The 44,540-nt window shown below is 57.7% G+C and carries 40 protein-coding genes; 20 read left to right on the top strand and 20 right to left on the bottom strand.

The window, feature by feature from the left end:
- Nucleotides 1–75: 75 nt before the first annotated feature.
- Both PKC29_14105 and PKC29_14100 read right to left on the bottom strand, forming a co-directional pair.
- Nucleotides 76–492, bottom strand: a complete 417-nt coding sequence (locus tag PKC29_14105; protein HML96553.1) for a DUF1801 domain-containing protein — start codon at nt 490–492, stop codon at nt 76–78.
- 44 nt (nt 493–536) lie between these two features.
- Nucleotides 537–1,004 (bottom strand): DUF1801 domain-containing protein, encoded by a 468-nt coding sequence (locus PKC29_14100; GenBank protein ID HML96552.1) that lies wholly within the window; start codon nt 1,002–1,004, stop codon nt 537–539.
- A 467-nt stretch (nt 1,005–1,471) separates the two neighbouring features.
- Here PKC29_14100 and PKC29_14095 point away from each other — a divergent pair, with 467 nt between their 5' ends.
- Nucleotides 1,472–1,651 carry a hypothetical protein gene (locus tag PKC29_14095; GenBank protein ID HML96551.1) on the top strand — a complete coding sequence of 60 codons (180 nt, stop codon included), beginning with the start codon at nt 1,472–1,474 and terminating at the stop codon, nt 1,649–1,651.
- A 38-nt stretch (nt 1,652–1,689) separates the two neighbouring features.
- A complete protein-coding gene (locus PKC29_14090; protein ID HML96550.1) occupies nt 1,690–2,112 on the top strand; it encodes a type II toxin-antitoxin system HicA family toxin in 423 nt (140 codons plus the stop codon).
- A gap of 854 nt (nt 2,113–2,966) precedes the next feature.
- Here the strand turns inward: PKC29_14090 and PKC29_14085 are convergent.
- The 8 genes from PKC29_14085 to PKC29_14050 all read right to left on the bottom strand — a co-directional run bounded on the left by PKC29_14085 (nt 2,967) and on the right by PKC29_14050 (nt 9,735).
- Nucleotides 2,967–4,529 carry an MFS transporter gene (locus PKC29_14085; GenBank protein HML96549.1) on the bottom strand — a complete coding sequence of 521 codons (1,563 nt, stop codon included), beginning with the start codon at nt 4,527–4,529 and terminating at the stop codon, nt 2,967–2,969.
- Between the two features lie 203 nt (nt 4,530–4,732).
- On the bottom strand, nt 4,733–5,134 hold the full coding sequence (locus PKC29_14080) for a DUF1398 family protein (protein HML96548.1): 402 nt from the start codon (nt 5,132–5,134) through the stop codon (nt 4,733–4,735).
- 872 nt (nt 5,135–6,006) lie between these two features.
- Nucleotides 6,007–6,492: an isoprenylcysteine carboxylmethyltransferase family protein gene (locus PKC29_14075; protein ID HML96547.1), complete on the bottom strand. Its 486-nt coding sequence runs from the start codon at nt 6,490–6,492 to the stop codon at nt 6,007–6,009.
- Nucleotides 6,485–6,988, bottom strand: a complete 504-nt coding sequence (locus tag PKC29_14070; protein ID HML96546.1) for a periplasmic heavy metal sensor — start codon at nt 6,986–6,988, stop codon at nt 6,485–6,487. The genes PKC29_14075 and PKC29_14070 overlap by 8 nt, the downstream gene beginning before the upstream one ends.
- Nucleotides 6,981–7,415, bottom strand: a complete 435-nt coding sequence (locus tag PKC29_14065) for a hypothetical protein (protein HML96545.1) — start codon at nt 7,413–7,415, stop codon at nt 6,981–6,983. Before PKC29_14065 ends, PKC29_14070 begins: the two co-directional genes overlap by 8 nt.
- Nucleotides 7,408–8,070 carry a sigma-70 family RNA polymerase sigma factor gene (locus PKC29_14060; GenBank protein ID HML96544.1) on the bottom strand — a complete coding sequence of 221 codons (663 nt, stop codon included), beginning with the start codon at nt 8,068–8,070 and terminating at the stop codon, nt 7,408–7,410. The genes PKC29_14065 and PKC29_14060 overlap by 8 nt, the downstream gene beginning before the upstream one ends.
- Nucleotides 8,071–8,114: 44 nt before the next feature.
- Nucleotides 8,115–8,633 (bottom strand): periplasmic heavy metal sensor, encoded by a 519-nt coding sequence (locus PKC29_14055; GenBank protein ID HML96543.1) that lies wholly within the window; start codon nt 8,631–8,633, stop codon nt 8,115–8,117.
- Between the two features lie 163 nt (nt 8,634–8,796).
- The gene (locus PKC29_14050) at nt 8,797–9,735 is read right to left on the bottom strand and encodes an IPTL-CTERM sorting domain-containing protein (protein HML96542.1); all 939 of its coding nucleotides are present in this window, start codon (nt 9,733–9,735) and stop codon (nt 8,797–8,799) included.
- A gap of 293 nt (nt 9,736–10,028) precedes the next feature.
- Here PKC29_14050 and PKC29_14045 point away from each other — a divergent pair, with 293 nt between their 5' ends.
- From PKC29_14045 to PKC29_14015, 7 genes are all read left to right on the top strand, one after another.
- On the top strand, nt 10,029–10,682 hold the full coding sequence (locus PKC29_14045; GenBank protein ID HML96541.1) for a glutathione S-transferase family protein: 654 nt from the start codon (nt 10,029–10,031) through the stop codon (nt 10,680–10,682).
- 184 nt (nt 10,683–10,866) lie between these two features.
- Nucleotides 10,867–11,475: a DUF6088 family protein gene (locus tag PKC29_14040; GenBank protein ID HML96540.1), complete on the top strand. Its 609-nt coding sequence runs from the start codon at nt 10,867–10,869 to the stop codon at nt 11,473–11,475.
- The gene (locus tag PKC29_14035) at nt 11,472–12,455 is read left to right on the top strand and encodes a nucleotidyl transferase AbiEii/AbiGii toxin family protein (GenBank protein HML96539.1); all 984 of its coding nucleotides are present in this window, start codon (nt 11,472–11,474) and stop codon (nt 12,453–12,455) included. The genes PKC29_14040 and PKC29_14035 overlap by 4 nt, the downstream gene beginning before the upstream one ends.
- A gap of 85 nt (nt 12,456–12,540) precedes the next feature.
- Nucleotides 12,541–13,365 (top strand): glycerophosphodiester phosphodiesterase family protein, encoded by an 825-nt coding sequence (locus PKC29_14030; protein HML96538.1) that lies wholly within the window; start codon nt 12,541–12,543, stop codon nt 13,363–13,365.
- Between the two features lie 317 nt (nt 13,366–13,682).
- Nucleotides 13,683–14,315: a glucosaminidase domain-containing protein gene (locus tag PKC29_14025; protein HML96537.1), complete on the top strand. Its 633-nt coding sequence runs from the start codon at nt 13,683–13,685 to the stop codon at nt 14,313–14,315.
- A 784-nt stretch (nt 14,316–15,099) separates the two neighbouring features.
- Nucleotides 15,100–15,714 carry an NAD(P)H-dependent oxidoreductase gene (locus PKC29_14020; GenBank protein HML96536.1) on the top strand — a complete coding sequence of 205 codons (615 nt, stop codon included), beginning with the start codon at nt 15,100–15,102 and terminating at the stop codon, nt 15,712–15,714.
- A gap of 235 nt (nt 15,715–15,949) precedes the next feature.
- The gene (locus tag PKC29_14015; protein ID HML96535.1) at nt 15,950–16,486 is read left to right on the top strand and encodes an OmpA family protein; all 537 of its coding nucleotides are present in this window, start codon (nt 15,950–15,952) and stop codon (nt 16,484–16,486) included.
- A gap of 119 nt (nt 16,487–16,605) precedes the next feature.
- Here the strand turns inward: PKC29_14015 and PKC29_14010 are convergent, their stop codons facing one another.
- From PKC29_14010 to PKC29_13995, 4 genes are all read right to left on the bottom strand, one after another.
- Complete coding sequence (locus PKC29_14010; GenBank protein ID HML96534.1) at nt 16,606–17,235, bottom strand: class I SAM-dependent methyltransferase; 630 nt, start codon at nt 17,233–17,235, stop codon at nt 16,606–16,608.
- A gap of 40 nt (nt 17,236–17,275) precedes the next feature.
- Nucleotides 17,276–17,509 (bottom strand): hypothetical protein, encoded by a 234-nt coding sequence (locus PKC29_14005; protein ID HML96533.1) that lies wholly within the window; start codon nt 17,507–17,509, stop codon nt 17,276–17,278.
- Between the two features lie 359 nt (nt 17,510–17,868).
- Nucleotides 17,869–18,237: a hypothetical protein gene (locus tag PKC29_14000; GenBank protein HML96532.1), complete on the bottom strand. Its 369-nt coding sequence runs from the start codon at nt 18,235–18,237 to the stop codon at nt 17,869–17,871.
- Between the two features lie 1,130 nt (nt 18,238–19,367).
- Nucleotides 19,368–19,805 carry a rhodanese-like domain-containing protein gene (locus PKC29_13995; GenBank protein ID HML96531.1) on the bottom strand — a complete coding sequence of 146 codons (438 nt, stop codon included), beginning with the start codon at nt 19,803–19,805 and terminating at the stop codon, nt 19,368–19,370.
- A 162-nt stretch (nt 19,806–19,967) separates the two neighbouring features.
- Between PKC29_13995 and PKC29_13990 the strand changes: the two genes are divergently transcribed.
- From PKC29_13990 to PKC29_13950, 9 genes are all read left to right on the top strand, one after another.
- On the top strand, nt 19,968–22,193 hold the full coding sequence (locus tag PKC29_13990) for a GAF domain-containing protein (GenBank protein ID HML96530.1): 2,226 nt from the start codon (nt 19,968–19,970) through the stop codon (nt 22,191–22,193).
- A 111-nt stretch (nt 22,194–22,304) separates the two neighbouring features.
- Nucleotides 22,305–23,252 (top strand): hypothetical protein, encoded by a 948-nt coding sequence (locus PKC29_13985; GenBank protein ID HML96529.1) that lies wholly within the window; start codon nt 22,305–22,307, stop codon nt 23,250–23,252.
- Nucleotides 23,253–23,688: 436 nt separating this feature from the next.
- A complete protein-coding gene (locus tag PKC29_13980) occupies nt 23,689–24,036 on the top strand; it encodes a S24 family peptidase (GenBank protein ID HML96528.1) in 348 nt (115 codons plus the stop codon).
- A 263-nt stretch (nt 24,037–24,299) separates the two neighbouring features.
- Nucleotides 24,300–24,824, top strand: a complete 525-nt coding sequence (locus PKC29_13975; protein HML96527.1) for a hypothetical protein — start codon at nt 24,300–24,302, stop codon at nt 24,822–24,824.
- A gap of 1,339 nt (nt 24,825–26,163) precedes the next feature.
- Nucleotides 26,164–26,703, top strand: coding sequence for a hypothetical protein (locus PKC29_13970; GenBank protein ID HML96526.1), 540 nt, complete (start codon nt 26,164–26,166; stop codon nt 26,701–26,703).
- A gap of 231 nt (nt 26,704–26,934) precedes the next feature.
- Nucleotides 26,935–28,476: a DHA2 family efflux MFS transporter permease subunit gene (locus PKC29_13965; protein HML96525.1), complete on the top strand. Its 1,542-nt coding sequence runs from the start codon at nt 26,935–26,937 to the stop codon at nt 28,474–28,476.
- 468 nt (nt 28,477–28,944) lie between these two features.
- Nucleotides 28,945–29,385, top strand: coding sequence for a hypothetical protein (locus tag PKC29_13960; GenBank protein HML96524.1), 441 nt, complete (start codon nt 28,945–28,947; stop codon nt 29,383–29,385).
- A 1,519-nt stretch (nt 29,386–30,904) separates the two neighbouring features.
- Nucleotides 30,905–31,534, top strand: coding sequence for a response regulator transcription factor (locus PKC29_13955; GenBank protein ID HML96523.1), 630 nt, complete (start codon nt 30,905–30,907; stop codon nt 31,532–31,534).
- Nucleotides 31,535–31,723: 189 nt separating this feature from the next.
- On the top strand, nt 31,724–33,475 hold the full coding sequence (locus tag PKC29_13950) for a PQQ-binding-like beta-propeller repeat protein (protein HML96522.1): 1,752 nt from the start codon (nt 31,724–31,726) through the stop codon (nt 33,473–33,475).
- Nucleotides 33,476–34,216: 741 nt separating this feature from the next.
- Here PKC29_13950 and PKC29_13945 read toward each other — a convergent pair.
- The 5 genes from PKC29_13945 to PKC29_13925 all read right to left on the bottom strand — a co-directional run bounded on the left by PKC29_13945 (nt 34,217) and on the right by PKC29_13925 (nt 41,758).
- Nucleotides 34,217–35,071: an ion transporter gene (locus tag PKC29_13945; GenBank protein HML96521.1), complete on the bottom strand. Its 855-nt coding sequence runs from the start codon at nt 35,069–35,071 to the stop codon at nt 34,217–34,219.
- A gap of 1,566 nt (nt 35,072–36,637) precedes the next feature.
- A complete protein-coding gene (locus PKC29_13940; protein HML96520.1) occupies nt 36,638–38,689 on the bottom strand; it encodes a thaumatin family protein in 2,052 nt (683 codons plus the stop codon).
- Between the two features lie 262 nt (nt 38,690–38,951).
- Complete coding sequence (locus tag PKC29_13935; GenBank protein ID HML96519.1) at nt 38,952–39,581, bottom strand: GSU2403 family nucleotidyltransferase fold protein; 630 nt, start codon at nt 39,579–39,581, stop codon at nt 38,952–38,954.
- Entirely contained in the window at nt 39,568–39,897 is a 330-nt protein-coding gene (locus PKC29_13930) for a hypothetical protein (protein ID HML96518.1), read from the bottom strand. The genes PKC29_13935 and PKC29_13930 overlap by 14 nt, the downstream gene beginning before the upstream one ends.
- A gap of 793 nt (nt 39,898–40,690) precedes the next feature.
- On the bottom strand, nt 40,691–41,758 hold the full coding sequence (locus PKC29_13925) for an AI-2E family transporter (GenBank protein HML96517.1): 1,068 nt from the start codon (nt 41,756–41,758) through the stop codon (nt 40,691–40,693).
- A gap of 229 nt (nt 41,759–41,987) precedes the next feature.
- Between PKC29_13925 and PKC29_13920 the strand changes: the two genes are divergently transcribed.
- Nucleotides 41,988–42,296: a hypothetical protein gene (locus tag PKC29_13920; GenBank protein ID HML96516.1), complete on the top strand. Its 309-nt coding sequence runs from the start codon at nt 41,988–41,990 to the stop codon at nt 42,294–42,296.
- Between the two features lie 10 nt (nt 42,297–42,306).
- Here PKC29_13920 and PKC29_13915 read toward each other — a convergent pair whose 3' ends face one another.
- A complete protein-coding gene (locus PKC29_13915) occupies nt 42,307–42,888 on the bottom strand; it encodes a Kazal-type serine protease inhibitor domain-containing protein (protein ID HML96515.1) in 582 nt (193 codons plus the stop codon).
- 669 nt (nt 42,889–43,557) lie between these two features.
- Here PKC29_13915 and PKC29_13910 point away from each other — a divergent pair.
- The gene (locus tag PKC29_13910; GenBank protein HML96514.1) at nt 43,558–44,316 is read left to right on the top strand and encodes an alpha/beta fold hydrolase; all 759 of its coding nucleotides are present in this window, start codon (nt 43,558–43,560) and stop codon (nt 44,314–44,316) included.
- The last annotated feature ends 224 nt before the right edge of the window (nt 44,317–44,540 follow it).

Here is a 44,540-nt window from a genome sequence, read left to right as displayed (position 1 = left end):
CCGGCAGAGTTCCTTAAATCCTGTCCCCGAATTACTTAACATCTACAGCAATGACTGGCAAAGTGACGAGCGGACTCACTTCGACGTGTTGAGGGCCACAGCCGCGCGGACGAGGGCCTTGAGCGCCTTTTCGTCGATCTCGTCGCCCTCGTGCAAGTCGATGGCGCGCCTGGTGTTGCCTTCGAGGCTCGAGTTGAAGAGGCCCGAAGGGTCTTCGAGCGAAGCGCCCCTGGCGAAGGTCATCTTCACGGCCTTCTTGTACGTCTCGCCGGTGCAGATTATTCCGGCGTGCGACCACACGGGAACGCCGCGCCACTTCCATTCCTCAACGACCTCGGGATCGGCCTCCTTGACGAGGGCGCGTATCCGGGCGAGAGTCTTGCCGCGCCAGTCGCCGAGCTCGTCGATTCGCGCGTCTATCAGCCGCGAGGGGGAGCCCGCTCCTTTCGTTTCCTTCGCGGCGCTCCTGGTTTTCTTCGGGGTTGTCGTCATTTTTCTCGTTGCCTCGATTTCGGGAACGCGCTACACGTGGGCGCTCACATGTGCTCTCCCGGCAATTCGCCGGCCTGCTTCACCCAGCCGGCGAACTGCTCTTCGTCGAGCGCACCCTCGTAGATGTCGAGGTAGCGCACTTCCGGGTGTTTCGACTTGCCGGGAGGGACGGGATGCAGCGACGTGCCGCGGAAGAACGTCACCTTTATGTACTTCGTGAAGCAGTGGAAGCTGAGGAACCAGCCCTCGCCCTCGAATCCGTAGAAGGGGGAGTTCCACTTCACTGCCTTGTACACGCCGGGGATTGTGCGCGTGACGATCTCGTCGAGGCGGCGTCCGACGCCCTGCTTCCAGCCCGGCATGGCGTCGATATAAGCCTGCACGGGGGCGTCGCCGTAGCCCTTGGGTATCCGGGGATTGCCGCCGGAGAGGAGTTTCGGCTGCCCCGAGTCGGCCTTCTTCGCAGCCCCCTCCGACTTCTTCGGCGTCTTTTTGGATGTCTTCCCGGCCAATACGTTTCTCCGGCTTATAGACTCGTATATATCGATGATACTCGATTTCAGGGATCATTCCAGCGAATAACCGCGAGGCCCACGGGCTCCGCCGCTCATTAAAGTTATCCCCGGCGACGTATGACACTGTAGACAGCGTCGTGCGCCGAGTTCCGGGGGACTTCACGAAAATCCAGTCTTACCAGGCGCTTAGAGCTTGAAAAAAGCGCAGGGGAGGCGCCTTTCTCGCGGCCGTTCCGACGGACACGGTGACCGGGCCTCAATCCACGATTAATTAACGGTGCGTCCAGATAATTCCTGTGATATTTTCTTCGTCTCGTAACATGCTGTGATTATGCAATATTCTGCCGGGATGAGGCAATTTTATCCCCTTAATAAAATACCTGGTTGACATCATTACGTAATGATGCTATAACTAGATACAGATGACAGCGGGAACGATACAGCAGAGAGCGAATCCGAATAGAATGCACCGAGGGTCGCTTTACATACCGGCCCTCCTTTATGAGAGACTGAGGCTCTATTCGTTCGTGTCGCGGAAGAGTCAGTCGAAGATAATCGAAGAGGCTATTTCCGATTATCTGGACCAAAACATGACGGGGAGTGAGTTCGACAATGTTCTGATGTACCGCAAGGACGCCGAATAAAGAGAAAATACCAACAATATCGTGGAGAGGATGGTGCGATGAAGGTAAGAGAGGTAATCAAGTTCCTTGTTGAGAACAATGGCTGGTATCTCGTCAGAATAAGCGGGAGCCACAGGCAGTTCAAGCTGCGCAGTAAACGATCCAGGCTTACTATAAACTGCAAGATGGACAAGGAACTCCCGGAAGGGGCCCTCTTCTATTCACTGAAGCACTGCTTCGATCACGAGGAAGTAACCCAGAAGGATCATTACGAAATTACTATAGAGCAGTCGCATAACTGTTTTTCGGCCTATTGTCCGGACCTGCCGGGATGCGTCGCCGTGGGCGATACGCTCGAAGAGACAAAGGAATTAATGCTCGACTCTTTGAGGCTTCACCTGGAAGGGCTAAGGCAGGACGGCGTTTTAGTGGCCGAGCCGGTGAATACGTCGGCGTTTTTCGAAATCAGGCAAGCCTCCTGATGTCGGCAGCTCCCTCTGTCTACGGGCTGCCGGCACCAGGGCGAGAAGCCCTGGAAGGCCGGTAAAGGTTTTACACAACATAGATAACCCCATACCCCCCCTTTAGAGCGTCAGGAATACGTTACGTATTCCTGACGCTCCCTTTTTTAGGGACGCTGGTCCAGCCAGGCAAAGACTTTAAGGCAGAGGAGAAGTTCGGTGCTTAGTTGGTAAGTGAGGTGCTAGATTTCTACCTTTGCTGGCCACACACGTACGTGTGATTTTCGGCGTAGCGCCGAAGTTCCTAAAATCACCTGAAGCGCGGCAGGTGAAATGGCGGAGTGCTGCTACTTCGATTGCGTGCGGCTGCGAGCCGCCGGGCCGGGGACACGTAGTGTCTTTTTCGACATAGCATAGAAGGTGCTAAAGTCACTTGAAGCGCGGCGGGTGGTAATAGCAAGGCTTTCGCTACTTCGGAATCCTGCACGCGAGGCGTGCAAAATCATCGTTCCTTCGCAAAATCCTCCAAATACTATACCCCCACCCTGACCCTCCCCCTGGGAGGGGGAGGGAAGAGTAAGGTAGGTCGGATTTTTAACGTTCATAAGCTCGATGTCTTCGGCGGGGCAAGTCTGGTGATTAAATGGAACAGACGACCGAGCGATGCTATGAATTTCAAATTCTGCTACGTCGATTTCCAGCACGCGTGGCGTGCGCGAATTTTGACGGCCCGGAGGGGTATTGCTGCGCTGCTTACGCAGCTTGCAATATTAAGGGATTCTCGACGTAGTATAGAAGTTGCTAAAACCACCTAAAGCGCGTCGGGTGATAGTAGCAATGCGCCGCCACTTCGATTGTCGGCGGACACGGTCCGTCTATTCCCTTCTTATCGTAAACCAGGCGACAAGAGCGGAGAGGAAGGACAGCGCGGCGGCCATGTAGATGACGAGGTCGAAGCCGGTGATGTAGGAGCTTTTCACCACAGCGGCAAGGACGGCGTGCGTCTCGGGGCCCACCGCGGGCGGAATCTCCGCACCGGCCATTTTTATCCTCTCGCCGGCGAGCATCTCGCGCACCTCGGGCGCTATCCGCGCGCGGTCGAGCTCCCTGTCGAGGCTGACGTTGAACGCGTGGAGAATGACGATGCCGAAGACGGCGATAGCCATGAGGCCGGCCATCCTCGAAACCGCGTTGTTAATGCCCGACGCCGTGCCCGACCATCTGACGTCGACTGCGTTCATCGCGGCCGTCGTAAGGGGCGCCACGCTGAGCGCGAGGCCGAGCCCGAGGAGGGCGACGCCCGGGAAGAACGTCGTGAAGTAGCTGCCGTCGCCGTGGAAGAGGGCGAGCGAAACGTAGCCGAGGCCCCCCGTAACCGTGCCCGCGACGAGCGGGAATTTCGCGCCGTATTTGTCCGTGAGCCCGCCCGCCCAGCGCGAGAGGACGAACATTATCGCGATTATCGGGAGCACCGTCGCCCCGGCCATGGTCGCCGAATAGCCGTAGACCTGTATCAGCGCGAACGGGAGAAAGAAGAATACCGCGCCGAGCGCGCCGTACATGAGGAGCGTGACGACGTTAGCGCCTGTGAACGTGCGCGAGGCGAAGAGCGAAAGAGGGATCATCGGGTTGTGCGATTTCTTTTCGATGCGGACGAACGCGGCCAACAGCAGCACGCCGAGTGCGAGCGAGCCCGCGACGACGGGGCTTTTGAAGCCGAGGTTGGCCGACTCTATCAGGCCGAAGACTATGCCGCCGAGCCCGAGCGTCGCAAGCGCCGCGCCGGTGAAGTCTATCTCCTTGTCGTGCGCGCCGCCCCTCGATTCGGGGACCCGCGCCGCGAGAACGGCCAGCACCACGGCCGCTATGGGGACGTTGATGAAGAATATCCACCGCCACGAGACGTGCTCGATCAGCCAGCCGCCGAGCACGGGGCCGACGGCGGTCGTTATCGCAGAGAAGGCGGACCACGTGCCTATCGCGCGGCCCCTTTCGCCCGGGCCGAAGCAGGCCGTGATTATCGCGAGGCTCCCGGGGATCAGCAGCGCGCCGCCCACGCCCTGGAGCGCGCGGAACGCGATGAGCTGGTGGACGGATTGAGAGAGGCCGCAGATTATGGATGCGGCGGCGAAGAGCGCAATGCCCGTGCCGTAGACGAGCTTTCGCCCGTACCTGTCGCCGAGCGCACCGCCGACGAGTATGAGGGCCGCGAGGAAGAGGGAGTAGGATTCCACCACCCACTGCACCTGCGTCAGCGTCGCGTCGAGCTTGTCCTGGAGCGCGGGGAGCGCGACGTTGATCGCAGTCCCGTCGATGTAGGCCATGCTCGAGCCGAGTATCGTCGCGGCAAGCACCCAGCGTCCCCGGGCTTTGCCGTCGGCCGGAGCGTCCGCCTCCTGTACATCCGACAGGGCCGGAGGCTTTCCGATAATTCCCATTAGCGGTTTATTAAAACATCGATTGATTGAAATGCAACACACGTAGTGTGTTTTCCGACGTAGCAGGGGATGTGCTTCGAATCACTGTTCGCGCGTCGGGTAATGAATGCGGCGGCATACTCCGGCTCGATTCAAGATGTATGTATTTCGACGGAATGTAAGGGTGCAGTGGAGGCTCTGCGTCCCGAACGCAGAGGCCGCCGTCATTCCTTGAAGTCGGGGACTCTTTCGATATACGCTTCGCCCTTGCCGCCCATGTAGGCTATCTCGCGGGTGCTCATGTCCACCCTGTAATGCGTGCATCCCGCAGCGGCTATGCCCCGGAGGAATTCCGTGTAGTTCGTTTCTTTCCTCTGGTTACGGAGTATCGCGTCCCTGACGCCTGCGGCGTCGAACACCGGATTCACTTCGAGCGTCACGAATCCCTCGGGCGCGGGCTCCGCCCACGACTCGCCCGAGCCGTGGTAGAAGATCTCGTGCGTCGATACCGACGTTTCGTAGTATTCCACTCCGGCGGCTTTCAGGGCGTTGAAAATTTTGGGGTAGGACCATTTCCCGGCCTTGCTCTTTACTGCTATTTCTTCGATCGTGTTTCGGTTGAACATTGTTAGGAGCCTCGGTTTGTCGTGAAGAATTTCGATATTGTGATGTGGCAGCGCGGCGGTGTCAATGGGTGCGCCGCTATTTTTCGTAGCTTTTAATCCGCTTCGGGAGGTGCACTCGTACGTATAAGTAGAGAGACGTTCAAGACCTCCTGAATAATGCGGCGCCGGGGGGAGCCCCATGAACCGGATTGGGGGCTCCCGGCGCCAATCAAAACCCGCACTCCTTATCCTCTTTGTTTTCCCTTCCCCGAAAGGGGAGGGGTTTATGGGAATGGTGGTGTTGCCGGTCAGTGCAGATCTAGCAAAGCGCTGCTACTTCGATTGTTTACTGCTGGGAGTTTCTATTAGCTAAAGGGGAAGTTCTATACTTAACTGGTAAGGTCGGTATAAGGCTTTCTACTTTTGACTGACCAAAAGTACACACGTATGTGTGTCTTTCGACGTAGCACCTTCGGAGGTTAGAAGCATCTGAAGCGCGAAAGGTGGTAATAGAAATGGGTTGCTACTTCGATTGCGTGCGGCTGCGAGCCGCCGGGCCGGGGACACGTAGTGTCTTTTTCGACATAGCATAGAAGGTGCTAAAGTCACCTGAAGCGCGTCAGGTGGTAATAGCAAGACTGCTGCTACTTCGGAATCCTGCACGCGAGGCGTGCAAAATCATCGTTCCTTCGCTAAATCCTCCAAATACTATACCCCCACCCTGACCCTCCCCCTGGGAGGGGGAGGGAAGAGTAAGGTAGGTCGGATTTTTAACGCTCATACACTCGATGTCTTCGGCGTGGCAAGGCTGGTGATTAAATAGAACGGACGACCGAGCAATGCTATGGATTTCCAAAGCTGCTACGTCGATATCCAGCACGCGTGGCGCACCGCTAGAGCCAGCGGCGGACGCGGGATTTGTAGGCCGTGTAGACGCCGCCGAACTTCTTTTCGAGATAGCGCTCCTCGCGCTGGATGACCCACTTCTGCATGACGGCGACGAATATCGGGACGGCAATCAGGAGCCAAAGGTTGTTGAGCAAAAACCCGCCGGCGGCGAGTATGAGCACCATGGAGAGATACATGGGGTTCCGGGTGACGCCATATATGCCGCCCGTGACGATGGCCGTCGCGGGTTTGCGGACGTCGATGTTCGTGCCGGCCTTTCCCATCTCCTTCATCGCGAGGGCGGTAATGAGAAAGGGGAGGGCTGCGAGGACGGCCCCCGTTACGTAGCGCGCATTTCCGCTTACGAACGGGAGGGCGTAAAACTGGTTTGCGAGGAGACCGCAGGCGACGAACCCGAGGAGTATGAGGGGCGGGAGGGCGAGCACGTCGGGGCGGTCGGCCCCCGGCGCACCGTGTGTGACGTTATTCATCTTCGCTGTCTGCGGGTCCGGGCCCCGGCTTGCCCGGGGGATCGTCCCGCCTTTCCTTGTATACGTGTTTGCCGCCGCGCCTCTTCATGATGACTTCGGCCAGGGCCTTGCGCTCGTCCTGGTCGAGCTCGAGGGCGAGGTCGCGCGCCGTGTCGGCGAACTCGTTCCCGAGCCTGTTCATGAGCGCGTGGAGCTCGGCGACTTTTTTATCGTAAAGCGCGGGGTCGAACTCGGGCGCAGAGAGAATCTCGAGGACCTCCCTTCGCCTCTCCCGTATTTCCTTCTTCGTCTCTTTTGTGTTCTCGCGGAGGGATTCCATAGCCCCTGTCACGAGGGCGCGCTTGTCGGGGGGGAAGTCCTTCAGGGCCTCGTCGATGTCGTGCCGCATGGAAAACTTCGCCCTGAACCCGTGGGAGTACGCGCCTATGACCACGCCGGCGAGGAGTATGTTGAGTATGATGGAAGCGGCGAAGATTATCTTGATGGCCTTACTCATAAATCCCCTCCTCGTAATAGAGGACGCCGGCGAGCTGGACGGAGTCGTCGTAGCCGGAATCGGAATAGTTGGCGAGGACGTAGCCCGCGGCTATGCCGAGGACCAGGAGGAGCGGGAGAGCGAACCGGGGGACGAACAGTGGAATGCCCGCGAATATGCCCGCGAGGAACCCGGGGCCTGCCTCGGAGGAGGACATGCTCTTCGCGCCCGACGCAGCCGATATGATGCGGGCCTCGAGCCCGGGCGAGGGCCCTTCCACCGTGCTTCGGGACAGGAGCGCCTCGAAGCGCAGCTCTTCGTCGAGGATGAACGCAAGCTCGGGCGACGACGCGAGGGCGGCCTCGGCCGCGGGCCTTACGCCCTCGGGCCACGCGCCTAGATCCGCGCCGTAGATGTCGATGTATTCGAGGAACCTGTTCTTATCCATGACGTGCCTCTTTGTGCCGGTAAATTCCCAGTTTCGTCCTGAGCGAGCCCTTGGCGCGCATGAGAAGCGATTCGAGCGCCTTCACGCTTATGCCCATGATGTCGGCGGCCTCCCTGTTCGTCACGCCTTCGTAAAAACAGAGGGCGAGGGCGAGACGCTGGGAATCGGGAAGGGACGACACGTGGGCGTCGAGTTCTTCCTTCGTCCGTTTCATCTCGACCATATCTTCGGCCGTGCCGCCCGGCGCGGGCGGGTCGTAGCCGTCTTCGAGCGGAAGGGGCGCGGGCTTCCTCTTCCTGTCGATACACGCGTTCGCGATTATCCTGTAAAACCACGTGGTGAATTTCGCTTTTCTGTCTTCGTCCCAGCTCGCTGGTTTCGTCCAGACGGTGAGGAAAGATTCCTGCACGATGTCCTCCGCCTCTTCCCTGTTAGACGTCATCCTGTAAGCGAGTCTGTAGAACCTGGGCGTGTGCCGCGCGACGAGCTCGGAGAAACAGGCCTTGTTACCTCCCCGTACCCCCGTCATGAGCTCTTCGTCGGTCAGCCCCTTGATCTCACTGCTCATGGTGAGTCCGGCTTCCGGGTCTTCCTTGTCACCCGTTACAGGATACCACCGGAACGGGCGGCTGAGAACGGAGAACCGGTTGTTCATCAGCGCCCGCTCACGAGGTGGATGTATAAAGGGGTATGCTCTTATTACTGATTCTCTGTCGGCTCGGCCGGCGGCTGAGGCTGATTCTTCTTCATCTGCTCGACGGAATCCTTAAGCTGCTGCTTCGCGCCGGACTTGTCGTACATGCGCTTGCCGTGATGCTTGTACTTGGCCTTTATCGCGTCGGCGAGAATCTGCCTCTCCTCTTGCGTGAGCTGAGGGGCGACTTCGGCTATGGCGTCGGAGAAAATCGTGAAGCGCTGGGCCATCAGCGTCTGGAGCTCTTCGGTCGCTTTTTTGTAGGCGGCTGCGTCGAACTCGGGCGCGGTGAGAATCGTTTTAACGTTCTCCATTGCGGCCTTGATGTCGTCTTTCTGGGTCATGCTCTCTTCCCTGGCCTTGTCGAGGGCGTTCACGACGAGCTCTTTCTTTTCAGGCGGGAGCTTGTCCAGGGTTTCCTGGTCGAGCCAGCCCTTGTGCTTGTAGCCTTCGCCGGCGTAAGCGCCTATCGCGGTAGAGAGTCCGAGTCCTAAAATCAAGAGATATGTGACTAATTTCTTCATTACTGCCTCCCTGAAATGTTTTAGCAGGCCTGCTTTTGAATGTATATACGTGCGAGGGCGGGAAAACCCTTCGGTGGAGCTCGAAAATTCTTCGGTACGAGCTAAAAAGGGAGCCGAAGCTCCCTTTTTGTTTCTTTTATTCGCTATGTTTTCTCGTGCCGGGTCAGGCCGCCGCTTTTCTCCGTCGAATAGCCAGGAGGCATATCACACCAAGCAGGCCCGCCATCGCTATAAGGCCCCATTCCGAAAGGGTGGGGATAGATCCTACAAAACCACATTCCTCGAATTCCTCGAAAAATACGATCGCGTCGAGCCCTAAAACCGTCTGCCCTATTACCGTTATGTTACCGTCCGGGATATTAATGGTAACGAGGTAACCCAGATCCTCCCCATTACCGAGAATATCCCCAGAATCTTTAAAGGAGCCGAACAATACGCCTGTCTCGGGATTAAAGTCCATGGCGTTAATCGCATTCGGCACATTGCCTACACTCGGGGGGATTACGGTGCCCGCGCCTGTAATGCGATTTAGTATAACCAGCCCGGTGGCGTCGATAGGTGTGCCAAATATGGTTGACGTTCCCGGCCGAACAGCCAGGCCGTTTCCACCGTCGGTGAATCCGGAAGGTCCTATCAGGGTTGCGACTCCGTTGTCTGGATTTATCAAATGAAGCCCTTCCGTATTGCCGCTGCAAGAATCCGAATAACCGTACAGAAGCCCCAAATCGCAGCTGAAAGCAATGTCGGGCATCCTGCTGCATTCGCCCGGATTACTAGAATTTCCCAGAATACCTATCAGGCTCCCGGCTCCTGTATCACTGTCTATCTCTATAAGCACCGCTGCATTACCATCTTCTGTATCGGCGTTCGCGGAGCCGACGAGACGGCCATCCGGCAGAATTTCGAGGCCCGTAACGCCGTTGAAACCGATGGGCCCGATCAAATTTGCGGCCCCGGTTTCGGGATCGATCGTGTACAGGCTGCTCGGCGCGTTGCCCGACGTCTGGCCGGTCGCGGCGCCGTATAAAACCTGGGCGTGCGACGCATCCGATGCGAACACGGATACCATTAAGACAATTACCAGATATATGAATGTTTGCATTCCCCTCTTCCTCCAGTGTGTAAATAAAGTTTAATGAAAACAGAAACTTCCGAGTTATAAAAGTTCTTCCGATTATTATTCACCAATAAGGATGATAATATATGCCGGGGGAAGTTGCAATACGGTTTCTCGCGACATAAATTCCCGTTTTATAGCCTTTCCGTGAATCACGATTCCGACGATTTGAAATGCCTTTTTCGGTAAGACCCCGGTTAAAGTCAGGCATCGATTATCCGGGTAAATTTATCTCGTATCCGGGGGTTGAATACTCATCTGGAACAAGGAGAATCGCTATGTCCAAGCCCATGCTCGTCATTGGAAACAAGAACTATTCGTCGTGGTCGCTAAGGCCGTGGCTTTTGCTGAAGCACCTCGGTGTGGATTTCGACGAGGTGCGTATACCGCTTTTCGTGGAGGGGATGAAGGAGCGCATACTCGAATACTCGCCCGCGGGGAAGGTGCCCGTTTACATCGACGGCGGCGCGGTCGTTTGGGAGTCGCTGGCGATAATGGAGTACCTCGCCGAGAGCCATCCGGGTGTCTGGCCCGCTGAAAGGGAGGCGCGGGCTGCGGCGCGGTCAGTCGCGGCCGAGATGCACGCAGGGTTCGCGGCGCTAAGGGACAAGATGCCGCACAACGCGAGGGCCGTCGGAAGGCAGATTACTGTAACGCCCGGCGTGGCGAAGGACGTCGAGCGCGTCATCGAGATATGGGAGACGTCGAGGCGGGGTTACGGGAGCGGCGGGCCGTGGCTGTTCGGGGCGTTCTCGGCTGCGGACGCGATGTACGCGCCTGTCGCGTTCAGGTTCCGCACGTACGGCGTCACGCCGTCCGGCCTCGCGGGGGAGTACATGCAAACCGTGCTCGCCGACCGGCACATGCAGGACTGGCTCCGCGCCGGTGAGGAGGAAACGGAGGTGCTGGAGTTTAACGAGGTGGGGAGGTAAGCCGGGAATTAAACCTGCCGGGGGGTGGACGTGCCCATGTCAAATGGATGGTAGTTGCAGCTGGTTTCAAAGCTCGGAGCCGAGTTGTGTCCATCGAATCCGGATTCTTCATTGGAAATCCTCTGCTTGCTGTTTTGTCTCTGAAATGTTACAATTTGGTGACAAGATATACCTCAGGAATGTCATGCAATCTATTGAGAATAAAATAAAAAAAAGACTTTATGAGGCTGGTAGGGGTTCGGTATTTTCCAAGAAAGATTTTTCCAGTCTGGGTCAGCATAAAACTATTGATAAAGCTCTAAGCAGGCTACTAGCTGACGGCTTTATTCGCAGGGTAATACCGGGCATTTACGACTATCCAAAATTCAGCGAGCTGCTAAAACGTGAGATGAGTCCGGATATCGATCAGGTTGCCCGTGCGCTGGCGCGTAAATTCGGCTGGTCGATACAGGTTTCCGGGAATACTGCTTTAAACGTCCTCGGGCTTTCGACACAGGTCCCGGCAAAATACCTTTATTACAGTAACGGCAGGAGCAGGGCGTATAAAATCGGAAATATCGAGCTCGAATTCAAGAAAACGGCTCTTAGCGATATTGGGTTCAAATATTCCGAGAGCGATCTCGTCGTCCAGGCGGTTAAGGCCCTGGACAAGAAAACGCTGACTGAAAATGAGAAGCAGAAAATAAGGGATTATTTCAGCCCGGAAAAGCACGCCCGGATATTGAAAGACACTCGATACACGACGAGCTGGGTCTACGAAGTTATCAAGTCGGTTTTTAAAAATCAAACATGAAGAAAGTCGCTGCGTTCAGCCCGGCGGAGCTCGCGGAAATTTTCAGTGAGACGGCTGCGGAGAAGGGGATGACTCCGGCCGCCGCGGAAAAGGATTTCTGGCTGTGCCGGGTGCTAATGATTATATTCGAGCATCCGGACCTCTCCCCTATTCTCAGGCTCAAGGGCGGGACGAGCCTTTCGAAATGCTACGGTATTACGGATAGATTTTCCGAGGATATAGACCTCGTCCTCGACTGGACCGTGCTGACCGGCGAAGACCCGGTGAAGAAAAGCAAGACGCGGCAAGACAGATTTAACAAAGCACTCAATGACCTTGCCGCTGAATATATAAGGAAGGAGATACTGCCGGCCCTCGAAAACGGCATCGATCCCACGTGCAGCGCGGAAGTCGATGCGAACGATAGCCTGATTATCGACGTCGGATATCCGAAGGCGTTCGATAACGAGTACCTGAGGCCGGTGATAAGGCTCGAAATCGGGCCGCTCGCGGCAATGGTCCCCTCGGGGAAGCTCCCGGTAAGGCCTTATGCGGCGGAGGCGCTGCCGGACTTGTTCGAAGCGCCGGAGGTTCCTGTCGAAACGATCAAAGCCGAGCGGACGTTCTGGGAAAAAGTGACCATTCTTCATGCCGAAGCGCACAGGCCGGAGGGCAGGGCGCAGCAAGACCGTTATTCGCGGCATTATTATGACGTTTACAGGATGCTGGACAGTGAAGCCGGGATAAACGCTGTTAGCGACGAAAAGCTTCTTGCCGATGTCGTATCGTTCAAGGCCCGTTTTTATCCCTCCGGATGGGCGAATTACGAGTCTGCGGTTAAGGGAACGTTAAAGCTGGTTCCTGGCGGTGAAATGTTAAAGAGATTGAAAGTGGATTACGGACAGATGAGGGAAATGATATTCGGGGACTATACGGATTTCGATTCAATTATCGAGAGATTAGCGGAGTTCGAAGCCGGTTTTAACGGAAAGTATGCATGATTTTTCGGCTTGCCGACGACTGTCGTGAATTACACCTTCTATTTAATCTATGTTTACTTCCGGCCCTTTGCTATATCCTTCAAATATGTCTTCCAACCAAAATCGCGGATCAAAACTTAAGCGCGTTGCGCTCGTAATCCTCGTGCTCGCTGCGGTGAATGCGGGGCTTCACGTCGTATTCGCCGGGATGACGGAGGAGGAAGGGGCGTACGCCGTTTCGCACAGGGGCGCGGCGGCCCTGGCGCCCGAGAACACCCTCGCTGCCGTTGCCGCGGGCGTTGCGTCGGGCGCGCCGTACGTCGAGATAGACGTGCGCGCAACCTCGGACGGCGCGCTCGCCGTCATGCACGACAGCACCGTGGACAGGACGACGGACGGTAAGGGGAAGGTCGGCGAGCTCGCATGGGATTACGTGAAGACACTAGACGCGGGCGGCGGCTTCTCGCCTGAATTTAAGGGCGAGCCCGTACCCAACCTGGCGAGCGTCCTCCGGTACATGAAGGGGAAGGGCTCGGCCCTCGTCGTCGAGGCCAAGTGGCCCCGCGACTGGCCGGGCGGCGACAAGACGTTCTTCGACACGCTACGCGAGCATGGCATGGAGCGGAGGGTCGTCGTTATATCTTTCGACACGGGCTGGATAAAGGGCCTGACTAGGATGCTTCCGAATACGTCCCTCGGCCTCCTCTACATATACCCGTACAGCGTACCGCCGGCGGGTGAGGTGGAATATGTCAGCATATTCTGGCCGTCGCTCGTGCTCGACCCGTCGCTCGCGTGGAGGATGAAGCGGGCCGGGCATACCGTCTGGGCGTGGAACGTGAACAGCGAAATTCTCGCGCGCTTCCTCGCGTGGAAGGGAGTGGAGGGGATAACGATCGACGACCCGGGGGTGATGAATCGTCGATGGTGAGGGAGGGCGTATGGTGGCGCGGAGTGAATATGCGTGTGGAGTAAAGATGGAATGCGTAAGGATAGATTTCTCCTGTGGTCGAAATGACAGCATAAAGACCAGGTCTGAAACTAGTTTCCGGCTTCGCCTCGGACTTCGCCAGAGCTACGTCGGACATGCCGACCGATAAAAAGGCTCCGACCGACAGGAAAACTATGCCGGACAGGCAGTATGACAAATTATAAAGACTGGATTCCGGCATGCGTGGCATGCGGAAATGACATGGCGGTAATAAATGTGCATAATGTCGATATCGAGCTAAAGAAGGAATTACGCACGTGACTAACGGGGATGCGAAGATAGACGCCGCGCTCGACGGACCCGAGCCGGGCGGCGACGCGCACGAGGACGTTGCAAGCACGTCCCGGAGTAGGAGGCCCGCCGGGGGACTCACCCCGATCATGGGCGGGGCAGTGGCGGCTGCGGCGCGGATGGAGGCGTTCGCTCTCGGTATTAACCCCGCGCCGAAGCTCCCGTTTTGCACCGTGAGGGAGCTGGCAAAGATGTTCCTGGAAGAGGGCCGCGCCGAGGGGGTGCGCGGCGACGTCGCGTGGGCGCAGACACTGTATGAAACGGGCTATTTCAACTACGGCCGGATTGTCATGCCCGACATGAACAACTACGCGGGTATAGGCGCGATTTACGAAGACAGGCCCGGGTACGGTGCGCGGTTCGATACGCCGAGGCTCGGCGTGCGCGCGCAGGTGCAGCATCTGAAAGCGTACGCCACGGACGGGCCGCTCAACGGGCAGTGCGTCGATCCGCGCTTTCACCTCGTCCTGCGCGGCTCGGCGCCCTACGCCGAATGGCTCGGGGCGGCCGACAATCCCTCCGGCAGGGGATGGGCCTTTCCGGGGGGCGGGTACGGCGCACACATTGTGGCCATACTCGGGCGGATGCTGGAGGGGTAGGGGTAATAGCAATTATTTGCCACTTCGAAAGTCAGGGGGCACGGTCCGCCGGTGGCCTTGCGGGGGAAGTTCCGAGTTGAGTGGTAAGTGCTGAGAAAGTGTTTTCTACTTTTGCTTGACCAAAAGTAGCACACACGTAGTGTGTTTCTCGACGAATCACATTCGGAGGCATATGCATCGGAAGCGCGTTTGGAGGTGATAGCGGAAGGCAGCTACTTCGATTTCCTGCGCACGTGGTGCGCCGGGCCGGGGACACGTAGTGTCTTTTTCGACATAGCATAGAAGGTGCTAAAGTCACTTGAAGCGCGTCAGGTGGTAATAGCAAGACTGCTGCTACTTCGGAATCCTGCACGCGAGGCGTGCAAAATCATCGTTCCTTCGCAAAATCCTCCAAATACTATACCCCCACCCTGACCCTCCCCCTGGGAGGGGGAGGGAAGAGTAAGGTAGGTCGGATTTTTAACGCTCATCCACTCGATGTCTTCGACGTGGCAAGGCTGGTGGTTAAATGGAACAGACGACCGGGCGTTGCTATGAATTTCCAAGTCGGCTACGTCGGATTCCAGCACGCGAGGCGTGGACACGTAGTGTCGTTTTCGACGTAGCACCGAAGTTGCTAAAATCACCGGAAGCGCGTCGGGTGGTTTTAGCATAATGCTGCTGCTTCGAAAGTCATCGAACGTGGCGCGCATTCGGAATCCCATGCGCAGGCAGGAGTATCGAAATGACAGTGGCTTAATCGGGGCGCATAATACCCGCATAATACGAAATCAGGAGGAACGGCATGGCGGAAAGGGACATTAGAATCGTGTTGATAAAGGGGAGCGTGAGGCCGGGGAATTATACGTCGATGGCGGCGGCGCTCGTGCTGGACGAGCTCGGGAAGCAGGAGGGTGTGAGCGTGGAAGTCATCGACCCGGGGGTGCTCGACCTTTCGCCCCCGGGGATGGACGAGGGCAAGCCCGACCCCGAGCGTATAAGGAAGATCGTGAAGGAGGCGACGGGGATGGTGCTCGCGACGCCCGAGTATCACGGGAGCTTTTCGAGCACGATGAAGCTCGTCATAGAGAACCTCGGCTTCCCGTCCGTCATGTCGGGAAAGCCCGTCGCGCTGCTCGGTGTGGCGGCGGGATCGATCGGCGCAATAAAGTCGCTCGAAAGCCTGGGGAGCGTGTGCCAGCACGTGGGGGCGATAGTGATGCCGGGGCCCGTTTCCGTCGCGAACGTGAGGGAGGTGTTCGACGAGGACGGGAACTGCCTCGTCCCGGCCGTCGAGGCAAGGGTGCGCTCAGTCGCGACGAATCTTATACATTACATCGAGGACAACATCTGCCCGAGGGTATCGCTCGAAGCCTTCGTCAGGGAGAAGGAGATGGCGGAGGAAGGGGCGAGGATGTGAGGGAGTGCCCCGCGGATTGAAAGTCGGTTGCTCTCTCGGAGGCGGCCTCCCTTCTGCCGGAATGACCCCTCATGCGGCGGTGCATCGTATGGCCGTGCGTTGATCGCTTATTCTTTAATATTTGCCGAATGAGGTCCGGGGGTCGTAAACAGGTATAAAATTATGGGAGCATACATCCGCGCCGGGTAATCAGGGGGGAACGCGGGTGCAGCGAGAAGCCCGAAAGGAGGGAGACATGTACAATTATTTCACCAGGTCAGTTCTATTGATTGCGCTTAGCTTTGGCATCGGCGGGGCGCTCGCCGGCTGCATGCAGAATCAAACGCCGCCGCCACCGCCCGGGCCGCCGCCGGGATACATGGGGAGCGTAGCCGAATTCGACATTAATACCGCGACCGAAGAGGACATCGCCAACGCCTTGAGGGCGGACGGACGCGTCATAATCAGCGGCGGTGTGCTGTTCGCATTCGACAGCGCCGAAATAAACCCGAACGCCATGGAGCTCGTCGGCAAGCTGGCCAACGTGATGCAGCAGCATCCGGACCTGAACGTCGCCGTCGTCGGATACACGGACAACACCGGCAACTTCAACTACAATATCAAGCTGTCGGAGCGCCGCGCCAACGCCATCGTGAAGCAGCTCGTCAGGGACGGGGTGTCGCCGGACAGGCTGGCCGGTGTGGGTGTAGGGCCGCTGAGCCCGATCGCGTCCAACGATACCGAGGAAGGCCGCGCGCAGAACAGGCGCGTCGAGTTCGTGCTGATACGCTGAGGGGGAATATAAACTAATACGGGAATTTCATCGAGGCCCGGTTCTCCGGGCCTCGTTTACCGGCCTGAGAAAAGGCAGGTTGTTGCCGCTCTTTTAAGAGCGCATTCCTGTTTCCGGCCTCAGGTCTTTTTAAAGAGGGCGTATATGTAGGGCCTTTCCGCGCCCGAGGGCGTATGATACAGGTGGTCGAACGAGTCGATGAGGTCGTAGCCCTCGCCCAGAAAATCCGAGAGAGATTTTACATCGTAATTCCTTACGTCGAGGCCGCTGCATTTCCTGGCCCCCGTTAAGGAAAACGCCGCGACGATTACGTAGCCCCCGCTCCTTATCGCCCTGTCGAGGACGCCGAAGTAAGTCTCGCGGTCTTTCTCCCCGGTCAGGAAATGGAGAAGCGCCCTGTCGTGCCATAGCGCGACGCCGCTCAGGCCGGCCATGTGCGCGGGCTTCGTAACGTCGTCCACGATCCACCTGACCCTGCCGCTCTTCTCGGGCCCGAGTCGTTCCCTGAGCTTCCCGAGCGCCGTTTCGCTTATGTCGACGGCTGTGACGTTCCCGTAGCCTTCGTCGAGAAGATAGTCGATTAGCTTCGACGCTCCCGCGCCGACGTCGAGAACCGGATCGTCTTTTCCGAGGCCGCATTTCGATACCAGCCTTATCGAGGGCTCCGAGGCCGTTTCGTACCAGCCCAGCTCGGTCACCTCTTTCGCGGAGTATGCCCTGTTCCAATGGTTCTTCATGTCTGCGTTCATGTCTCGTTCCTTCTTCGCGGGGAGCCGCGCCCCGGAGGTATCACAGCAGATCGAGCTGGCCGGTTTTGAGCTCGTTCGGCAGGCGGTCGGCGGCGGTGTACTGCACCTTCCACGCGATGATTTCTTTCCTTTCTACAGGCGGCAGGCCCTCGACCGGCAGTACTTTCGTGTGACCCTTGTGGTTAAAGAAGTGGGCGTTGCCGTCCTTTACGCCGGAGAGTATCCAGAAGCGGCGGTTTATCGTTACGCCGTAGACCTTGCGCGTCTCAGGCACGGGGGGTTACCACCCCCACCGGGGATTGCTTCTCATGGGGTTATAGGATACTCGAAGGAGGGGATATAAAAACGGGGGGTGGAAATGAGGTGGATACAGGGAGAAGGAGAAAATTCTTGATGGATTGCTTGCGGAGGTGGATTCCCGATTAAGGCACTCGGGAATGACAGGCAAAAGAGATTTCTCACTGTTTTAATTTGAGGTATTTCCGAGCAGTACCGGATATGCTTTCATGCAATCGGCCGAGGGCGTCCGATTCCTCGCTCGCTCGGAATCGTTGCTCGAAATGACAGGTCAAAGGTGACTCTCTCCCACTAGGGGGAGAGGGAAGTTTTGTGAGGACCTGTGCTTCTTTGCAATCAGCCCGGGCCGGGCGTAACCTGCGGCGGCGCGGCCGGGGCAGCCAGTGCAGGCTCGGGTTCTTTCACTTCGAGGGTAGGGTGACCCAAAGCGGTTTTGTCGCCGGCTTCGTATTTGGCGATGCGCTCGGCGCAGATGGGATCGTCGTCCGCCCATTTCTTGTCGAAGTTGTATTTCTCCGTGCAGAGGTCGAGCGGTGGAAGGCCGGCCTTCTCGCGCTCGAGATTGGTCTCGTTGAACTGCTCTATGAAGCTTTCCTTGGCCTGGCGCGTCTTGCTGGATTTGTAAACGGCTGCGCCTATAATGGTCGGTATGCACCCCGTTGCGAGAACAAGCAGCGGGATGAATAGAACTATCCCTTTCTTCATTGAATATCCCCCCTCTTTATAGCCATGCGGCTAGCGCACGGCTGTGAATAGGAGGTAGTATAAATAATTATATTATGTTGTAAAGAGAATAAATGGATTGTATATATTGAACATATTGGCGAATTGAGGATTTCTTCACCGGCTTGGGTTTGAGGAGTGTGGGCTCTTTGGCAAGGGGAATGCGGCGGGAGGATATAGCGAGGCGGCGGGGTTGGCGGCCTTGCGGGGGACGTTCTGTAGTAGCTGGTAGATATGAAGAAAGGGTTCTTTACTTTTCCTAGATGAAAAGTAGCACACACGTAGTGTCTTTTTCGACATAGCATAGAAGGTGCTAAAGTCACTTGAAGCGCGTCAGGTGGTAATAGCAAGACTGCTGCTACTTCGGAATCCTGCACGCGAGGCGTGCAAAATCATCGTTCCTTCGCTAAATCCTCCAAATACTATACCCCCACCCTGACCCTCCCCCTGGGAGGGGGAGGGAAGAGTAAGGTGGGTCGGATTTTTAACGCTCATCCACTCGATGTCTTCGGCGGGGCAAGGCTGGTGATTAAATGGAACAGACGACCGAGCGATGCTATGAATTTCAAATTCTGCTACGGCGAATTCCGGCACGCGTGGCGTGGACACGTAGTGTCGTTTTCGGCATAGCGCGGGAGGTGCCGAGATCACCTGAAGCGCGGCAGGTGTCAAGGGCAGAGCGCTGCCACTTCGATTGTCTGCGGACACAGTCCGCACGGCCCGGAGGGGTATTGCTGCGCTGCTTACGCAGCTTGCAATATTATGATTTAGGGAGCCCTCAGTTTGTCATTCCCTAATGCTTGCTTGTCGGTCGAAGCCTTGGTGAAGTCCGAGGCGGAGTCCGATATAGGGAATCCAGCACGTCACGCGTGCATGAATCCGATGTCGCGGCACCGCCGCGACACAAACCATCAGTCATCCTGAACTTGATTCAGGATCTCATCTTTAAGAATAAAGGCAAAGGCTAACTGCTTCTACTTTTTCCTTGACCAAAAGTAGCACACACGTAGTGTCTTTTTCGACGTAGCTCGTTCGGATGCTACGGGCACCGGAAGCGCGGCAGGTGGTAACATCAAGGCACTGCTACTTCGATTTCCTGCATGCGCGGTGTGCTAGCGGGTGACGGGGAGGCCGGCCTTCTGCCAGCCGAGCACCCCTTCTTCGAGATGGTATATGTCGGTGAAGCCCATCTCTTCCATGATCTCGGCGGCCTCGGCGCTCCGCCTGCCCGAGCGGCAGTAGACGACGTAAGTGGCCGACGTGTCGAGCCCGGAGAGCTTTTCCTTAAAGGCCTCGTCCTTGTAGTCGAGGTTGACCGAGCCGTTTATGTGCCCGTCGTCGAATTCGGCCTTCGTCCTGACGTCGAGAATGACGAGCCCGTCGTTTTTCCTTTGCTCGATCAGCGCCCTGGCGTCCCTGGCCTGGATTTCCTTTATGCCTTCTTCGTCCGCCGATTCCCGCCCTGCGGTTTCGCCGCCCGAGGCCGCAGCCATCGACACGGCGACCAGGGCCGCCGCCGCGGCCAGTGTAATGATAGAGTAAAGAGTCACGTTAACACCTCGCGTTATGATTAAGCGTAAGTCCGCCGGCGGTTCGCCGGCTCGATGCAAATATAATATCGGATCGGGGCGTTTAATCAAAAATGCGGTTTTCGGAAAAGCCCGAAAGCACTTGCGAATTATAGCTTTTAAACGCTATAATACGGGACTAGGATGGAGATAAAAGAGTCTCTAAAGCTGCCAAGGGGCATCGCCGACAGTCTCAGGGTGCTGATCAAGATAGTCGAGGCCGTTCACAAGTCCTCGGATCTGAAAGAAATATACGACACAGCGCTCGACCTGGTCGTCCAGCTCGACAAGGTGAACATGGCGGCCATCTATCTCCTGGACGATCAGGGCAGGAACGCCGTCATGCAGTCCCACCGCAATTTCCCCGCCGATTACGTCGAGCACGCTTCGGTCATCCCCGTGGGAAAGGGCATAACGGGCAAGGTGCTCGCGACCGGGCTGATGCTGAATATAGAGGACATACACAAATCGAGCGATATAGGCCCCACCGGCAGGAGGGCCGGGTTCCACGGCGTCCTCGGCCTGCCGATAGACCTCGACGGCAAGACTATCGGCGTGATATGGTTCGCGAGGTATAAAGAGGAGAAGTTCACGAGGAGCGAGGTCGAGCTCCTGACGACCATAGGCAGCCAGATAGCCATAGCCGTATCCCGGGCCAAGCAGCGCCAGGAGCTGGAGGAGAAAAACCATAACCTCTCCGTCCTCAGCGCGCTCGCCGAAAGGGTGCACCGCTCGGCGGACCTCGGCTTCATGTACGACACGTTTCTCGAAGTCACGAAGGACCTCTGCATATACAACACCATGGCGCTCTATCTCGTCGAGCAGGGCGAGGAGGGGAAAAGGGCCGTCCTTCAGCTCGAAAAGGGCGTCGGGCCGGATTACATCGAGCATGCATCGATCATCCCCGAATCCGAGGGCGTGACGTGGCACGTGATAAGGTCGGGCGAGCCGGTGTACTACGACGAGCTGTCGGGCGGCGAGAATCCGCTGGGCCCGGCGGGCAGGCGTCTCGGGCACAAGGCCATATTCTCTATGCCCATAAAGTACGGTGTCCAGACGATGGGCGTCATAAATTTCGGGAGCACCGAGAAGGAGTTCTTCGACAAGAGCGACATAGAGATCATGCTCTCGCTCGGGAACCAGATGGGGACGGCGATAGCGAAGGTGAAGATGCTCGAAGAGGCCAGGGAGAGGGCCATAGAGCTCGAAAAGCTCTACACCGACCTGAAGCTGACGCAGGACCAGCTCATACAGTCCGAAAAGCTCGCGTCGCTGGGGCAGCTCGTTTCGAGCATAGCGCACGAGATAAATAACCCTCTTACGCCCATACTCGGCTACTCGCAGATGCTGCTCGCGCAGCCCGATATAGAGGACGAAAAGCGCGACAGGTTTTTGCAGGTGATACACCAGTCGGCGGACAAGGTGAGGAAGATCGTCGAGAACCTTCTCTCCTTCGCCCGTAAGGACAAGCCGCAGAGGGAGTATGCGGACGTCAACGAGATACTGGAGAGCGCGATAGAGTTCAGGCAGTACCAGCTTAACCTGGAAAACATCGACGTCGTGAAGGGCCTCGATCCCGGGCTGCCCAAAACGATGCTCGATTCGAACCAGATACAGCAGGTCTTCACGAACATCATACTGAACGCCTATCACGCCATGACCTCGTCGCGGCAGAACGAGGGGCGTCTAGAGGTCAGGAGCGGCGTAAACGACGCCGGGATGATAGAGGTAACGTTCAGGGACACGGGCCCGGGGATTCCGGCCGACATACAGAACAAGATATTCGACCCCTTTTTCACGACGAAGCCGACGGGCGTGGGCACCGGGCTCGGGCTTTCGGTGTCGTACGGGATAATAAAGGAGCACGACGGGAGCATCGCGGTCGAAAGCGATGCGGGAAAGGACGGGACGGTATTCAGGATAACGCTGCCCGTGCTCGACATAAAGGATTATCTCGGAGTGGACGAAGAGGAGGACAGCGGCCCCCGGATGGAAACAGCCGATGTCAGTAACGGCCGGATAGTCATGATCGTTGAGGACGAAGAGCTTGTCACCGCGCTCGTCACCGGGATACTCGAAAGCGACGGATATAGCGTGGAGGTCGCCGTCAACGGCGAGGAAGCGCTGTCGAAGGTGAGCGGGGTCGCATACGACTTCATCGTGTGCGACATCAAGATGCCTCAGATGAACGGGAAGGAATTCTACAGGAGGCTTAAGGCCATGGGCACGGGCCTCGAGCGGAGGATTCTTTTCATCACGGGCGACCCGAGCACGGAGACACTCGATTTCATCGAAGAGACGGGGAACAGGTTCCTCTCGAAGCCCTTCAAGATAGAGGAGTTCAGGGAGGTCGTAAAGGAGTTCGAATGACGCCCCGGCATGGGGGCATGAATCGACCAGCCGGCCCCGGGCCGGTTTTTTTTCGCTCCCCGCGGGGCGAAGGATGGTAGAATTTTAGTAAATCTAAACGTGGAGAAGAAAATGCCGCTTCGGATTACAGCCTTGCTTCTGATTCTATTTACCGCCGTTCCGGCGTATACCGCCCCGGCGGAGGGCGCGAATTACGAGACGCTGGCCGAGGGCCGCGCCCCGGAAAAGCCCGGGGTCGAGAGCGCGCTCGTAAAGGACGGCGAGACGCTGGCCGCCGCGGCAGGGGCGCTGGGCGCCGGGGGCATGCCGGACGTGGATTTCTCGAAAGACGCGGTGCTCGTAATAATCCCCGAGAATCCGGCCGGGGGCGCTATCGAAATAAGGGACGTGGCGGGAGCCTCGGGCGGGGCGGTCGAAGTGTTTTACGCCGCCAACCTTATGGGGCCGCCCCCCGAATCGGGGGAGACGTCGTATCCCTTCCTCGTCGTAAAGGTCCCGGGGCTTGCCGGAGCGTCCTCGGCGAGGTTCGTCGACGTCGGCGCGCCGGGGGCCGTTACGCCGGGGACGGCGCTCGGGCAGGAGGCGAAGTATACGAACGTGCTCCTGGCGATGGACAACCCCGTCGCGGCTTACCTGCCACTCGACAAGGGGAACCGGTGGACGTACTCCGTGGAGTCGCAAAAGGGGAGCGGCGAGCTCACGAACGCGATAGTCGCCGAGGCCGACGGCTGGTCGGTTTACGACAAGTTTTTCGGGATGTCCGGCGTCAGCATGCAGGTGCTCCCGGACGGCGTGATCATGGCGACGAGCCAGGGCGAAACGAAGCCCTTTTACACGGACGACGTCGTGACCGAGTTCGAGGACGAGACTATAAAAACACCTGCGGGCGAGTTCGGCGACATACTCATCGTGACGATTCCCGAGGGCGGACCTTTCTGGTTCAGGGACGTTTACGCAAGGGGGGTCGGGCTCATATTGCACGAGCACGATTCGGCGCGGGGGCAGGTTAAATACACGCTCGTGGGTGCGAAGGTCCGCGGCAAGACCTATCCTCAATAGTGTAATCCCATCCGTTTTTGCGCAAGGGGGCTTCGGAATATACACGAAACCCCCTCGGAAAGGCCCGAAAAACCAACTTTTTTCTCTCTCATGAAAATTTTTTCGTAAAATATTTATCCTGTAATTACAGCCGGTTATCCCCAATAAATACATAACTACCCTGATTCGAATACAGCGTTTCCCCGATTGAAATAATCTCCGGTTTTTTAGATACTCATCATGTGCCTGGTTGTTGCACGAAACGAGAGAAGGGGAAGGCGCTCGCGGGGGACGGCCGGCTCGAAGCCGCCCGCGCCGGGCGCCGGCTCAAGGCGCATGACGGGGGCCGAATCAAGGGCCCCTCACGCGCGCCAATCCCCTGTCTACACAGTGCCGGGAGCGAACCCCGCATAGGGCGGGAGGAACGGCCACATACCCTGAAGGAGAAGAGCGCGTGATGGAACTTGCCAAACCGGTAACTGTTGACGAGGCCGACGGGAACGGCCGGCTCGACGACTGTTACATATTCGTCTGCAACAGGGGGGCCGCGATGGAGAAGCTCATCATGGACGGGGCGTGCGTCGTGATAGACGTAAGGTCGAGGGAGATAGTCTCGGGCGGAGTGTACGCGATCTCGGTACGGGGCGAGGGGGTCATCATACGCGAGTGCCACGCCGGGCCGGGCGGGCTCTTGCTGACGCCATACAACAAGAACTATCCCGAGCACCTGCTCCCGTGGGACGAGTTCGAGCCGGAGGCGATCGTCGGGAAGGTGTTCTGCAGCGTGCTCAACGTGTTCGGATGATCTGGGGACGGATGCTTGCGCCGGGAGGGAAGATGCAGGCATCGCAATACTCTCCGCGGCGGATTTCAGGGCGGTATTCGCGGCCGCCGCGGATGACGAGCGCGGATATATTTTTATAATGTATATGCATGCAATCATGGGCGGCCGGGCGAGGGGCGGCGGTTAGAGGATGAGCCGCCGGATGCCCGGAGCGGTCGGGAATGAAGCGAAGCAAAGAATCAAAAACGGTTAGAGAAGCCGGATATTCAGAAGGAGGAGGCATTATGAAGCTGAAAGCCGCATCGGCCGGGGGCAAATCCCCGGAATTCGATTTCAGGAGCTCGAGCTGGGGAATGTCCAAGCGGGACGTCAGGTACTCGGAGGATATATCCCCGCAGAGCGAGGGCGACGGGTACATAACCTACAGGAAGGAGGTTATGGGGCTCGATACGATAGTGGGGTTTCATTTCCTCGAAGGATCGCTCGTCGAGGCCGGGTATGCCTTCAGGGAGTCGTTCCAGACGGAGCACATGTACAGGAGCGAGTACGAGAGGGTGAAGGATATATTGACGGGCAAGTACGGCGAGCCGAGCGTCGAGGGCGACCTCGCGGAGATGTGCTGCGACGATTCGGATTGCGAAGGTTCGGAGTGCGACGATTCGTTCGCATACCTTTCCGAATGGCTGACGTCGCGGTCGATAATAAGGCTCATATTGATAGGAGGAGACGAGGGGTACGAGTTCGGCGTCCTCCACAGGTCGCGCGAGCACGCGCACGCTATTATGAAAAACCAGGCCGGGTTGAATTAACACGCTCGGCGCGTGGTTTTTTCGGCGTAGGCCGGGCAGGTAATTTCAATTGTCTGTTCGTGCGCCGGGCGCTGAGTCGTCCGGCGCGGAGGCAGGACACACGTACGTGTGATTTTCGGCGTAGCGCAGGAGGCGTCGGGACTACCTCAAGCGCGGCTGGAGATTGTGGCAATGCCTCGCTACTTCGAAAGCTGGTAGAGGCTGCGAGTGTGGCGGCCTGGAGGGGGACGTTCCGAGCTAGCTGGTAGTGGCGGTGCAAGTGTTTTCTACTTTTGCCGGACCACACACGCATGTGTGATTTACGGCGTAGCACCGAAGTTGCTAAGACCACCTGAAGTGCGGCTGGTGGCAATGGCAGAGCGCTGATGATGCTGAAACCACCTGTAGCGCGTCAGAAAATGATAGCAAGGCTTTCGCTACTTCGGAATCCTGCACGCGAGGCGTGCAAAATCATCGTTCCTTCGCAAAATCCTCCAAATACTATACCCCCACCCTGACCCTCCCCCTGGGAGGGGGAGGGAAGAGTAAGGTAGGTCGGATTTTTAACGCTCATCCACTCGATGTCTTCGACGTGGCAAGGCTGGTGGTTAAATGGAACAGACGACCGGGCGTTGCTATGAATTTCCAAGTCGGCTACGTCGGATTCCAGCACGCGAGGCGTGGACACGTAGTGTCGTTTTCGGCATAGCGCGGGAGGTGCCGAGATCACCGGAAGCGCGTCGGGTGGTAATAGCCGAGCGCTGCCACTTCGATTGTCTGCGGGCGTGGCCCGCCGGCCCGGGAATGTATTGCTGCGCCGTTTACACGGCTTGCAATATTATGCTCAACTGAAAAACCTATTCTGTCATTCCCAACGATTCCGAGCAAGCGAGGAATTGGATGCCCCAACCTTGAAGCGGAAGCGTTTATCCAGTACTGCTCAGGCCCCTGCCTTCTTTAGTATCAAGGCCTGTATCGGGAATCCAGTCTTTTAATCTGTTATCCTGCCTGTGCAGGAATGACAGAAGTGAGGTGATTCCTCGCTTGCTCGGAATCGTTGTTCGAGACACACGTATGTGTGATTTACGAACGTAGCCCCGAAGGTGCTAAAGGTACCTGGAGCATGTCGGGTGGTGATAGCCTTGCGCCGTCACTTCGAATTCCAGCGGGCGTGGCGTGCCGGACACGCAGCGACGTAGCGCCACTGTTGCTAAGACCACATGAAGTGCGCCGGCGGCAATGGCAAAGCGTTGCCACTTCGATATCCTGCGCGCGTGGCGTGCCTTTGAATTCGGGGGGCTTTGTTCTATAGTTGTTATATAAATCCGAACAAACCCCGGAAGGGGCGGGGAGGAGCAGCGTGCGGAAAGTAATCGCTTTAATAACGTTTATCACGTTCGTGCTGGCGGTGCAGTATTCGCCGGCGTCGCAGGCGGGGAAACCGCCCGACGTTTCGGGGTGGGAATCGCTCAAGTGGGGCATGACGGGGGATGAAGTCAAGGCGGCGTTCGGCAAGGACATTAAGGTGCATAAGCCCCGCGAGGATTCGCAGGAGAACGCCTACAGCGACATCGAGCTTTCCGACCTGGAGATAGGCGGCGTCCCGCTCCGGGCGAGCTTGTGGATGGACTCGGATACGAAGACCCTCCGGAAGATAGTCTTCGTCCCGAAGGATGCGGCGGAGGGGTACGGTTGGACCGAGACGTTCATAAAGCTCGAAGAGGGCCTCGCCTCCAGGTACGGGCCGCCGGACGTAGAGAAAACCTCGAACGACCCGGGCACCTCGGCCGACAGGAAGTGGCACTTCCCGTCGACGGATATAGAGCTTTCGTACCTGAGGCTCGACGGGACGGAGATGCTGCTGCTGGTATTTTCGGGGAAGGGCGAAGGCGCGGGCTGAGCGTCCGGCTGCCGCGGATATCCCCTGAGAGGCGTGTGATCTCCACGAGCATCAGGGACAGCGCGGGGGCGGCCGGAAGGGCGGCCGTGCTGCGCGTTCGAGGGGCTGCCGTTCGCGCCGGATACGCCCGCACGTAAGCCGCCCGCGGACCGGTTTGACATTCTCCCGACGGCGATTACATTTTAACCTTCGCCCGTTTCGACGGTCTGTATATTCGGGCGCTTTCGCTATATGACCCCGGATAACAGGCACAAATGGATGACGCTCATCGCGATGACCGGATCGCTGTCGATGATTTTCGTCGATCAGACGGTCGTGAGCGTCGCGCTGCCCAGAATACAGGCGGACCTCGCTGTCTCCCAGACGGGGCTTCAGTGGATAGTGAACGCCTACGTGCTGTCGCTCGCGGCGACCGTGGCGCTCGGCGGCAAGATAGGCGACATACTCGGCCGCGTGCATGCGTTCGTCGCCGGCGTCGTGCTCTTCGCGCTCGCATCGGCCGCGTGCGGCTTCGCGCCGAACGAGGGGATAATCGTCTGGGCGCGCGCAGTCCAGGGCCTTGGGGCCGCGCTCATGCTGCCGTCGTCCGCCGCTATAGTCATAGATTCCTTCGACCTCCGCGAAAGGGGGAAGGCGATGGCGATTTACGTCGGCGTCGCACAGGCGTTCCTCGCTCTGGCCCCGCTTTTGGGCGGGTTCCTGACGGAGTACCTCTCCTGGCGCTGGGTGTTCTGGATAAACCTCCCGGTCGCGGTGCTCGCGCTCGTGATGACTTACGTCTCGAAGCCGCCAGAAGGCAGGCAGCCCGGCCGTAAAATCAGGCCGGTTTACGCGGCGCTTCTCATAGCGGGCATGTTCGCGTTCGTCTACGGGCTCCAGCAGGGGCACGACTGGGGATTCGGCTCGCCGATAACGTACAGCCTGGTCGGCGGAGGGTTCCTGTTGATGGCGTTGTTCTCGTACTTTCAGCTAAGGACCGACGACCCGCTGATAGAGCTCAGGCTGTTTCGCGTGAGGGCGTTCACGGCCGACGCGGTCCTCATATTCTGCATACAGTTCGCGATGATCATCATAATCGTGTTCGGCGCGATATATCTGCAGAACATAATCGGGTTCACGCCCGTCGAAACGGGGCTCGCCTTCATGCCGATAATCCTGGCCGTCGTCGTGATGTCGCAGATGGCGGGGAGGATATTCGACAGGGTCGGGGTCAAGGCCCCGGCGCTCGCCGGGTCATTCCTGATAGCTGTCGGGTTCTTCTCGCAGGCGCCGTTTCTGGCCGGGGCGAATTTCTGGGTGCTCCTGCCGGGGATGATAGTGCTCGGGTGCGGCATAGGGCTCGTGATGGTGCCGACGAATACGGACGCGCTCAACCGCGCGCCGAGCGACCTTCGCGGGCAGGCGTCGGGCGTCATGCAGACGATGAGGCAGGTGGGCGCGACCGTGGGGCTCGCGTCGATAGGCGGCGTAGTGGCCGGGCTCGAGACCATGGGGGCTTCGCGCGTGGCCAGGGAGTACGGCGGGGGGGCCGCCGAATTCGGCAGGCTCGTGACCGGCACGCTCCAGGGGCAGCCGGACGCCGTCGCGAAGCTCGCGGCGAGCTCGCCCGAGGCGCTCGAAGCGCTCAGGAATACGATGTCGGGGAGCATAGCCGTCGGGTATTATCTCGCGGGCGGTATAACCGTCGCCGCCTTTCTCGTCGCGCTTTTGCTCATGAAGCACGGCGCCCAGACAGAGGACGCGGTGCACCACGTGCACGGGAAATCGAAGTAGCTGTGCATTGCCATTACAACCAGACGCGCTTCCGGCACTAGAATCTCTGAAGGTGCCACGTCGGAAAACACACTACGCGGACCACGTCCGCGGGAAATCGAAGTAGCTGTGCATCGCTATTACCACTTCCGCGCTTCTGATTCCTATAGATTCCTTGCGTGCTACGTTGGAAAACACACTACGTGTGCCACGTGCACGGGAAACCGAAGTAGCGGCGCATTGCCATCTTCCGCATTTTAAATGCTTAGGTATCCGAACATGCTACGCCGGGAAGTAGCGGCGTCATCGCGCTTCTAATACTGATAGCTACAGGATTCCCCGGCACGTACTGAAATGGCCGCAACACGCTCGAATCGCGGAATTTTATTTTCTTTACAAAGGGCGGCGCAATCGCCTGGACCGGGGTTTGAGAATTTTTCAAAACCCGTAAAATTATCGTGTATAGTTTCTCATACAGGAGACAGACATATGGTTAAAAAATTCAATTTCGGTTTTAGGATGTTCTTTTCCGCGGCGGCCGTAATCGCGCTCGCGGGAGCTTTCATGCTTTCGTCCTGCTCGTCGGAGAAGAAAGACGAGGTAGAGGTGGAAGAAACGGTCGAGACCGAGTCGGTCATGGAGGCCGCTACCCCTGCGCCTGCGCCGGAGGCGGGCATGGAAGAGGATACGTCTTCCGACGGCTATGGCGGCACCATGGAGGCCCAGCCCACGACCGGGCCGAGGATGAGGGTGGAAGGCCAGGTCCCGCCCGAGCTTGCGGAGCCTTGCATGGCGAAGAATACGGGAGACGAGTGCACGGTTATTATCACCGGCGGCAGGCAGATAGACGGCCAGTGTACGGAGACGAGGAAGGGGCAGCTCGCGTGCATGCCTAAGCCGAAGCCCGGCAAGGGTGCGCGTCCGCAGTAGGGTTTTGGATCTCGGTAGATAGGGATTTCCGGCAACCGGCGAGGGCCGGTTGGTGATTGCAATTCTTTGACGGGTCCTGCGTACGGCGTCGTGCGCAGGATGCCGTTTTTTTGTTTCTTGCCGCTTGTGTTCTCAACTTATACAGTCATCCTCTCTGTCCGGTGAGGCCTTCTTGTCGGTCGGAGCTTCAGCGAAGGCGGAAGCTTGATTAGGGATCTCGCTTTTAAAGTCTTTAAGGCAAAAGCAAAGGATTAACGGCTCCTACTTTTCCTGGATGAAAAGTAGCACACACGGTGTGTTTCTCGACGTAGCTCGTTCGGATGCTACGGGCACCGTAAGTGCGTCAGGCGATAGTAGCAAGGCCGCTACTACTTCGAAAGCTGGTAGAGGCTGCGGGGTTGGCGGTCTTGCGGGGGACGGTCTGCAATAGCTGGTAGGTATGGAGAAGGGGTTCTCTACTTTTCCTTGATGAAAAGTAGCACACACGAAGTGTGTTTTACGACGTAGGATGTTCCGAGACTATAACCACGTGAAGCGCGTCTGATGATAATGGCAACGACGCTGCTACTTCGATATCCAGCGGGCGTGGCCCGCCTAAAAATCATCGCTTCTTCACTAAATCCTCAACCTCCCCCATCCCCTGTTCGGATTTTTAACGTTCATAAGCTCGATGTCTTTTACGGGGCAAGGCTGGTGATTAAATAGAATGGACGACCGGGCATTACTATGGATTTCCAAGTCAGCTACGTCGATTTCCAGCACGCGAGGCGTGCGCGAATTTTGACGGCCCGGGAATGTATTGCTGCGCCGTTTACACGGCTTGCAATATTATGATTTGGGGGTCCTCAATTTGTCATTCCCAATGATTTCGAGCGAGTGAGGAATTGGACGACGCCACCTTGAAGCACAAACGTTTATCCAGTACTGCTCAGGCCCTGCCTTCTTTAGTATCAAGGCTTGTATCGGGAATCCAGTCTTTTGTTTTACTTTTTGTATTGCCCACTCTGAATAAATTATCTTCGTGCCCATTATGAATTAACTGAATGGATTCCTGCTATTTTGTGTTGAATCACTTTCGAGATGTACTGTAGATAATTTCGTGCAGTCGGCGAAGGGCGTCCGATTCCTCGCTCGCTCGAAATCGTTGTTCGAGATGACAGATTGCCGGGCTACAAGTCAGGTGACGGAAGGAAAGTTCAGTGGTTGGCTGATGGGTGTGGAGTAAGTGTATTTCCCGACGAAGTACCTCTAAAGGTTTGAAGTGTCTGAAGCGCGAGAGGTGGTATTGGCAACACTCCGCTACTTCGATATCCAGCGCACGTGGTGCGCCGGACACAGTCCGCTTGATACGATTTTGCGATAGTGATAAAATCGGACTGAGAGAAGCTTCTTTATCGATTATAATTGCATTGAGCCGGGCGGGGCGATTATTTTGAGAAGAGAAGCCGAAATAAAAGCCCGCCGCAATTACAGCTTTTCTTTTAGACGCTCGGATTCCGTTCCAGGGGGGAACGCGGTGATGAAGATACTTATCGCGGACGATCATCCCATCTTCCGGCACGGGCTCGGGGAGATACTGTCCAGGGACCTGGACGTGACCCTGGTCGGCGAAGCCGCGACCGCGGCCGAGGTGTTCGAGAGGCTGGCGTCGGAGGACTGGGATTTGCTCCTGCTCGACATATCCATGCCCGACAGGAGCGGGTTCGATATACTGGAGGAGCTGAAAAAGCTTCGCCCGAATCTCCCCGTGCTGATGGTGAGCGGGCACCCCGAGGAGCTTTACGCGGAGAGGGTCGTAAAGGCGGGGGCCGCCGGTTACGTGCCCAAAGTGTGCATAGGCGACGAGCTCGTGCGCGCGGTGAAGAGGGTGATCGAGCGGGGGGTCTACATCAGCCCGTACCTCGCCGACAAGGCCGTCCGCGATCTGAACGGCGGGCACAGAAAGGAGCCGCACGAGGCCTTGTCCCGCCGCGAATACCAGGTGGCCTGCATGATCGCGTCGGGCAAAAATCTTAAGCTCATAGCGAACGAGCTCAAGCTGAGCGTGAAAACGATAAGAGCGCACCGCGCGGCGATTTTCGAAAAGATGGAGATTAGCTCGAACACCGAGCTCATAAGATACGCCCTCGAAAACCGGCTGATTTACTAGGCACCTCCTACGCCCTGTCGTGCTGTCTATTACCCCGTGTCGCCGGAAGCACCTCAAAAAATTTATCCCGATTCGACATTTTTATTCCCCTGTGCGCTATAGGCCCGCCCGGCCTTTTGCCAATGGCTTTCGCCGGGCCCGGCGCTTAGACTCGTTTGAAGAGACTAAACTCAAAGGAGGTATGACGTCATGCGCAGGATATTGAGCGTGTTCGCAGTCTTGTGTTTGGTTGCCGCATTTATTTTCGCGGCGGGCTTTAATCCTTTCAGCGCCGTCGGGGCCCCGCCGGCCGGCGATTCGATAAGGGGCAAGGTTCACGTTCAGCACGGGAGCGCCGCCGGAGTTTACGTGGTCGCGGAATCCACCGGGCTCGACCCGGCGGTCCGCAAGGCAGTGGCCGCCGACAACGGGGGGAAGTTCGAGATAACGGGCCTTCCGGACGACGACTATAATGTGTGGGTGAGGGGGAACTGTTTCGAGGATTCCGATCCCATAACGGCCAGGCCGGCCAAGAGGAGTTACCAGATCCACATACGGAACGCCGCCGCAGAGTGGACCGTCCCGAACAAGGACGATTGGAACCACCGCTGGGCGTGCTCGCGCATAAAGGCTTCGAACGTGGACGATCTGGAAGTTGCCTGGACGCGCGACATCACCGCGACGACTTCGTACGGGGCCTTCGCGTCGATGCCGATAATAGCCGACGGAAAGATGTACATACAGGACCTGAACTCGAACATCGCCGCGCTCGATCTCGAGACGGGGCAGGAGCTCTGGACGGTCGATTACGACGAGTCCGTCATCGGGCCGAACGGGCTCAACCTCCACGACGGCGTGCTTTACGGCGTGACGAGGACGACGGTCTTCGCGCTTAACCCGGCGGACGGCGCGGAGCTCTGGCGAGAGGACGTGCTCGAAGGCGGCCGGCATTTTTCCATAGCGCCCGCGGTGCACGACGGGCGGGTTTACGCGGGCTCGATCACGCGCGCCAACGGCGGCATAATCTTCGCCCTGGACGCGGCCACCGGCGGCACCGTATGGACGTTCAACACGCTGCTCGACCCGACGGTGATACCGCCGGACAATGGGGCGGGCGGGGTGTGGTATACGCCGGCAGTAGACCTCGACGGCGACGTTTACTACGGCACGGGCAACGCATACACCACGCCGAGGCACAATCTCGAAAATCCCGATCCGATCCTCTACACGAACAGCCTCCTCAAGCTGGGCGGCGCTTCGGGCAGCCTCGAATGGTATTTCCAGGGCGTTCCGAACGACTTTTACGATTGGGACATGCAGACGGCTCCGTTGTACGTAGCCGAGGACGAGCCGATCGTTCTCGGGGCCGGGAAGATGGGCTATATCTACGCCTTCGACCCCGACGACGGGACGCTCCTGTGGAAGACGTCCGTCGGGTTTCACAACGGGCACGACGACGATTCCGTCAACGCGCTCGAGAATCCGGGCAGCGTCGTTATAGAGCCTCCGCTGGTAATAGCGCCGGGCGTTTACGGCGGCGTCGAGACGCCGATGGCGTATAAGGACGGCGTCGTGTATGCGGCGATCGCCAACCTGGCGACGACGCTGAGCGACCTCGACATCAACTACGGCGGGGCGACGGGCACTTTCGATTTCGACGGCAACACGGGCGAGATGGCTGCGCTCGACGTTTCGAACGGCAGCATCCTGTGGACGACCGACCTTCCGGGAATGGCGTTCGGAGCGGCCACGATCTCGAACGACCTCGTCTTCACGACGTCGTTCGACGGGAAGGTGTTCGCGCTCTCGCGGTCGGACGGATCGATCGTCTGGCAGGACGAGCTGCCGGCGGGGACGAACGCGCCGATCGTCATAGCGGGGGACTACCTCGTGACGGCGGCGAGCTTCCCGCAGGACGAGACGGGGCAGGCCCAGCTCGTCGTATACAAGCTAGGTAACTGACGGGTGGCGGGGGTCGCCGTAAAGAAAACCGGGCTCAGAGGCGGCCCCCGCGCTTATTCCCTCCCTCCCGGGGGAGGAGAAATAAAAGACACTCCACGAATCCCTCCTTGCCGCCCTTCCTCCTGACGCGGCGGGGAGGGATTTTATCGTTTGCCTGCTGTCTGTCCGGTGTAGCTTGAGTGAAGCTGGAGACTCAAGCTCGGGAAGCGCGGCTGGTGGCAATGGCAGAGCGCTGCTACTTCGATTGTTTACTGCCGGGGGTCTCCAGTGGCTGAAGGGGAAGTTTTATACTTAACTGGTAAGGTCGGTATAAGGCTTTCTACTTTTGACTGACCAAAAGTACACACGTACGTGTGATTTTCGACGAATCACATTCAGAGGCATATGCATCGGAAGCGCGTTTGGAGGTTATAGCGGAAGGTGGCTACTTCGATTGCGTGCGGCTGCGAGCCGCCGGGCCGGGGACACGTAGTGTCTTTTTCGGCATAGCGCGGGAGGTGCCGAGACCATCTGAAGCGCGGCTGGTGTCAAAGGCAGAGCGCTGCCACTTCGATTGTCTGCGGACACAGTCCGCACGGCCCGGAAGTGTATTGCTGCGCTGCTTATGCAGCTTGCAATATTATGAGATTTTCGACGTAGTGCGGAAGTTGCTAAACTGACTGGAGCGCGTTCGAAGAAAATGACAACGAGTCTGCTACTTCGAATTCCGCCGCACGTGGTGCGCCGGGCGTGGCCTGCGTGTTAGTCGGCGGGGCCGGAGGGCGGCCCGGGCGGGGGCGGGGCAGGGGCGGGCTGTGACGGATGCCGGGTGATGTCTTGCCCACAGTGGGGGCAGACTGTCGTCGTCACTTCTCTCTTCTTCATCTCCTCGACGAATCCCGAGGCTATGATGCCGGCGGGTATGGCGAAGATGGCGATCCCGAGCATGGATACGCACGAGGCTATCACCTTGCCCGCGGGCGTGTGCGGCAGTATGTCGCCGTAGCCGACCGTGCTCAGCGTCACGACCGCCCACCACATGGCGTCGGGGATGTTGCTGAACGCGTGGGGCTGCATTTTGTGCTCGGCGAAGTACATGAGCGTCGACGACAGGACTAGGAGCAGCACGACGGCGATGGCCGACATTATTATCTCGGTCTTCTTCGAGCTAAGCACCTTGGCAAATATACTGAACTCGGCCGAGTAGCGCGTGAGCTTGAAGATGGTAAGAATCCGAAGAATCCTGAACACCCTCAGGTCGGCCGTCGTCACGAAAGGCGCGACGAACGGTATGATCGCGATGAGGTCGAGAAGGGTGAGCGGCGAGAATATGAATTTTAACCTCCCTGTGATCGGCGACGCATATTGTGGGTCGGAGGTGCACGACCACACGCGGAGGATGTATTCCACGGTGAATATGATCAGCGAAACGGTGTTGAAGATGCTTAGGTGCCGGCCGTATTTATCCGTCAGGGAAGTAACGGTGCCGAGTATGACGGCCACGACGTTGAACACGATGAGCGCGGTGATAAAGAGCGTGAAAAGCTGCTCCGCGTAAGGGCGCGTCTCATTCGGGGTGATGATATCGTAGATTCGGGTTTTTATTGTTTCGTACATAAGGTGCGTATTATTCTAAAAACTTGCGCCGGGTAATTCAACAGAGGGGGTGAAATTTTGCGTGTTTAGCGGAGTCTGAAGCGAAGATGGGAACCCGATTCAGGATTAAGGTAAAGGTGAAGGATTCTAGCGCCGAAGTTGCCAAAACCATTGGGAGCGCGGCTGGTGATTGTGGCAATGCCTTGCTACTTCGAAAGCTGGTAGAGTCTGCGGGGTTGGCGGCCTTGCGGGGGGACGTTCTGTAGTAGCTGGTAAGGGCGGTGCAAGTGTTTTCTACTTTTCCTTGATGAAAAGTAGCACACACGGAGTGTGTTTTACGACGTAGGATGTTCCGAGACTATAACCACCTGAAGCGCGTCAGAAGATGATAGCAAGGCCTTCGCTACTTCGGAATCCTGCACGCGAGGCGTGCAAAATCATCGTTCCTTCGCTAAATCCTCCACTGGCCACAACACCACATCGGATTTTTAACGCTCATCCACTCGATGTCTTCGGTGGGGCAGGGCAGGTGATTAAACAGGATAGACGACCGGGCGGTGCTATGAATTTCCAAGTCAGCTACGTCGAGTTCCAGCACGCGAGGCGTGCGCGAATTTTGACGGCCCGGAGGGGTATTGCTGCGCGGCTTACGCAGCTTGCAATATTATGATTGGGGGTCCCCACTCTGTCATTCCCGAGTGTATGTATCGGGAATCCAGTTTTTAAAAGATAGATCTCTCACTTTGTTCGAGATGACAAAATTCTATGGCTGCGGGTTTTGGAGGCTTGACGGGGGACGTTTGCTACTTAACTGGTAACGTTTGAATAAGGCTTCTACTTTTGACTGACCAAAAGTAGCAAAAGTCACGGGCCGGGAAAAATTCTGCTAAAAATCATCGTTCCTTCGCTAAATCCTCCACCGGCCCACAGCCCCACATCGGATTTTTAACGCTCATGCACTCGATTTTCTTAACGCGAATTTTGACGGCCCGGAGGGGTATTGCTGCGCTGCTTACGCAGCTTGCAATATTATAGTCGAGGAATTCTTGATGGATTGCTGACGGAAAACTGAATGGGTTCCTGCCTCCGCAGGAATGACAATAATAAGGTAGATCCCTCGCACGTTCGGAATCGTTGCAGGAATGACAGATGGGTGGGGATTCCTCGCTCGCTCGGAATCGTTGTCCGAGATGACAGAAAAAGACACTCGATGGATTGCTGGTGGAAGTGGATTCCCGACCCGGCTTCGCCCTGCGGGCTTCGCCGCGGCAGGTACAAGTATTAGGAAATGACAGGAGGGTGGTGATTCCTTGCTCGTTCGGAGTCGCAGGCTCCGGGAGCGCGGAAGGCGGTATTGGCAATAGGCTGCCACTTCTATATCCTGCGCACGTGGTGCGCTGTGGGGCGGGCGCCGGGGTACAATCGGAGAGAGAGGGACCACCGGCGCCCGTTTAGGCAGAAAAACTGGCTTCTATTGTATGTACGAGCGAGCCTGCCTGAACGGATTAAAAACGAAGAAGATGCCGGAAAGCGGGGGTGAAGGGCAGGGGAGGAAGCGTGCGCTTCCTCCCCGTGATTTGAATTCTTCTATGGCTTATCGTGATCCGCGGGGCTTGTCCGGGCGCGGAATTTTCGCCGGGCGAAGATTAGCGTGGGTACCGACATAAAGACGAGCATCTGCACTGCGGACGCTCCGGCTGCGCTCGCCGGGGCGAGGCTGCACCCGGGGCCGGGCGGTACTACGTTCTCGCCGTCGTCCTCGGCGTCGAGATGGTCGGGCTTGCCGTCGCCGTCGGAGTCCCGGATTTCGAGCGGCGTGCCCGTTTCGGGATCGAATATGTCGAGGAGGCCGTCGCGGTCGGAGTCGGCGGTCGAATCCGGCTTGCCGTCGCCGTCGGAATCCACACCGCCCTGCTCGACGAAGTCCGGCGCGCCGTCGTTGTCCGAATCCGTATCCATGAAGTCGGGAAGGCCGTCGCCGTCCGTGTCGCCGCACGTGAGCGCAGCGCCGTCGTCGAGGCCGTCGCCGTTGGAGTCGGCGAAGCTGTCCACCACGCCGTCCTTGTCGGCGTCGTCCGTGCCTCCGCATTCGTAGTGGTCGGGGAGGCCGTCGTTGTCCGAGTCGAGGTCGAGATGATTCGGGATTCCGTCGCCGTCCGGGTCGTCCGGAGGGAGCGTAAGACGCGGAACCGCGTTAACCGCCGTGGGGAAGGCCTCGGTCGAATCGGGCACCCCGTCGTTGTCCGAATCCGCATCGGCGGAGTTCTGAACGCCGTCGCCGTCCGTGTCCTTCGGGCAGAAGTTGACGGTGTAGTTCACCGGCTGGCCCGCCGTGGCCGTCTGGCAGTTGAAGAGCTTGATCGAGTCGTCGTAGGGGAAGGCGTAGGCCGTCGGGCTCGCGCTGTTGAATATCCCCTGCGAGGGCTCGGCGTTCTGCTGCCACGCCGGGTTGTTGCCGCCGATGCACGCGCCGTTGGACGTCCCGGAGAATCCGGGGGCCCACGACGGGCATCCGCAGCAGTCGTTGCCCGCGCCCGCCGTGAAGCACGACGCGGCGTTGACCCCGGTGCATCCCCAGAGCTGGCCGTACGTGGTGTCGCTTACGGAGGAGTCGCAGTCGGCCCCTATGACCGTGCCGTCCTGGTATTCGCAGTAGCCCGAGGAGCCGCAGTTAAACGTGTAGGGAGGGCCGCAGTCGCCGTCCTGGGAGCACGACTGCCTGCAGTATTTTTGCGGGCCGAAGCAGCCGACGTATGTCGAGCCCTGGTTCTGGTTGTCGAGTAGCTGCATGTCCGACGGGCACGAGGCCTCGGAGACGGCGAAGTTGCCGCCGCCCCAGGACGAGCCCGGGAGCAGGGATTGATTAAGGCCGTTCGGGGCGCAGCCCGCCGTGGCGGTGCACCCGGGGCTCCCGCAGAAGAACGGGTTTACGCAGAGGCCGGTTTGCTGGCTCGAGGGGATGTTGCATTTCCACTTGTAGCCGTTGCCGAAGAGCGGATAGCAGTCCGAATCCTGCGTACAGTCGGGCGAGTCGGTGCCGGGGAGGTTACCGGTGAACGTGCAGTTGCCGTTAGTCGAGCAGTCATAGTCCGAGGAGTCGGGGATTATTTCGACGGGGATGTTGCCGCCGTCGACCATGCTGACGTCGTAGGCGTCGAGCCCGCCCGAGGCGAGCGTGAACTCGGCGAGGGTTGACGGGGGGAGGCCCGTCTGCGCGCAGTCGAGCGAGAAATTGCCGCCCGAGTCGAGGCAGCCGCCCGTGTCGCAGCAGTTGGCGATTACGTAGTTGTTGTCGTTGACCGTCACGGTCTGCGGGTCGCAGGTGTTGGAGGAATTGAAGCTGCATCCTGTCCGGCCCCAGAACCGTCCCGAGAAGTTGCCGGGGACTGTTACCGTCGCCGTAGCGTTCCGGGCCATCTCCCATCCGCCGGGGGTCGAAACTCCCGAGCCGCCGACGGAGACGGACGTTATGCTCGTAGCGGGCCACGCCCCGACGTAGATAGTCTCCGAGCAGTAGTTGTTAATCGTGATCGTAGCGCTTTGAGCGGTAGCCTTGTCGCCCCCCGCCACGGCCATCATGACCATGAAAAAAGCCAGTAGTAACGAAAAGATAAAGCGAGAGATTTCCTCAAAGCTCATGCCATGCCTCCGTTTTTTGTGTCCCGCGGATCGATTGCCCTTTGCAATAAACTACGAACGCGGGGAAGCGGCCGGATTGAAATATGCGCGTCCGGCTGAATACCCCCCATGGCGGGTGCATAATTATAATGCCGGTCCGGGAGGAGGGTGGATAGTTAAATACTTTAAAGATTTAAGTGGGGTGAGGTGCGGCTTGAGAGATAGGAAGAGAACAGTGTATTTCCCGGTTACGGAACGAAGATTTCATCCCGTTCGAGAGCCTTCAATTCGGCTGTGACGACTTTTCGCCATTTTGCGGGCAGTGAACGACGAGAGACACGGCCTCGCCGTTATCGACGAGATGGTCTATCAGTTTTAAGGCTTGTATGCGGTCATTCTCGCTTTTATAACTTTCATTTCTCCTGGATGCTATGAGGAGTTTGTGAAGGGCGAAATTAGCCGGGTGGGACACCGGAACCGACATGCCATTGAAGGAGATTTCTATTCTTCCCGATTCGAGCAGATCGAGGAACCTTAGCGGCTGCGGTGTCACCCCGAGCTTCTCGATGTAGGGAGGTCTTGAAAATCCTCTTCCTTTTTCTTTCATCAGAAACTCTATTATCAAATCCGGATGGCTGTATCTCGTATACCCTTCATCTCCGACGAGCTCCTCGACGAATCCCAAATCCTCGATTATCTCGCTGAAGTTTCTTTTGGATGAGATTCTATTCGGGAGCCGAATGAGAAAATCGACGTCCCTCGTTCTTATCGTAGAGTAATAGTCCGCGCTTTTAAAGTATTCTGTGTAAAGATATATGGCCCAGCTGCCGACTACGACAACATGATCGAGAATCCCGTTTTCGTCGAGTCTTTTCAGTATTTCCTCGAAAAGCGGATAATTATTCCTTTCCACGAAGGGCTCTTTTCAGAAAGACGATTTCTTTTTTAAGCTGTGATAACGAGCTGCGGTAGCCGGCGCGCTTTTTCTTGACGCCGCGCCATTTCGCGATTTCTTCTTCGGATATTTCGGACAGCCTACCCTTGTATTCGGCCACGAATTTGCCGTTGTCCCTGTAGACCCTGTAGGCGTACTTATTGCCTTTGATGTTCCTTACGACGAGGCTCCCGACCGGGAGCTTCGAGAGCTCGTTTTCGTACATGTCCTTCATTCGAAGGGAATTCCTTAGCTCTTCGTTCAGGATGTCTTTTATGACCATTTTCTGCCCCATAGTTACTATACGACTGTGTAAATAGTACTATTTGTATAGTAATAAATCAAGTTCTGAAAGTTACTATACAAATAGTCGGTATACTATATTTATATAGTAACATATAGTGCTAATTATAAAAGGAAAAGGATTCTTATGGATTTGCTTGTGGAAATGGATTCCCGATGTATAGGCGGGTTTTGAGCGGTACCGGATAAACGTTTGCGCTTCAAGGTTGGGGCGTCCGGTTCTTGCACGCACTCAGGAACCGTTGGGAATGACAAATTATAAAGATTAAATCCCTTCAGTCCTCTCCCTTCTCCCTAAGGTGGAAAAGATAAAGGCAAGGATTAACTGAATGGGTTCCTGCCTACGCAGGAATGACAGACATGTGGTAGATTCCTCGCTCGTTCGGAAAAGATAAATCCCCCCGTACCCCTCCGGCTTCGGCTCTGCCTACGCCGCGACAGGCCTTTTTCCAAGGGGAGATGAAAGGCAAAGGCTGGATTCCCGATGTATAGGCAGGTTTTGAGCGGTACCGGATAAACGTTTGCGCTTCAAGGTTAGGGCGTCCGGTTCTTGCACACGCTCGGAATCGTTTCAGGAATGACAGAAATGTAACCCCCACCTTAGTCCTTCCGGCTTCGCCTCTGGCTACGCCGCGACAGGCCCCTTTATGGAAGGGGGAGGAGGGGGTTTGAGTCATCTGCTCGCGTAGTACTTGCCTTGGATATGTCGAATTTGTGCACGTGGTGCGCCGGATTCCCGGTTGTGCCGGAATTGCAAAAGAGAGGGCGGCCTGTCGCGCCTGCCGCTACGTTTGCTTGCTTCCGGCGGGGTCGGCGACGGGCTTGTTCGAGACTGCCTCGATGGATTGATGATGGCCGCCTCCGTCGAGGTCGCTGTTCATGAACTCCCACAAGCGTTTGCCAATCATCGTGAGCGGGACGCCGAGGATCGCGCCTATCGCCCCGAGGAGCCATCCCCAGAAGAGCAGCGAAAGGAAGACGACGAGTATCGACATGTTGAATTCCTTTCCGAGGTAGCGGGGCTTCACGACGTTGTCCACCACAGTGTTGATCAGGAGGTAGAGAACGACGACTACGACGCAGTGCACCCAGCCGAACTGTATGAGCGCGAGCGTGGCCGGGGGGATAACGGAGAGTATGAACCCGATGTTCGGTATGAAGCTGAAGAGGAACGCGAGGAAACCCCAGAGTATGGCGAAGTCCACGCCTATCACGAGGAGGAGGACAAAATCGGCGACTGCCGCCATGAGGCCCGTGAGGGCGTTTATCGAGACGTATTTCTTGAGATCGTTCGTCACGTCGGCGGACCTCCGCTGCCACGAATTTGGCGCGAACATCCCCCGGTCGGCCTTCAGGGTAAGGTCGGCGAACTCGATGAGTATGAACACCATGAGAAGGACGACGAAGAAGAAGTTGCCGAACGTCGAGAACACGTTTTCGATAAATTTCGTCGTATACGTGACGATCTTGTTGGGGCTGAAGACCTCGAGCTTGCGCACTTCGGTGATTTCGATACCCCTGGCGGCGAGGCTGTCGAGCCCGGCGCGGTAGAGCTCCGTCACCTTGTCCTGGTAGAAGCCCGCCCTGGAGACCATGTTGTTCACGGCGACGCCGAGAAGGGACGTGACGAAGCCGAGTATGATGATGACGACGAGTATGGTGATCGTGAGAGAAAGCCACCGGGGCCATCCGCGCCTCAGCAGCCAGTTGAGGAGCGGCGAGACGGTTACGGCCAGGAGAAGCGCCACGAGAAAGATGTTCAGAACGGCGCCTATTTCGCGCAGACCCGCGAGAATAATGACTATGGACGCCCCCGCCAGGAGGGGATGTATCGTGGGTTTTGGCCTTCTCATGAAGCTCCGTCGGCCGGGATTTCGGTCCGGCGATTACGAATACAGGTAGGAATTATACCACTTAGCCGCGGGCGCGCATAACGCCGCGGGAAACTCTGTTGCGCGGCCGAAAGCCGTGAATCGCGGAGTATGACAAATAAAATGGTCAAAAAAACAGGCACCTTGCGCAAGGAATGCAATATAATTTATGAAGGGGCGAGGACAGGGCGCGGAACCGGATGCGAGGACCATGAACGAGAGAAAGATTCAGCTCGGAGATATTATTCTGACGATAGAGGATATCCAGGTAGTCCTCAACGACGAGATAGTGTGCAAGTTCCGCCTGAGCCACAGGGGTGCGCCGGAGGGGACGCTGGCCGAGCTTTACGGTGAAGTCGCGGAGGGCGAGCTCTCGATCCTCTGCAAGACGCCGCTCACTCCCAGGCGGTTCGAGATACTGGCCCGCTTCCTCTACATGTACGAGACGAACATTATAAGGTTCTTCCGCGACGCCACGCGCGGGATGACGCCGTACATGTTCAAGGTCCCGATGATCTGAGCCGGTCCCTTTATTGTGCCGGGGCGCATTCGCCGTCGGCGGCCTTCGAGACCCCGGCGCCGCGCCTGCCGCAGTCGTTGCCATAGGTCTTGCCGTCGCATCCGCAGACGGGCCTCCATTCCATGGTGCACATTTCGGTTATGGCTTCGCAGACGCCCGTTTCGCCCGGCGCTCCGCACGTCCCGGCGGGCATGTCGCAGAACTCGCCTTCTTTGCATGGGAGGTTCTCCGGCCCGCCGCATGCGCGCTTCTCCGCGTCCGGCTCGACGTCCGTCGCCGCGCATTCGCCGTCGTGGTCCTTCGAGACGCCGGCTGCTATCCTCGTGCAGTCGTTGCCGTAGGTTCTGCCGTCGCACCCGCAAACCGGCCGCCAGTCACGCGTGCACATCGGTTTCATTTCGGTGCACGTGCCTTGCGTGTCGGGCTCGCCGCAGGTCCCGGCGGGTTTGTCGCAGAAGTATCCCGCCGCGCATCCGGGGCCGCCGGGGCCTCCGCAGGCGGAAGGCGAGCCGCCCCCGGCTTTCGCCGCACATCCCGCGACGGCCAGCGGCAGAAGCATGGTGAATACTGCGAGCATCAATCTTTTCGGCATGACGGACACCTCCTTTTGGGTGAAGGGTTTGGAAGACGTTTGAGTATGCAACAAGTGTAGAATGCCGCGGGGGTTACTGCAATATGCATGTTTGGGGGAGGGATGCGGCCATTCTGCATGGACGGTAACAGAAAAGGCAAAAGCTTCCTACTTTTGACTGACCACACACGTACATGTGATTTTCGACGTAGCGCCGAAGTTGCTAAAACCATCTGAAGCGCGGTTGGTGATAATAGCAATGCCTTGCTACTTCGAAAGCTGGTAGAGGCTGCGGGGTTGGCGGCCTTGCGGGGGACGTTCTGTAGTAGCTGGTAGATATGGAGAAAGGGTTCTCTACTTTTCCTTGATGAAAAGTAGCAAAAATCACGGGCCGGGAAAAATTCTGCTAAAAATCATCGTTCCTTCGCTAAATCCTCCACCGGCCCACAGCCCCACATCGGATTTTTAACGCTCATTCACTCGATTTTCTTAACGCGAATTTTGACGGCCCGGGACTGTATTGCTGCGCCGTTTACACGGCTTGCAATATCAAGGGATTTTCGGCGTGGCGCTGAAGTTGCCATAACCACATGAACCGCGGCGGGTGAGATGGCAACCACTCTGCTACTTCGATTTCCAGCGCACGTGGTGCGCCCGACGGTGGAAAAAGCCGTGGGTAGACTATTCAGTATGGGAGAAAAATTCAGAACATTCGACTGGATTGAGCTTTTCTACACGGATTCGGGACAGGGAGAGCCTCTCATAATGCTCCATGGATTTACCGGAAGCTCGAGGCTCGACTGGGTGGAAACGGGGGTATTCGACCGCATGAACAAGTGCGGGCGGAGGCTGATTATGCTCGACGCCCGCGGGCACGGGGAATCCGACAAGCCGCACGAGCCGCTGTCGTACAGCGGACGCGCCATGGCGCGGGACGTGAACGCGCTGGCGCGGCACCTGGGGCTCGAAAGCTACGACCTCGTGGGTTACTCGATGGGGGCGCGCGTGGCCGTCGAAACGGCGCTTATGTTTCGCGGGCCGCGAAGCCTCGTCCTCGCCGGGTTTCAGATGAGGGATACGTACTGGCAGTGGAACAAGGCCGAGCGGAGGGCCAAGGCGAGGAACATGCTCGCCGATAACCCGAAGAGCATGTGCAATGCGCGCGCCCGGGCCGAGAGATCGGGCGGGGACAGGAAGGCGCTGGCGGCGTGGATCGAGGGCGTTATAGTGCCCGAGTATTCGCCGGCGGACCTCGCGCGCGTGAAGCGGCCCGTGCTCGTGGTGAACGGCGAGGACGACCCGGACGCGGAGAGCGTGGCCGGGTGCTTCCGGGACGGGAAGGCCGTCGTGCTCGACACGCCGCACAAGGATATTCTCCGTGACAAGGCTTTTCCGAGGCACACGCTGTCGTTTCTGAAGAAGGTTACGGTGGGGAACGGGGAAGGGTGACGGAAGGGCCGGTCTCCGGCGGGGTGGCTTGCCGGAGACCGGCGAACATTGTTGCCTGTCCGAAAGCGCGGCTGGCGGCAATGGCAAAGCGCCGCCACTTCGATTGTTTACTGCCGGAGGTCTCCAGTGGCTGAAGGGGAAGTTCTGTAGTAGCCGGTAGATATGGAGAAAGTGTTTTCTACTTTTGCCTGACCACACACGCATGTGTGATTTACGGCGTAGCA

The sequence above is a fragment of the Thermodesulfobacteriota bacterium genome, from assembly GCA_035325995.1.
Classification (GTDB): Bacteria; Desulfobacterota_D; UBA1144; order Nemesobacterales; family UBA2774; genus JADLGH01.
The sequence above is the reverse complement of the archived record's forward strand: the minus strand, read 5'-3'. Positions and strand labels throughout refer to the sequence as shown.

Bases quoted from the DNA above. Each gene is read 5' to 3' on its own strand.
- PKC29_14055 (HML96543.1), bottom strand. From the start codon at position 8,633: ATGAAGAAATTAGTCACATATCTCTTGATTTTAGGACTCGGACTCTCT.
- PKC29_13925 (HML96517.1), bottom strand. From the start codon at position 41,758: ATGAGAAGGCCAAAACCCACGATACATCCCCTCCTGGCGGGGGCGTCC.
- PKC29_13980 (HML96528.1), top strand. From the start codon at position 23,689: ATGGAACTTGCCAAACCGGTAACTGTTGACGAGGCCGACGGGAACGGC.
- PKC29_13910 (HML96514.1), top strand. From the start codon at position 43,558: ATGGGAGAAAAATTCAGAACATTCGACTGGATTGAGCTTTTCTACACG.
- PKC29_14030 (HML96538.1), top strand. From the start codon at position 12,541: ATGTCTTCCAACCAAAATCGCGGATCAAAACTTAAGCGCGTTGCGCTC.
- PKC29_13990 (HML96530.1), top strand. From the start codon at position 19,968: ATGGAGATAAAAGAGTCTCTAAAGCTGCCAAGGGGCATCGCCGACAGT.
- PKC29_14050 (HML96542.1), bottom strand. From the start codon at position 9,735: ATGCAAACATTCATATATCTGGTAATTGTCTTAATGGTATCCGTGTTC.
- PKC29_14065 (HML96545.1), bottom strand. From the start codon at position 7,415: ATGGATAAGAACAGGTTCCTCGAATACATCGACATCTACGGCGCGGAT.
- PKC29_14015 (HML96535.1), top strand. From the start codon at position 15,950: ATGTACAATTATTTCACCAGGTCAGTTCTATTGATTGCGCTTAGCTTT.
- PKC29_13955 (HML96523.1), top strand. From the start codon at position 30,905: ATGAAGATACTTATCGCGGACGATCATCCCATCTTCCGGCACGGGCTC.
- PKC29_14105 (HML96553.1), bottom strand. From the start codon at position 492: ATGACGACAACCCCGAAGAAAACCAGGAGCGCCGCGAAGGAAACGAAA.
- PKC29_14010 (HML96534.1), bottom strand. From the start codon at position 17,235: ATGAACGCAGACATGAAGAACCATTGGAACAGGGCATACTCCGCGAAA.
- PKC29_14075 (HML96547.1), bottom strand. From the start codon at position 6,492: ATGAATAACGTCACACACGGTGCGCCGGGGGCCGACCGCCCCGACGTG.
- PKC29_14070 (HML96546.1), bottom strand. From the start codon at position 6,988: ATGAGTAAGGCCATCAAGATAATCTTCGCCGCTTCCATCATACTCAAC.
- PKC29_14045 (HML96541.1), top strand. From the start codon at position 10,029: ATGTCCAAGCCCATGCTCGTCATTGGAAACAAGAACTATTCGTCGTGG.
- PKC29_13975 (HML96527.1), top strand. From the start codon at position 24,300: ATGAAGCTGAAAGCCGCATCGGCCGGGGGCAAATCCCCGGAATTCGAT.
- PKC29_14085 (HML96549.1), bottom strand. From the start codon at position 4,529: ATGGGAATTATCGGAAAGCCTCCGGCCCTGTCGGATGTACAGGAGGCG.
- PKC29_14095 (HML96551.1), top strand. From the start codon at position 1,472: ATGCACCGAGGGTCGCTTTACATACCGGCCCTCCTTTATGAGAGACTG.
- PKC29_13940 (HML96520.1), bottom strand. From the start codon at position 38,689: ATGAGCTTTGAGGAAATCTCTCGCTTTATCTTTTCGTTACTACTGGCT.
- PKC29_13965 (HML96525.1), top strand. From the start codon at position 26,935: ATGACCCCGGATAACAGGCACAAATGGATGACGCTCATCGCGATGACC.
- PKC29_14020 (HML96536.1), top strand. From the start codon at position 15,100: ATGGCGGAAAGGGACATTAGAATCGTGTTGATAAAGGGGAGCGTGAGG.
- PKC29_14035 (HML96539.1), top strand. From the start codon at position 11,472: ATGAAGAAAGTCGCTGCGTTCAGCCCGGCGGAGCTCGCGGAAATTTTC.
- PKC29_14060 (HML96544.1), bottom strand. From the start codon at position 8,070: ATGAACAACCGGTTCTCCGTTCTCAGCCGCCCGTTCCGGTGGTATCCT.
- PKC29_14000 (HML96532.1), bottom strand. From the start codon at position 18,237: ATGAAGAAAGGGATAGTTCTATTCATCCCGCTGCTTGTTCTCGCAACG.
- PKC29_14080 (HML96548.1), bottom strand. From the start codon at position 5,134: ATGTTCAACCGAAACACGATCGAAGAAATAGCAGTAAAGAGCAAGGCC.
- PKC29_13920 (HML96516.1), top strand. From the start codon at position 41,988: ATGAACGAGAGAAAGATTCAGCTCGGAGATATTATTCTGACGATAGAG.
- PKC29_13930 (HML96518.1), bottom strand. From the start codon at position 39,897: ATGGGGCAGAAAATGGTCATAAAAGACATCCTGAACGAAGAGCTAAGG.
- PKC29_13915 (HML96515.1), bottom strand. From the start codon at position 42,888: ATGCCGAAAAGATTGATGCTCGCAGTATTCACCATGCTTCTGCCGCTG.
- PKC29_13985 (HML96529.1), top strand. From the start codon at position 22,305: ATGCCGCTTCGGATTACAGCCTTGCTTCTGATTCTATTTACCGCCGTT.
- PKC29_14090 (HML96550.1), top strand. From the start codon at position 1,690: ATGAAGGTAAGAGAGGTAATCAAGTTCCTTGTTGAGAACAATGGCTGG.
- PKC29_14040 (HML96540.1), top strand. From the start codon at position 10,867: ATGCAATCTATTGAGAATAAAATAAAAAAAAGACTTTATGAGGCTGGT.
- PKC29_13950 (HML96522.1), top strand. From the start codon at position 31,724: ATGCGCAGGATATTGAGCGTGTTCGCAGTCTTGTGTTTGGTTGCCGCA.
- PKC29_13945 (HML96521.1), bottom strand. From the start codon at position 35,071: ATGTACGAAACAATAAAAACCCGAATCTACGATATCATCACCCCGAAT.
- PKC29_13960 (HML96524.1), top strand. From the start codon at position 28,945: ATGGTTAAAAAATTCAATTTCGGTTTTAGGATGTTCTTTTCCGCGGCG.